General features: G+C 60.9%; 62 protein-coding genes and 1 tRNA gene (2 of these 63 cut by a window edge). 34 read left to right on the forward strand and 29 right to left on the reverse strand.

Annotated features, from left to right (window positions below; all coding sequences use genetic code 11):
• The 23 genes from IGW03_RS01945 to IGW03_RS02055 all read left to right on the forward strand — a co-directional run.
• Window positions 1-40, forward strand: partial view of a hypothetical protein gene (locus tag IGW03_RS01945; protein ID WP_194720811.1) — the 3' end only. Its footprint begins 278 nt before the window's first position; 40 of the gene's 318 nt are visible here — the last part of the coding sequence; the start codon falls outside the window, past its left edge; the stop codon is at window positions 38-40.
• A gap of 104 nt (window positions 41-144) precedes the next feature.
• Window positions 145-1698 carry a terminase TerL endonuclease subunit gene (locus IGW03_RS01950; RefSeq protein ID WP_323744914.1) on the forward strand — a complete coding sequence of 518 codons (1554 nt, stop codon included), beginning with the start codon at window positions 145-147 and terminating at the stop codon, window positions 1696-1698.
• A complete protein-coding gene (locus IGW03_RS01955) occupies window positions 1695-2936 on the forward strand; it encodes a phage portal protein (protein ID WP_194720813.1) in 1242 nt (413 codons plus the stop codon). Before IGW03_RS01950 ends, IGW03_RS01955 begins: the two co-directional genes overlap by 4 nt.
• Window positions 2936-3568 (forward strand): HK97 family phage prohead protease, encoded by a 633-nt coding sequence (locus tag IGW03_RS01960; RefSeq protein ID WP_194720814.1) that lies wholly within the window; start codon window positions 2936-2938, stop codon window positions 3566-3568. Before IGW03_RS01955 ends, IGW03_RS01960 begins: the two co-directional genes overlap by 1 nt.
• An 11-nt stretch (window positions 3569-3579) precedes the next feature.
• Window positions 3580-4944 carry a phage major capsid protein gene (locus IGW03_RS01965; protein WP_194720815.1) on the forward strand — a complete coding sequence of 455 codons (1365 nt, stop codon included), beginning with the start codon at window positions 3580-3582 and terminating at the stop codon, window positions 4942-4944.
• A gap of 67 nt (window positions 4945-5011) precedes the next feature.
• Window positions 5012-5215, forward strand: coding sequence for a hypothetical protein (locus IGW03_RS01970; RefSeq protein ID WP_194720816.1), 204 nt, complete (start codon window positions 5012-5014; stop codon window positions 5213-5215).
• A complete protein-coding gene (locus tag IGW03_RS01975) occupies window positions 5212-5520 on the forward strand; it encodes a hypothetical protein (protein WP_194720817.1) in 309 nt (102 codons plus the stop codon). Before IGW03_RS01970 ends, IGW03_RS01975 begins: the two co-directional genes overlap by 4 nt.
• A complete protein-coding gene (locus IGW03_RS01980; RefSeq protein WP_194720818.1) occupies window positions 5520-5861 on the forward strand; it encodes a phage head closure protein in 342 nt (113 codons plus the stop codon). Before IGW03_RS01975 ends, IGW03_RS01980 begins: the two co-directional genes overlap by 1 nt.
• Complete coding sequence (locus IGW03_RS01985; protein ID WP_194720819.1) at window positions 5854-6417, forward strand: HK97-gp10 family putative phage morphogenesis protein; 564 nt, start codon at window positions 5854-5856, stop codon at window positions 6415-6417. The genes IGW03_RS01980 and IGW03_RS01985 overlap by 8 nt, the downstream gene beginning before the upstream one ends.
• Window positions 6414-6761 carry a hypothetical protein gene (locus tag IGW03_RS01990; protein WP_194720820.1) on the forward strand — a complete coding sequence of 116 codons (348 nt, stop codon included), beginning with the start codon at window positions 6414-6416 and terminating at the stop codon, window positions 6759-6761. The genes IGW03_RS01985 and IGW03_RS01990 overlap by 4 nt, the downstream gene beginning before the upstream one ends.
• Window positions 6762-6818: 57 nt before the next feature.
• A complete protein-coding gene (locus tag IGW03_RS01995) occupies window positions 6819-6989 on the forward strand; it encodes a hypothetical protein (RefSeq protein WP_194720821.1) in 171 nt (56 codons plus the stop codon).
• 6 nt (window positions 6990-6995) lie between these two features.
• Window positions 6996-7928: a phage tail tube protein gene (locus tag IGW03_RS02000; protein WP_194720822.1), complete on the forward strand. Its 933-nt coding sequence runs from the start codon at window positions 6996-6998 to the stop codon at window positions 7926-7928.
• A gap of 97 nt (window positions 7929-8025) precedes the next feature.
• Entirely contained in the window at window positions 8026-8352 is a 327-nt protein-coding gene (locus tag IGW03_RS02005; RefSeq protein ID WP_194720823.1) for a hypothetical protein, read from the forward strand.
• A 101-nt stretch (window positions 8353-8453) separates the two neighbouring features.
• On the forward strand, window positions 8454-8735 hold the full coding sequence (locus IGW03_RS02010) for a DUF1799 domain-containing protein (RefSeq protein WP_194720824.1): 282 nt from the start codon (window positions 8454-8456) through the stop codon (window positions 8733-8735).
• Window positions 8736-8770: 35 nt separating this feature from the next.
• Window positions 8771-13306, forward strand: a complete 4536-nt coding sequence (locus IGW03_RS02015; protein WP_194720825.1) for a DUF4214 domain-containing protein — start codon at window positions 8771-8773, stop codon at window positions 13304-13306.
• Window positions 13303-14217, forward strand: coding sequence for a hypothetical protein (locus IGW03_RS02020; RefSeq protein WP_194720826.1), 915 nt, complete (start codon window positions 13303-13305; stop codon window positions 14215-14217). The genes IGW03_RS02015 and IGW03_RS02020 overlap by 4 nt, the downstream gene beginning before the upstream one ends.
• Before the next feature lie 120 nt (window positions 14218-14337).
• A complete protein-coding gene (locus IGW03_RS02025; RefSeq protein WP_194720827.1) occupies window positions 14338-15444 on the forward strand; it encodes a hypothetical protein in 1107 nt (368 codons plus the stop codon).
• Between the two features lie 2 nt (window positions 15445-15446).
• Entirely contained in the window at window positions 15447-15881 is a 435-nt protein-coding gene (locus IGW03_RS02030; RefSeq protein WP_194720828.1) for a hypothetical protein, read from the forward strand.
• A complete protein-coding gene (locus IGW03_RS02035; RefSeq protein ID WP_194720829.1) occupies window positions 15878-17785 on the forward strand; it encodes a phage head spike fiber domain-containing protein in 1908 nt (635 codons plus the stop codon). Before IGW03_RS02030 ends, IGW03_RS02035 begins: the two co-directional genes overlap by 4 nt.
• 9 nt (window positions 17786-17794) lie before the next feature.
• Window positions 17795-18307 carry a hypothetical protein gene (locus IGW03_RS02040; RefSeq protein ID WP_194720830.1) on the forward strand — a complete coding sequence of 171 codons (513 nt, stop codon included), beginning with the start codon at window positions 17795-17797 and terminating at the stop codon, window positions 18305-18307.
• A gap of 24 nt (window positions 18308-18331) precedes the next feature.
• Window positions 18332-18724, forward strand: coding sequence for a hypothetical protein (locus IGW03_RS02045; RefSeq protein ID WP_194720831.1), 393 nt, complete (start codon window positions 18332-18334; stop codon window positions 18722-18724).
• Complete coding sequence (locus IGW03_RS02050) at window positions 18721-19206, forward strand: glycoside hydrolase family 24 protein (RefSeq protein WP_194720832.1); 486 nt, start codon at window positions 18721-18723, stop codon at window positions 19204-19206. The genes IGW03_RS02045 and IGW03_RS02050 overlap by 4 nt, the downstream gene beginning before the upstream one ends.
• The gene (locus IGW03_RS02055) at window positions 19203-19697 is read left to right on the forward strand and encodes a hypothetical protein (protein WP_194720833.1); all 495 of its coding nucleotides are present in this window, start codon (window positions 19203-19205) and stop codon (window positions 19695-19697) included. Before IGW03_RS02050 ends, IGW03_RS02055 begins: the two co-directional genes overlap by 4 nt.
• Before the next feature lie 8 nt (window positions 19698-19705).
• Here IGW03_RS02055 and IGW03_RS02060 read toward each other — a convergent pair whose 3' ends face one another.
• Entirely contained in the window at window positions 19706-20074 is a 369-nt protein-coding gene (locus IGW03_RS02060; protein ID WP_194720834.1) for a J517_1871 family lipoprotein, read from the reverse strand.
• 164 nt (window positions 20075-20238) lie between these two features.
• On the opposite strand from IGW03_RS02060, the gene IGW03_RS02065 reads away from it, so the two are divergent.
• Window positions 20239-20583, forward strand: coding sequence for a hypothetical protein (locus IGW03_RS02065; protein WP_194720835.1), 345 nt, complete (start codon window positions 20239-20241; stop codon window positions 20581-20583).
• A 3-nt stretch (window positions 20584-20586) separates the two neighbouring features.
• Here the strand turns inward: IGW03_RS02065 and IGW03_RS02070 are convergent, their stop codons facing one another.
• The 19 genes from IGW03_RS02070 to IGW03_RS02160 all read right to left on the reverse strand — a co-directional run bounded on the left by IGW03_RS02070 (window position 20587) and on the right by IGW03_RS02160 (window position 36946).
• Window positions 20587-20862, reverse strand: coding sequence for a hypothetical protein (locus IGW03_RS02070; protein WP_194720836.1), 276 nt, complete (start codon window positions 20860-20862; stop codon window positions 20587-20589).
• 79 nt (window positions 20863-20941) lie between these two features.
• Window positions 20942-21032 (reverse strand) — tRNA-Gly (locus IGW03_RS02075).
• A gap of 98 nt (window positions 21033-21130) precedes the next feature.
• The gene (locus tag IGW03_RS37855; RefSeq protein ID WP_228534905.1) at window positions 21131-21985 is read right to left on the reverse strand and encodes a lysozyme inhibitor LprI family protein; all 855 of its coding nucleotides are present in this window, start codon (window positions 21983-21985) and stop codon (window positions 21131-21133) included.
• 13 nt (window positions 21986-21998) lie between these two features.
• The gene (locus IGW03_RS02085) at window positions 21999-22910 is read right to left on the reverse strand and encodes a DUF8812 domain-containing protein (RefSeq protein ID WP_194720838.1); all 912 of its coding nucleotides are present in this window, start codon (window positions 22908-22910) and stop codon (window positions 21999-22001) included.
• A gap of 329 nt (window positions 22911-23239) precedes the next feature.
• Complete coding sequence (gene hpf / locus IGW03_RS02090) at window positions 23240-23581, reverse strand: ribosome hibernation-promoting factor, HPF/YfiA family (protein ID WP_194720839.1); 342 nt, start codon at window positions 23579-23581, stop codon at window positions 23240-23242.
• Between the two features lie 300 nt (window positions 23582-23881).
• Window positions 23882-25084 (reverse strand): GGDEF domain-containing protein, encoded by a 1203-nt coding sequence (locus IGW03_RS38825; protein ID WP_194720840.1) that lies wholly within the window; start codon window positions 25082-25084, stop codon window positions 23882-23884.
• 122 nt (window positions 25085-25206) lie between these two features.
• On the reverse strand, window positions 25207-26412 hold the full coding sequence (locus IGW03_RS02100; protein ID WP_194720841.1) for a THUMP domain-containing class I SAM-dependent RNA methyltransferase: 1206 nt from the start codon (window positions 26410-26412) through the stop codon (window positions 25207-25209).
• Window positions 26413-26509: 97 nt separating this feature from the next.
• Window positions 26510-27112: a 2-hydroxychromene-2-carboxylate isomerase gene (locus IGW03_RS02105; protein WP_194720842.1), complete on the reverse strand. Its 603-nt coding sequence runs from the start codon at window positions 27110-27112 to the stop codon at window positions 26510-26512.
• Window positions 27113-27172: 60 nt separating this feature from the next.
• Window positions 27173-27595 carry a CopD family protein gene (locus IGW03_RS02110; RefSeq protein ID WP_194720843.1) on the reverse strand — a complete coding sequence of 141 codons (423 nt, stop codon included), beginning with the start codon at window positions 27593-27595 and terminating at the stop codon, window positions 27173-27175.
• A gap of 2 nt (window positions 27596-27597) precedes the next feature.
• A complete protein-coding gene (locus IGW03_RS02115) occupies window positions 27598-28863 on the reverse strand; it encodes a glutamate-5-semialdehyde dehydrogenase (RefSeq protein ID WP_194720844.1) in 1266 nt (421 codons plus the stop codon).
• Window positions 28864-29020: 157 nt separating this feature from the next.
• The gene (holA, locus tag IGW03_RS02120) at window positions 29021-30037 is read right to left on the reverse strand and encodes a DNA polymerase III subunit delta (RefSeq protein WP_194720845.1); all 1017 of its coding nucleotides are present in this window, start codon (window positions 30035-30037) and stop codon (window positions 29021-29023) included.
• 22 nt (window positions 30038-30059) lie between these two features.
• Window positions 30060-30569, reverse strand: a complete 510-nt coding sequence (locus IGW03_RS02125) for an LPS-assembly lipoprotein LptE (protein WP_194720846.1) — start codon at window positions 30567-30569, stop codon at window positions 30060-30062.
• Between the two features lie 11 nt (window positions 30570-30580).
• Entirely contained in the window at window positions 30581-33229 is a 2649-nt protein-coding gene (gene leuS, locus IGW03_RS02130; RefSeq protein ID WP_194720847.1) for a leucine--tRNA ligase, read from the reverse strand.
• A 123-nt stretch (window positions 33230-33352) separates the two neighbouring features.
• Window positions 33353-33679 carry a barstar family protein gene (locus tag IGW03_RS02135; protein WP_194720848.1) on the reverse strand — a complete coding sequence of 109 codons (327 nt, stop codon included), beginning with the start codon at window positions 33677-33679 and terminating at the stop codon, window positions 33353-33355.
• A 43-nt stretch (window positions 33680-33722) separates the two neighbouring features.
• A complete protein-coding gene (locus tag IGW03_RS02140; protein WP_194720849.1) occupies window positions 33723-34145 on the reverse strand; it encodes an ExbD/TolR family protein in 423 nt (140 codons plus the stop codon).
• 11 nt (window positions 34146-34156) lie between these two features.
• The gene (locus IGW03_RS02145) at window positions 34157-34834 is read right to left on the reverse strand and encodes a MotA/TolQ/ExbB proton channel family protein (protein ID WP_194720850.1); all 678 of its coding nucleotides are present in this window, start codon (window positions 34832-34834) and stop codon (window positions 34157-34159) included.
• Window positions 34835-34854: 20 nt separating this feature from the next.
• Window positions 34855-35607, reverse strand: coding sequence for an energy transducer TonB (locus IGW03_RS02150; RefSeq protein WP_194720851.1), 753 nt, complete (start codon window positions 35605-35607; stop codon window positions 34855-34857).
• Between the two features lie 37 nt (window positions 35608-35644).
• Entirely contained in the window at window positions 35645-36451 is an 807-nt protein-coding gene (gene dapB / locus IGW03_RS02155) for a 4-hydroxy-tetrahydrodipicolinate reductase (protein ID WP_194720852.1), read from the reverse strand.
• Window positions 36452-36463: 12 nt separating this feature from the next.
• Window positions 36464-36946, reverse strand: a complete 483-nt coding sequence (locus tag IGW03_RS02160) for an outer membrane protein assembly factor BamE (protein ID WP_323744915.1) — start codon at window positions 36944-36946, stop codon at window positions 36464-36466.
• A gap of 198 nt (window positions 36947-37144) precedes the next feature.
• On the opposite strand from IGW03_RS02160, the gene fur reads away from it, so the two are divergent.
• Window positions 37145-37576 (forward strand): ferric iron uptake transcriptional regulator, encoded by a 432-nt coding sequence (gene fur / locus IGW03_RS02165; protein WP_194720854.1) that lies wholly within the window; start codon window positions 37145-37147, stop codon window positions 37574-37576.
• Window positions 37577-37695: 119 nt separating this feature from the next.
• On the forward strand, window positions 37696-38022 hold the full coding sequence (locus tag IGW03_RS02170) for a PilZ domain-containing protein (protein ID WP_194720855.1): 327 nt from the start codon (window positions 37696-37698) through the stop codon (window positions 38020-38022).
• Between the two features lie 69 nt (window positions 38023-38091).
• On the opposite strand, the gene hrcA is transcribed toward IGW03_RS02170, so the two are convergent.
• Complete coding sequence (hrcA, locus tag IGW03_RS02175; RefSeq protein WP_194720856.1) at window positions 38092-39114, reverse strand: heat-inducible transcriptional repressor HrcA; 1023 nt, start codon at window positions 39112-39114, stop codon at window positions 38092-38094.
• Between the two features lie 162 nt (window positions 39115-39276).
• Window positions 39277-39972 carry an HAD family hydrolase gene (locus tag IGW03_RS02180; RefSeq protein ID WP_194720857.1) on the reverse strand — a complete coding sequence of 232 codons (696 nt, stop codon included), beginning with the start codon at window positions 39970-39972 and terminating at the stop codon, window positions 39277-39279.
• 117 nt (window positions 39973-40089) lie between these two features.
• Here IGW03_RS02180 and IGW03_RS02185 point away from each other — a divergent pair, with 117 nt between their 5' ends.
• The 8 genes from IGW03_RS02185 (at window position 40090) to can (ending at window position 49967) form a co-directional block, all read left to right on the forward strand.
• Window positions 40090-41007, forward strand: a complete 918-nt coding sequence (locus IGW03_RS02185) for an NAD kinase (RefSeq protein ID WP_194720858.1) — start codon at window positions 40090-40092, stop codon at window positions 41005-41007.
• Between the two features lie 108 nt (window positions 41008-41115).
• On the forward strand, window positions 41116-42765 hold the full coding sequence (gene recN, locus IGW03_RS02190) for a DNA repair protein RecN (RefSeq protein ID WP_194720859.1): 1650 nt from the start codon (window positions 41116-41118) through the stop codon (window positions 42763-42765).
• Window positions 42766-42809: 44 nt separating this feature from the next.
• Window positions 42810-43916 carry a ferrochelatase gene (gene hemH / locus IGW03_RS02195; RefSeq protein WP_194720860.1) on the forward strand — a complete coding sequence of 369 codons (1107 nt, stop codon included), beginning with the start codon at window positions 42810-42812 and terminating at the stop codon, window positions 43914-43916.
• Window positions 43917-44340: 424 nt separating this feature from the next.
• A complete protein-coding gene (gene grpE / locus IGW03_RS02200; protein ID WP_194720861.1) occupies window positions 44341-44943 on the forward strand; it encodes a nucleotide exchange factor GrpE in 603 nt (200 codons plus the stop codon).
• A gap of 101 nt (window positions 44944-45044) precedes the next feature.
• The gene (gene dnaK / locus IGW03_RS02205; protein ID WP_194720862.1) at window positions 45045-46988 is read left to right on the forward strand and encodes a molecular chaperone DnaK; all 1944 of its coding nucleotides are present in this window, start codon (window positions 45045-45047) and stop codon (window positions 46986-46988) included.
• Window positions 46989-47089: 101 nt separating this feature from the next.
• Window positions 47090-48223: a molecular chaperone DnaJ gene (gene dnaJ, locus IGW03_RS02210; RefSeq protein ID WP_194720863.1), complete on the forward strand. Its 1134-nt coding sequence runs from the start codon at window positions 47090-47092 to the stop codon at window positions 48221-48223.
• A gap of 207 nt (window positions 48224-48430) precedes the next feature.
• Window positions 48431-49063, forward strand: coding sequence for a chalcone isomerase family protein (locus IGW03_RS02215; protein ID WP_194720864.1), 633 nt, complete (start codon window positions 48431-48433; stop codon window positions 49061-49063).
• Window positions 49064-49283: 220 nt separating this feature from the next.
• Window positions 49284-49967 (forward strand): carbonate dehydratase, encoded by a 684-nt coding sequence (can, locus tag IGW03_RS02220; protein ID WP_194720865.1) that lies wholly within the window; start codon window positions 49284-49286, stop codon window positions 49965-49967.
• A 105-nt stretch (window positions 49968-50072) separates the two neighbouring features.
• On the opposite strand, the gene panB is transcribed toward can, so the two are convergent.
• The 7 genes in view from panB to hda are tightly spaced (at most 2 nt apart) and all read right to left on the reverse strand, a layout consistent with a single transcriptional unit that may run on beyond the window.
• Complete coding sequence (gene panB / locus IGW03_RS02225) at window positions 50073-50903, reverse strand: 3-methyl-2-oxobutanoate hydroxymethyltransferase (protein WP_194721194.1); 831 nt, start codon at window positions 50901-50903, stop codon at window positions 50073-50075.
• Window positions 50903-51547, reverse strand: coding sequence for a deoxynucleoside kinase (locus tag IGW03_RS02230; RefSeq protein ID WP_194720866.1), 645 nt, complete (start codon window positions 51545-51547; stop codon window positions 50903-50905). The genes panB and IGW03_RS02230 overlap by 1 nt, the downstream gene beginning before the upstream one ends.
• Window positions 51544-51891: a DMT family protein gene (locus IGW03_RS02235; RefSeq protein WP_194720867.1), complete on the reverse strand. Its 348-nt coding sequence runs from the start codon at window positions 51889-51891 to the stop codon at window positions 51544-51546. Before IGW03_RS02235 ends, IGW03_RS02230 begins: the two co-directional genes overlap by 4 nt.
• Before the next feature lie 2 nt (window positions 51892-51893).
• Window positions 51894-52397: a 2-amino-4-hydroxy-6-hydroxymethyldihydropteridine diphosphokinase gene (folK, locus tag IGW03_RS02240; RefSeq protein ID WP_228534907.1), complete on the reverse strand. Its 504-nt coding sequence runs from the start codon at window positions 52395-52397 to the stop codon at window positions 51894-51896.
• Window positions 52394-53755, reverse strand: coding sequence for a polynucleotide adenylyltransferase PcnB (gene pcnB / locus IGW03_RS02245; RefSeq protein ID WP_194720868.1), 1362 nt, complete (start codon window positions 53753-53755; stop codon window positions 52394-52396). The genes folK and pcnB overlap by 4 nt, the downstream gene beginning before the upstream one ends.
• Window positions 53752-54420 (reverse strand): histidinol-phosphatase, encoded by a 669-nt coding sequence (locus IGW03_RS02250; protein ID WP_194720869.1) that lies wholly within the window; start codon window positions 54418-54420, stop codon window positions 53752-53754. The genes pcnB and IGW03_RS02250 overlap by 4 nt, the downstream gene beginning before the upstream one ends.
• Window positions 54420-54491, reverse strand: the final stretch of a protein-coding gene (gene hda / locus IGW03_RS02255; protein ID WP_194720870.1) for a DnaA regulatory inactivator Hda. 615 nt of this gene lie beyond the right edge of the window; 72 of the gene's 687 nt are visible here — the last part of the coding sequence; the start codon falls outside the window, past its right edge; it ends in the stop codon at window positions 54420-54422. Before hda ends, IGW03_RS02250 begins: the two co-directional genes overlap by 1 nt.

Here is a 54491-nt window from a genome sequence, read left to right on the forward strand (position 1 = left end):
CTGGGAAAGCCTGCTGCCTGGTAGCGCTCTGCGTCAATGAGTTGGGACCTTTCCTGCCCTGACTGGGCAGACCGGCTCCGGACCGGACGTTCTCTGGTGCCGGACCTGCCGATTGACCGTGCGCGCGGCGATCGCGCAGTCGCCGTGTTCAACAAGCTGCGTCTGGCCGACGTTCCGGAAACCCCGACCTTGGCTGAGGCCGGCGGAGACTGGTTTCGGGACATCGTTCGGGCGCTTTTTGGCTCTCAAGACCCGGTTACCAGGGCTCGCGCCATCCGCGAATTGCTGCTTCTGGTGCCGAAAAAGAACAGCAAGACGACCAACGGCGCGCTGCTGATGCTGACCGCGCTGCTCCTGAATGAGCGTCCGCATGGTTCCTTGATCATGACGGCGCCGGTTCATGACGTCGCACAGCTCGCTTTTGACGCCGCCGCCGGCGCGATTGCGCTGGATCCGGTGCTGGAAAAGAAGCTGCACGTCCGCGAGCACCTGAAAACGATCATCCACCGCGAGACGAAGGCCGAACTGCAGATCATGTCCTTCGATCCGGCGGCGCTGACCGGTCAGAAGCCAGTGGCTGTGCTGATCGACGAGCTTCACGTGGTGGCCAAGATGAGTAAGGCGGCCAGCGCGATCCGCCAGCTGCGCGGCGGCATGCTGCCGTACCCTGAAGCGTTCATGGCTTTCATCACGACGCAAAGCGAGGAGGCACCGACCGGTGTTTTCCGTGCCGAGCTGCAGAAAGCCCGGGCAATTCGCGACGGACGGCAACGTGGCGCCATGCTGCCGGTGCTGTACGAGCTTCCGGAGGAAATCCAGAAGAAGGAAGACGAGTGGAAGGACCCGAAACACTGGCCGATGGTCACTCCGAACGCTGGCCGGTCGATCACGATCGAGCGCCTGGTGGAGGACATGCAGACCGCCGAGTCCACCAGCAAGGAGGAATTGCTTGCCTGGGCGTCTCAGCATCTCAACGTTCAGATCGGTCTAGCTCTTCGTTCTGACGCTTGGGCTGGCGCCTTGTTCTGGGAGCAGCAGGGCGAGAAGCGTATCAGCCTGGAAGAACTGATCGAACGCAGCGAAGTGATCGTGGCTGGCGGCGATGGCGGCGGTCTTGACGACTTATTGGGGCTGGCGGTCATTGGTCGCGACCGGGAAACGAGGGAATGGCTGCTCTGGACGCACGCTTGGGCGCATGAAATTGCTTTGGAACGTCGGAAAGAGATCGCGCCACGGTTGCTGGACTTCCAGAGCGACGGTGACTTGACCATTGTGGAAAAGATCGGCGAAGACGTCGAGCAGTTCGCCGACATCATCGCTCGGCTGGAGGAATCAGGCCTTTTGCACCAGATCGGACTGGATCCGGCCGGGATCGGCAGCATCCTCGACGCTTTGGCTGCAAAAGAGGTCCCGGAAGACAAGATTGTGGGCATTTCGCAGGGCTGGAAGCTAGGTGGTGCGATCAAAACCACCGAGCGCAAGCTTGCCGAAGGTGTTCTCTTGCACGGCGGCCAGCGCTTGATGAACTGGTGCGTCGGCAATGCCAAGGTCGAGCCGCGCGGGAACGCCATTCTGATCACCAAGCAGGCCAGTGGCACCGGCAAGATCGACCCGCTGATGGCTACTTTCAACGCGATTTCGCTGATCTCACTTAACCCTGACGCCAAGTCTGGCGGCTTTTTCGATTCCTTCGCATGAACTATCTACGTCGCACAATGCTTCGGCTCGCGCTGAAGGGTGCTGATCTGTCATTGCTGGAGCCGGCCGGGTGGCAATTTCTCGGCAGCGGTCCGACATGGGCCAAGGTGCCCGTCGCCGACTCAACGCAATTACAGATCACCGCCGCGTTCTCTGCAATCAGGCTCATCGCCGAGACGATTGGCACTTTGCCACTGCATTTGTATCGCGCGGGGGACAAAGGCCCGGTGAAAGCTCGGGAGCACCCTCTGTACTCACTGGTTCATGACCAGCCAAACGAGTACATGACCGCGATTGATTGGAAAGAATCGATGGCGGTCAGCCTGGTTACCATGGGCCAGGCATACAACTTCGTCGACCGGTTTGAGAGTACGCAGCGCGTCATCAGCATCCAGTCGGTCCACAAGAGCCGCTGCCGACCGGAAAAGCAGCCCGACGGCGGGATCAAGTATTGGCTCACGAAGGCAAGCGGCGAGCGCGTATTGCTAACTAGGCGCGATGTCTGTCCGATCCGTGGCTTCGGCGGTACCGGCGAGCTCGAAGGCTACGCCCCGCACCACCTGCATGCCAATTCGATGGCGTTGACCGTCGCCGTCGAGAAGTACGGCGCCGAGTTCTTCGGATCCGGCGGCCGCCCGCTCGGTGTGCTCACTACCGAGCAGGAATTCCGAAAAGACCAGCGGGACGACATCCGCAAAAACTTCGCCGAGTACCTGCGGAAGAGCTGGCTGACCGGTGAATTGCCGCTGCTGGAAAAGGGCACGAAGTACACGCCAGTCACAACGCCAAACAATGAGGCTCAGTTCCTCGAGACTCGCAAGCATCAGATTGCGGAAGTAGGCCGGATCTACCGTGTCCCGCTTCACATGCTGATGGAAATGGACCGGGCGACCTATGCCAACAGCGAGGAGGAGCGCAAAAACTTCCTCGATTACACGCTGCTGCCTTACCTGACCCGCATTGAGCAGTCGCTCAACAGCTGCCTTCTCACGTCGGCGGAACGCAAGACCCATTACTTCAAGTTCGATGTGAAGGGGCTGCTGCGCGGCGACTCGGCGCGGCGTGCGCAGTACTACAAGGACATGCGGACGGCTGGTGCCATCACGCAGAACGAAATTCGGGACTGGGAAGAGCTGCCCGAGGTCGATGGCGCAGACGACTTGCACGTCCCGTTGAACATGGCGCCGGTCGACCAGCTGACATCGATCCTGACCGGTAACAAGAAAGGAAATGAGTAATGGAACGCCTGATTGCGCCAATCGAAATTAAGGCAGCAAAGTCCGATGGCAAGTTCACCGGATATGCCGCAGTGTTCGGCAACATCGACCTCGGCTATGACGTCATCGAGCCTGGTGCCTTCAAGTCCGCGAAGACCACCAAGGACGGCATGCTGCGCATCGCTATTGGTCACAACCTGAACATGCTGGCCGGGAAAGCAACCTTCGAACAGGACGACCGCGGCCTGCGCGTCGAGGGACAGCTGAGCCTTGGCGTCAGCTATGTCCGCGACCAGTACGAGCTGATGAAAGACGGCGTGCTGGATGGCTTGTCGGTCGGTTTCAACATCATGCGCGACGGTGCCGAGTACGTAGAGCGTTCCGGCAAGCACGTGCGCGTCATCAAAGCCGCTGAGCTTTGGGAGTTTTCCATCGTCCCGTTCGGGATGAATCCGGAAGCCCTTGTCGATTCCGTCAAGGCGGCTTCCATCCGAGATTTCGAGGCCCAATTGCGCGGCCTCGGATACAGCCAGGCAGAGGCAAAAGCCCTCGCGTCTGGCGGCTTCAAGTCGCTTGACCACCGGGATGGTGGCCGAGACAGCGAGACGCTGGCAGACGCACTTCAGACCCTGAAACACAACCTGACTTTCTAAGAAGGAAAACCATGACTCATTCGTTCAAGAAGTACTTCACCTTTGGCTTTGTCCTCCTGCTGGCGGTAATGGCCATCTGCGCGCTGACTGGCCATCCACTGGTTTCTCCGGAAACGCTCGCCGGCCTCGGCATGCTGCCTGTAATGGGTAACCTCGATGTCCAGAAAACCCTGGGCGAACTCACCGACGTGGCCAAGGCAGCCAAGGAAACAGTCGAGCAGGTGCGCAAGTCGCATACCGAGCTCGATGGGCGCGTGGCCAAGTTGCAGGAAGAGATTTCCGCCGGCAAGGCCGATGCAGTGACCAAGGCGGCCTTCCAGGACGCGGTGGCGAAGGTTGAAAAAGCCGAAAACGCCCTCGACAAGCTCAATCAGGAAGTCACTGAGCTGGCGCAGAAGGCTGCAAACATCCTCGGCAAGCCGCAAACTGCCAAGACCCTCGGCCAGCTGGCTGCGGAATCCGAAGTTGCCAAGACCTACAAAGGCGGCTCCGTTGAGCTGTGCACCATGGCCGGCCCGCTGTTCGCGAAGGCCAACGTCACTTCCGACGCGGCTTCTGCCGGTGTTCTGGTCGATCCGTACCGCGTGCCGGGCATCCTGATGTCGCCCGACACTCCGCTGACCGTGCGCGACCTGTTCACCGCGGTGTCGATCAGCTCCAATGCGGTCGAATGGGTGCAGGAAAAGCTGTTCACGAACAACGCCGGCCCGCAGGCTGCTGAAGCAGCGGCCAAGAATGAGTCGGGCATCACGTTCGAGAAGAAAACCAGCGCAATCGAAACCATCGCCCACTGGATTCCGGCATCTCGCCAGATCCTGGCCGACGCGCCCCAGCTGCGCGGCGTCATCGACGGCAAGCTGCGCACCGGCCTGAAGCTGAAAGAAGATCTCGGCTTGCTGTTCGGCGACGGCACCAACGGTAATCTGCTCGGCTTGGTGCCGCAGGCAACGGCTTACTCGGCCGTCGGCATCCCCGCCGGCGCGACGAAGATCGACCACCTGCGCTGGGCAATCCTCCAGGTGACCAAGGCCAAGTATCCGGCAACCTTCGCGGTGCTGAGCTTGGACGACTGGGCATTGATCCAGATGATGAAGACCGACGACGGCGCTTACATCTTCGGCAGCCCGACCGATGGCGCCGCGCCCCGTATCTGGGGCAAGCGCGTGGTCGAGTCGTACGGCCTGGATTCCGGTGACTTCGTGGTCGGCTCCAGCCTGGCTGCGACTATCTACGACCGCGAGGAAGTCAGCGTCCGCGTGGCCGAGCAGCATGGCGACTTCTTCATCAAGAACATGGTCGCCATCCTCTGCGAAGAGCGCCTCGGCTTCACTGTCGAGCGTCCGGCTGCCATCGTTTCCGGCACATTCCCCGCGTAATTTGCAGGGAATCCCTCAATAAAGTCCGCATGGTTCGCCCAGCGGACTTTTTTCATGGAGAAATGACATGGAAGTGAAAAAGACCTTCGTTGCCGACGGCAAGAAATACCGCGCTGGCGACAAACCGCCGGAGATGGACAAAACCACGTCCGACCACTACCAGCGGCACGGAATGATCGGCCCGGCTGAAGATAAACAGGCCAAAAAGGCAGCGGAAAAGACCGCCAAGCCCGACCAGACCAAGCCGGCCGAGCCGAACGGGAAAAAATGAAGCCGACCGTCGAGCAGATCAAGGCAAGGCTGAACACCAGCGATGACCAGGCCGGCGAGGTCACCGACTTGATCGAGACCGTGCATGCCGAGATGCTGGCGAAGCTGGATCGGAAGGTCTATGCCGACACGGCGGCACTGACCGCGGCGGCCGACCCGACCGGGATCGTGGCCACCAAGGACATGATCAATGCCCAGATCCTGCTCGTCGGTTACTACCTTGACCAGGTCGGGACGCAGGACGGCGATCGCACACGCGCCGCCGCCATGTGCATCCTCGATCGCTATCGCCTATCGGGTGCCTAATGGACGGCTGGAAGCTCATTCACAAGATCGACGTCGAGCAGCTGGTGCAGACTCGTGGTGCGTCCGGCGGCCGCCAGGAGGCGTGGTCGATTGTCGCCGGCATGGCCAGAACCCCGGCGTTCGTGAACGAGCTGAACGGTAACGAGAGGCGGGCGACGTCGCACGGCGGCGAGGTCGGCGAAGCGCGGGCGGAAATCTTCATCCGGTACCGCGACGGCCTCGATAGCACCATGCGCGTTGTGTACGACGGCCGCTACTTCAACATCCGGCACATCAAGCCACTTCAGGGAAGGCGGAAATGGCTGCTCCTGACCTGCGACACCGGCGTCAACGATGGCTGAGCGCATTGACACCTCGGGTCTGACCGCTGCCTTCAAGGAGCTGCGCGAGGATCTGCACAAGCGCACGGCGCGGCGCATGGTCGGCGCTGGCGCCAAGGTGGTCCGCGAAGAGGCAAAGCGGATTGCTGCCGCCGCCGGCCTGCGGCGGACCGGCGCGCTGCTGAACAATATTGTCATGAAGCGGGAACGCACGCCCGAGGGCATCGAGCAGTACAACCTTGGTGTCCGGCATGGCCGCGCACTTGGCAAAAAAGCCGAGAAGAAGCTGGTGGTCGGCGCGAACGGTCGCATCCAGACCCGATACGTCAATGATCCCTGGTATTGGGTCATCCTCGAGGTCGGCGCGAAACCGCACGTGATCGCCCCAGCAAAGGGCGGCAAGCTGCTGGTTTGGACGCAGGTTCCCCGCCCGACACAGTTTGCCCGCAAGGTTAATCACCCCGGCACGCAGGCGACCCCGTTTCTGGCGCCGGCGCTCGAAAACAAGCGCGATGCGGCGCTGGAGGTCATGGCCCAGCGCCTGGAAGCTGCCATCAAGAAAGCGAATAAGGCATGACTATCAAGAAACTGATTGCCGCTGCATTGACACCGGTGCTCGCCAACTCATGGGCGGTCGAGCTGCCGAAGCGCCCGACATGGCCTGCGATCGTGTTCGAAGTGGCCACCGAGGAAGAAAAGGGCTGGGTGCTTGGCGGAGGATATGACCAGCATGTTGTGAGCGTCTTCAGCCTGGCCAAGACTGTGGAAGAGATCGACGCGCTGCGGCCGCAGATCATCGCGGCATTGGAAGCCGTACCGGGATTCATGGGCGCAGAAGGCGAAGGCGATTCGGACTATGAAAGCGATCCGAATGTCTACGCGTATTACCAGGACTTTCGAATTCGAACCCGCCGGACCTAATGCCGGCATTGCCAACCCCAAGCCAGCCGAGTGCTGGTTTTTTTACATTTAAATGCCATGCCAAAAGTACCCAATGAACTGAAATTCGCGAAGCCTACGCCGGACATCTCCGAGGTCATCGCCACAGACGAATTCGCCGGGAAGGGCGGGAGCTACATCTTCGACCCAGCTACCGGCACCCGCAGCCCCGCCCCGCAACCTGAAGAAACCCCGACTGAAAAGGAATAAGAAGCCATGGCTAAACTCAAGCGCAATGCTTTGCTCTTTGCCAAGCTCGAAACCGTCTACGGTACCGATCCAACACCTACCGCACTGGCTAACGCGATCCTGTGCCGTGCCATCACGCCTCAGCCTATCTCGGCTGAATACGCCGAGCGTACGCTGATTCGTCCGTTCTTTGGCTCGAACGGCTCTCTGCCAGCGGCCGTACACGCCGAATGCGAGTTCGAAGTAGAGCTGGCGGGTTCTGGTGCCGCTGGAACTGCGCCGAAATGGGCGCCGCTGCTGCGCGCATGCGGCTTTGCCGAGACGTTGACCGCATCGACGAGCGCAGTGTATGCGCCGGTGACAAACGGTGCCGAGTCGGCCACCCTCTGGTATCACCTGGACGGCATCCTGCACAAGATCAACGGTGCCCGCGGAACTGTCGCGTTCGAGCTGAATGCCAAGGGCATCCCTGTGATGCGTTTCCGCTTCGTCGGCAAGTACAGCACACCTTCCGATGCCTTGATGCCGTCGAATGTTGACTACTCGGGCTTCACTACCCCGGTGGTGGTCAACCATACCAATACCACCGCATTCACGGTACACGGTGTCAGCTGCAAGATGCAGTCCTACTCCGTGGATGTGGCCAACCAGGTCACCTATCGCGAGTTGGTCGGCTTCCAAGGTGTGGTCTTCACTGACCGCGCACCAGCCGGCAGCGTCAGCTTCGAGCTGGATACGGTGGCTGCCAAGGATTGGTGGACCGCGGTCAAGAATGCGATCGTTGCTCCGACCTCGATCACCCATGGCACCGTCGCAGGCAACATCGTCAAGCTCGACGGGCCGAAGGTGCAGCTGACCCAGCCGCAATACGCCGAGTCAGACGGTATCGCGATGCTCAACCTTAACCTGGCGTACCAGCCGAACACTGGCAACGACGAACTCGTCGTTACCTGCCAGTAATTCAGTCACGCCGCGGCTAGGTTGATCGCCGAAAGTGGGTCCCCCTGAGCCCATTGCCGCGGCTCCTTATCAGGCTTTCTTAGAAGGGAAAGAAAAAATGGCATTCAAAATCGCACTCAAGCCTTCCTATAAGCAAAAGATCGTCGTCGAAACGCCGAACGAGAACGGCCGGATCGACAAGTCCGACTTCATGGCCGAATTCAAGCGCGTCGACATGGATGAGATCGAGGAACTCCGCAAGCTGCCGCAGAAGGAAGTGTTGCAGGAGGTATTGATCGGCTGGACCGGCCTGCTCGATGAAAACAACCAGGACGTGCCCTACAACGAAGTTAACCGCATGGCGCTGCTGAAGATCCCGCAGGCTTTCGAGGCACTGGCAACCGGCTTCTGGGCGTCTATCTTCAAGGCCCGCGAAAAAAACTAAAGGCCGCGGCCCGGCACTGGGCAGGGGATAAGCCGGTTGAAGCTGCCACCATCGACGAAGGCGTCATCGAGCAGCTGAAGCAGGCGCAGGCTCCTCCGGAAGTGATCGAGGCTGCGGAAAAGCGGCTTAAGCCACAGCAGTCGAGTGCATTCGAAGTCTGGGAGGAGAACTGGGAATCCTTCCTGTTCTTCGACAGCGTTCGTACGCAGTGGGTCTATGTCAGTGGTTTGGCCGGCGGGGTACGCGTCGGTCTGGACTATGGGCGCGTCGAAGCCACCATGCGAATGGAAGGCATCCCACGCAAGAAGCACAAGGCGCTGCTTGATGACCTTCGCATCATGGAATTCGCTGTCCTGAAGTACGACGGCGAAAAGACACGGTAATGCCCGCTCCGGCGGGCTATTTTTTTGGATAGCACATGTCTGCACTTGGAAAATTGGTCGTTTCTCTGGCGCTGGAGTATGCCCAGTACACCCAAGGCTTGAATAAGGCCGATCAGGACGCGCTGAAGTTCGCACAGAATGCACAGCGGCATTTCGACCAGGCGAAACAGGCCGGCACCGAATTCTTTACCGGTATGGTCAAGGGAGCCGCCGGCGCAGTTGCAGCGCTGTTCACGGTGGATGCCGCGCTGGGCAAGTTCAACCAGTCCCTCGATACGTTGGCCAAGCTGGACGACATGTCCCAGAAAACCGGCGCCGCGGTCGAAAACCTTTCCAAGATGCAGAAAGTCGCTTCGACATTTGGCACCGACTTCAGCGGGGTCGATGGCGCCCTGGTGAAGATTGCGAAGGGCATGGCTACGGTCGACAGCGAAACCAACAAGACGAACAAGGCGCTGGATGCACTGGGCGTGAAATCGAAGGATGCCGCCGGCAAGCTGCGTGACCCGTCTGCAGTGATGATCGAAGTGGCCAAGCGGCTGCAGGACTATGAGGATGGCGCGAACAAAGCCGCCCTTGTGACGGACCTGTTCGGCAAGAGCGGCGCGGAGTTGCTGCCCTACTTGAACGACTTGGCTGAGAATGTCGACAAGTTCACTGGTGCCAGCGCCGAGGCAGCAAAGCAGGCTGCTGACTTCCAGGACAAGCTCGGTTTCATGAAAACCAGAAGCGACGAACTTTTCACATCCTTGTCAGTGTCCTTATTGCCGACGTTGACCGATTTCGTCGATGCGCTTGCCGACACTAAAAAGAAATCGGATGGCTTGACCGGAAACGATTCGCTTACCAATTGGGCGGACCGGCTTGCGCTGTCCATTGCAGACGTTCTGGACGTGGTAAGCGCGCTTCCGCTTGCGATCAAGATCACGACGGACAGTATCAGTGCAGCAAACTTCTTGATGGCGAACGCTAATCCACGCGCCGCGCTTACTAAGTTGCTTCAAGGTGGCAATCCGCATGAAGAAATGAAGGTGGAAATGGAGAAGTACAAATCCGCCTTCGAGCAAAACCTAAAAGGGCTTATGTCCTACATGGACGGGTCCACAAGGAACGCCTTTTCCGACTCATTGAGCGCGCGAATCGCGCAACGTGCTTATGCGTCCGTCGATCCGTTTTTGTATGGCGGTGGCGAACCCGAAGCCAATAAGGCAAATAAGAAGCGCCTCGGCTACACAACCGGCAATGACAAGGACAAGGATACGAAGGACAAAGCTTCCGACTATGACAAGCTGATCAAATCAATCAACGAAAAGATCGCCATTGATCAGCTAGAACTGACGTCGTCCGCAAAAGTCACTGAGGCGGAAAAGGTACGCGCCAAGATGTATGCAGACTTGGCGACCGGAGCAATAAAGCTGGAAGGGGACGAGCAGGCATTGCTTAACGCTCGCCTGAACGTTCTCGATACACTGGGCAAGTCTAAGGCGGCCGCTGAAGCTGTTGCCAAGATCTATGCTGACTATAACAGCGAGGTCAAGAAGGCAGTCGAGAACGCAGAGCGGGAGGCTGAGGCGAATGAGCGCTTGGCCAAAGCATACGGTCTGACAAAGGCCCAAGTTGAAGCGCTCGCTCTTGCCGAACTTGAAAACGAGTATGCGAACCGCTCAGCTCTCGGCCTGACTCTGGACCGTATTGAGGCCCTGGAGAAGCTGATTGACGCGAAACGCCGCAGTGTCACCGCTCTTGCGCAAGTCGACGTCATGGACCAGGCGAAGAAGCTGTCAGAACAGTGGCAACGTGACTTCGAACGCATCGAGGACTGGATCGGGGATGCGATCGGCCGTGGCATTACGCAAGGTAAGAATTTTTGGAAGAGCTTCATTGACGGCTTGAAGACGACCTTTGCCCGCTTGGTGCTGAGCCCAATCATTCAGCCAATTGCTGCATTCGGTGCATCGATCCTGAATCCTAGCGCAGCTCAAACAGGCGGCAACGGCTTCTCGCTTGGCACTGCGGCTAACTACCTTTCGGCCGGTAAAACAATCTGGAACGGCTTCTCCATGGGTATGACAGGCAGCATTGCAAGCGTTGTGGCTGGCGCCGGCAACCTGTTTGGCTCGACCGCGCTGCAGTCGTTCGCTGCGGGGATGAAGGGTGCGAGTCTCGCATCTGGACTCGCTGGCCCAACGACAGCAGGGGCGGGCGGTGCCATGGGCGCCGGGTCCTTTGCATCGTCCGCGATACCGATCATTGGCTGGGCGTTGGCTGCAGCCATGGCCGGCAAAAGCTTCTACGAATCCGGCTACCGTGCAAGCAACAACAGCCTGAACTTCATCGGCAAGTACAACCCCGCCACCCAGCCGCACATGGTGACGGATTCGTTCTTGCAGAAGCTCGGGCTGTCGGAGAAGGCTGCGGCGATCTTGTCGGGCTCATCTGGCATCGTCAAGCTGTTCGGCCGTAGAGCGCCTGAAGTGGAAACCTATGGCATTAACGGAACTGTCACGACAGACGGACTTGCCGGCGGCAACCAGTTCTACAACATGCTGGAGAAAGGCGGTGTATTCAGAAGCGATGCACGCTATACGAAGCTCGACGACTACAGCGCCGACCTGAGAGCCGGTGTCGATGGTGCGCTCGATGCAGTCATCGCGGGCGCGCGTTCGTTCGCGTCGGCGCTGGGCGTGTCGCAGGAGTCACTAAATAGCTACAACAAATTCTTCGCGATCCAGTTTTACGACGATCCTGAGAAAAGCCAGGCGTCGATTGACGGCTTGATGAACGATGTGGCAAATGATCTTGCCAAGATCATCCTGCCGAACGTCGAGGACTTCGCTGCCGCTGAGGAAAGCGCGGCGCAGACGCTGCAGAGGCTGATGGGGGACTATGCCGCGGTCGACGCCGTCCTGACCTCCATCGGAAAGACTTTTGGCTCCATCGGGAGCGGATCGATTGCGGCGCGTGAGCAGTTAATTGCGCTCTCCGGTGGATTGGAGTCCTTCATATCGCAGACCGAGTTTTACGCACAAAACTTCCTGACAGAAGCCGAGCGCCTGGTGCCAGTGCAGAAGCAGGTAGCCGAGACAATGGCCGGCTTGGGTTATGCAAGCGTTGACACGAAGGATGAATTCAAGGCACTGGTTACTGGATTAGACCTTTCCAGCGCGGCGGGTCAGCAGCTATATGCCAAGTTGCTTGCAATTGCACCGGCTTTCGTCACAGTTGCCGACGCGGCTGCAGCAATCCAGCGAGAGCTCGGGAACAAGTCGTTCGACCTCGATCAGCAGATCTTGGCGTTGACCGACCCAACGGAAGGCATCAGGCGGATGCGGGCCAAGGAGCTGGAAGCGCTTGACCCAGTGCTGCATGCGCAGCAGAAACGTATCTGGGCGCTGGAAGACGAGATGAATGCGCTTGAGACCTTGAGGCAATCGGCTTCAGTTGCGTTCTCGAATTTGCAGCGCGCCGTCGGCGCCGAGCGCGAGACGTTCACAACGGCCTACGAAGATTTGATGGACAGTCTGGCCGACCGGATGGACGCGGTTGGCAAGTCTGTCAGCAAGCTGACCAGCCTTTCCGGCGTGTTGCACTCGACGGTCAACGGCATGCGGCTGGATTCCCAAGCAGGCATGGATCGGGCGGCCGCCCAAGCTCAGATCCAGACAGCGTTGGCACTGGCCAGGGCCGGTGGCGTCTTCCCTGATGTCGACAAGATTCAGAATGCGCTGTCTATCGTTTCTCAACCGAGCGAGCAGCTGTTTTCCTCTTTTGAGGATTACCAGCGCGACTTCCTGATCACCAGGAACAGCATCGGTGATCTGGCCAGCCTGACCGATAGCCAGCTCAGCATTGAGGAAAGGACGCTGAAGACCCTTGAGGAGCAGAAAGAAGCAGCTGAGGACGCCTATAAGGACGAAATGGCGCGTCTGGATGACATCCTCGAGAAGGCGCAGCTGCAGATCGATGCAATCAATGGTGTCAATACTTCGGTGCTGTCGGTGGTCGACGCCATTTCAGCCTTTAACAAGGCGTCGGTGTCTGCAGGCGGGGGCACGATAGGTGGAGGCGGTTCGGGCGGCGCATCGAATCCGAACTATACGGTCATTGACTCGCTGTATGACTCGCTGCTTGGACGCGATCCGGACTCTGATGGGTTGAAGTTCTGGTCTGACAAGCTCAATGCCGGCGAGTCGGTGTGGAGCGTGGTCGATCAAATCAAGAACAGCCCTGAGTACCTGGGCAAGGTACCGCACCTGGCCGTAGGTACGAACTATGTCCCGCACGACATGCTGGCCATGATCCACGAAGGCGAGGCAGTGGTGCCGAAGGCGTACAACCCGGCGGCAAACCACCAGCAACTGATGTCGCGCCTGCAAAGCCCGTCGGAGAACAGTGCGGCGCTCGCGGCCGAGCTGAAAGCAACCAAGGAGGAGCTGGCGTTGATGAAAAAGGCACTGGAGCAGATCGTGATCAATACGGGTCGCGGGGCGCGCGCCGGTGAAACGGTTGCTGACATCCAAGGGCGTGTCACGCAGGGCGGCAATGAAATTCGGACGAAGGTGGTCACATGAGCGGTTTTACGATCGTCCCGCCGATTGCTGTCACGGATGCGGTGCTGACGTCGAGCAACGTGCCGGAGAACGACTTTCCGGTCTATAGCGCGGCGTCAACGTATGCGCTGGACGCGTGTGTGATCAGTACGACCACGCACCGCATCTACCGCTCGCTGCAAGCGGCCAATACCGGCAAGCCGCTGCCGGTTGCGCCGGCGACCGCCACCGACTGGTGGCAGGACATCGGTGCGACCAACCGCTGGAAGATGTTTGATAAATCTGTCCAGTCGCAGACGGTGCAGGCCAATAGCGTCTCGGCCAGCCTGACCATCACCGGCCGAGCCTCGGCGGTCGTGCTGCTGAATGTGAGTGCCGCATCGGCTCACATCACGATGACCAGTCCAACGTCCGGCGTCGTCTATGACAAGACGTTCAGCTTGCTGTCGGATGGCGGCATCAGTGATTTCTACTCCTGGCACTTCGATGAACGCATTCGCAATGCGGAATTGGTGGTGCTGGACCTGCCGCCGTATTCGGGCTGCACGATCACCGTCGAGCTGTCCGATCCGGGGCAGACCGTTAAGTGTGGCGCCTGCATCGTCGGCCAGGCGAAGGAAATCGGCGGCACTCAGTTTGGTGCCCGCATCGGCATGATCGACTACAGCGTCAAGACGGTGGATGCGTTCGGCAACATGACGGTCACCGAGCGGCCGTACAGCAAGCGCGGCGGTTTCACGGTGTGGGTGCAGAACACGTATCTGGACCAGTTGAATGTCACGCTGCCCAAGTACCGTGCGACGCCGATCGTCTATATCGGCTCGCCGTTGTACGGCAGCACCGTCAATTACGGCTTTTACAAGGACTACGACACCGAGCTGTCGTATCCGACTGAATCGCTTCTCTCGATCAATATTGAAGGGCTTACCTAAATGGCACTGACTTCTCCTCCAACCGCACCGTCGCCGGGTCAGGATCCGGCCACGTTCAATACCAATGTGGAAGCGCGCCTCGCTTGGGAAACGACATTCGTCAACGAGTGGAATGCGCAGGTGCAGCCGAAGCTCGACCAGGCGGTGCCGCTGCTGCAGCCGGCGATCGATGCGGCGACCACCGCGGTATTGTCGCCAGGGCAGCAGGCGACATCGGTGACATCGCTGGCGATCCCGACCACGCTGCCGGCCAGCCGCGCAGTCACGCTCGGACAAACCGGCAAGGCGTTTGCGCTCGGCCAGACGGTGAAACTCGTCAGCCGCGCCAATCCGAATAACTGGATGCTGGGCGACATCGCGGCCTTCAATGCAGCGGCCCCGACGATGACGGTCAACGTCACCTATGCGCAAGGCACCGGCACCTATGCGGACTGGGATATTTCGCTGGCCGCCCCGGTGCTGACCACGCTGCAAAATACCGTCGTCCCCCGCTCGGGCGCCTACACGATGCAGGCAAGTGACGCGGGGCAGGTGGTGCGGGCAACTGGCGCGCTGACGCTGGCCTATGCACCGGCCGCGCAGCTCAATGCGAAGGGCGCGTTCTATCACTGGATCAAGAACGAGCATAGTGCCGCCATCACGCTCGACCCGAACGGCACGGAGACGATCAACGGGGCGGCCACGCTGACGATTGCGGCGGGTGACTTCGCACTTGTCATGTGCGACGGTGCAGCCTTTTATGCGTTGATGAGCATCAAGTATGTCCCGCCTGCGCCTGAATATGCTTATTTCCAAGATCAAAAGCCGCAAGGCACTTCGGGCGGCAATACAGGACTCGGCACCGCTGGAACCATCACGCGAACGCTTAACGCGACCGTGGCCAACACGATAGCGGGCGCATCGCTCTCAGCAAATCAGATTACGCTGCCGGCGGGCACCTACCGGATTCGGGCAAGTGCACCGGCTATTCTGCAAAACGCGCACAAGATTTTCATTTATAACGTCACGGACAGCACGACACTGCTGACTGGCACGTCGTCTTATGCGGGCAATGGGGCAACGAATGAAGCGCGAAGTTTCGTCTCAGGTGTTTTCACGCTTGCGGTGCAAAAAACAATATCGGTTCGTCACTACCTTCAGGCCGTGACGTCTTCCCCCGGCGATTTAGGGCAGTCGACTGGAAACGGCACCGAAGTCTATACCGAAGTTGAAATCTGGAAGGTTTGATCATGCGATACGTTACCTATGACGCCGCCGGCGCCTTGACCGGCTCGTTCCTGCAAGACGTCGCTGCGGAGCACACCGAGTGCTATATCGAGGTCGATGACGACACCGGCATCAACTGGGTCAACTTCCGGGCCAATGAAGCACGGGACGGCGTGGAATTGCTCCCGCCCGTCGAGCCTGTGGTGCCGACCGCTGTCCCGCAAATGGTCACGATGCGCCAGGCTCGCCTTGCTCTGCTGGGCGTTGGCTTGCTGGATGACGTCGAGCTGGCGATTGCGGCCATTGAAGATCCGGCGACAAAGCGCAAGGCGCAAATTGAATGGGAGTTTTCCAGCGAGGTTTTCCGCAACCGGGAACTGGTCCTGATGCTGGCGCCTGCGCTGGGTCTGGATGACGCGGCGCTCGATGCGCTCTTTGTTGAAGCGAGCAAATTATGATCGGCGTGGGTGCCAATCTCGCGTTTCAGCCGTCCCGCGTGGCGTACGCGACCGGCGCGGCGCTGGCGTACATGTTTGCGGCCAATGAGTCGATGGCGGCAAGCGGCCCCTACGCCCGCGCATTGACGCCGACGACCGTTGCCGGCACCTGCACGCGGTTCAACGATCAAGGCGTACTGGAGACGCTATCGAGCCGGCCCGAGCCGCGTATCGATTACGACCCGGCCACGGTTGCGCAGGAAAATCTAATCCGCAATAGCGTGTTAAGCGGCGCGGTAGTCGGGTCGCCCGGTACATTGCCGACCAATTGGACGCGTTCAACGAATAACGGGTTGACGTTTGAGATAGTAGGTATTGGCATCGATGGCGGGGTACGGTATGTCGATTGCCGTTGGAGTGGCACGCCGTCAAGTACAGTCGATACGGTAATGACGTTCGAAACATTAACTGGCATACCAATCGTAAACGGACGCACGTACAACGAATCGTTAGCGGTCGCCGTGGCCGGGGGCTCGCTAGCAAATATCGGTACGCTTCGGTTACGGGCCGACCTGTTCGACTCGGCCTCGGCGTACGTCACAACGATTGTTTTTAATAGCGCGCTGAAAGATACAATCTCGTCGACGCTGCAACGGTTTAACGGATCGCAATCGTGGTCGAATCAAACCTCGGCGTACGTGCGGCCGTCTTTCGGGTTCGTGGTAACGGCGGGCCAGGCAATCGACGTAACATTTCGGTTCGCCGCCCCTCAGTTATGCGAGGGCGCAACCGCATTGCCCTATCTGCCGACGACCGACGCCGCGCGCAAGAAGCATGCATGCCGGGGGCTACTGTTCGAGCCGGCGCGCACGAACGGCGTACGCAACAATACGATGCAAGGCGCGGTGGCTGGGACGCCCGGTACGTTGCCGACGAATTGGGTCATAAGCGGCAATGGCGGCCTATCGCGCCAGATCGTCGGTACCGGCACCGAGGACGGCATAAACTATATCGACTTGCGATTTTTCGGCACCGTGGCCGCCGTTGCATCGCCCGAAATGACAATCGCATTTGACGGCGGCGCCGTACAGGCGGCGGCAAACGGCCAGGCGTGGAACTCGACCCTGTACGCCCGCATTGTCGCCGGCACGACAACGGGCGTTAGTGGTTACGATAATTTTCTAATCGCGTATAACAGCTCGGCGGTATTGTCAGAAGCGAATTCGGCACTATTGGGCTCTGCGGCCGTTACGACTGCGCCGCTACGCCAGCAACGGTTAGAACACCGGTACACGCTAACTAGCGCGACGACGGCGTACATACAAAACCGATTCGATGTAAATTTGACGGCCGGCGCAACCGTCGACATAACCGTACGTATCGGCATGCCCCAACTAGAGCAAGGGGCGAACGCGTCGAGCGTAATACCGACGACAGGCGCGGCCGTTACGCGGGCGTCAGACGCACCACCCCCGGCGGCCCTCGGTTCGTTGCTGGCCGGCGGCGAGTATTCCGTCGTCGTCAAGGCGCGAACGCTATCCCAGGGCGAAACGGGCATATGGCGTTGGGCGTACAACTTGCTCGAGTCGTCGGGCAATCAGGCCGGCGCCTTTTTCGATGATCCTGGTTCGGATCAAATATGCGGGGTCGTACGCTCGGGGGGCGTAGACGTGGCTGGTATGCGCAATGCCTCGACGGCGATCTCGACGGTCGCCGCGTTTAAGTTTGCGATGGCGGTAAAGACGAATGATTTCGCGTTTTCGTGCAATGGCGGGGCAGTTCTAACCGATACCGCGGGCAACGCGCCGAACCCGTCGACCCTGTACGTTGGAGGCGGGGACACGATGTGGTTTGGTTGGATCGAGTCCATCGAAATCTACAACCGCCGGCTGTCCAACGCCGAACTGCCGTTTTACTCGGTATAGGGAGAGAGCATGCGCATTGCTTTTTACAAGGGCCGGGATCGCTTCTTCAACCGCTTCGTGTCGTTCTGGACGGTCGGCTCCTACTCGCACGTGGAGGCCTTGTTCGATGCGACACCGCCGGTCCAAGGCAAGACGCTGTGCGGCTCGTCGTCGTTCATGGATGGCGGCGTGCGGCTGAAGTGGATCGCGCTCGATCCGGCGCACTGGGACATCATGGAGGTGCCGACCTTCAACGGCTGCCAGATGCTGAAGTGGTTCCATGATCATCGTGACGCCGGCTATGACCTGGTCGGCCTGCTGTCGACGTCCAGTCCGATCCGCCAGCAGCGCGGCAAATGGTTCTGCAATGAAGCGATCGGCGCCGCCGCCGGCCTCGAGGAGCCGTGGCGGTTCAACCCTAACAGCTTTGCTCGTATCTGCGAGCTGCTCCCCGGCAGCAAGTGGATTCAGGGCGGGCCACCGCAACAACAACAAAAATCCGAAGAAACCCGCCGCGTGCGGGTTTTTTCTTTTCCGCAGTAGCCCTCCCAGACCATGAGGACAGATATGACAGAACCGACAAGCGGAGCCATGGGCCTCGCTTTTTTCAAACTCTACGGCTTAAAGGCAGGGCTAGGCATGATGGGAGCAGCACTTCTTTACCTGGTGGCGCCGCCGACGAAGGCGGACGGCAAATTCGACCGGCGAGAGTTCGCCGTGAGGCTGGCGTGCGCCGGCACCGCGAGCGAACTCTTCGGCGATTTGGCGGTGGAGCTGCTGAAGTCTTGGGTGGCCATGAGCTCGTGGCTGCAGGGCATCAATGTTGACGATCACAAGGGGGCCGTCTACTTGCTGGTTGGGGCGCCGGCCTGGTGGATCACGCGCGCGGCGGCGCTCTGGCTGCAGAAGCGCAACGGGAAGGACATTGCCGAGGTGGTCAAGGAAGTGAGGGAGGCATGATCGCGCCGACACCACAGCAAAAGGCATTTCTCGACACGATCGCATTCAGCGAGATCGGCGCCGCGCTTCTGGCGAAGTCCGACAATGGCTACAACGTCATTGTCGGCAGCACTCCAACCAAGCCGATCCTGTTCTCCAGTTATGCCGACCACCCGCGCAAGCTGATGGAGCTTATCATCAAGAACAAGCCGGTGATCAGTACGGCCGCCGGCCGGTACCAGCTGCTGCAGCGTTACTTCGACTTCTACAGGAAGCAGCTCGGCCTGCGCGACTTCTCGCCGGCCAGCCAGGACGCGATCGCGCTCCAGCAGATCAAGGAGCGGCGTGCGCTGGCGGACATCGAGGTCGGCAACTTCGCCGCAGCGGTCGACAAGTGCCGGAACATCTGGGCATCGCTGCCAGGCGCCGGTTACGGCCAGCACGAGCAGAAGCTGGTAGATCTGCAGACGGCTTTCATTCAGGCGGGAGGGCGGCTGGCATGAACATTTTCCGCCCATTCATCGAGCCGGCGCTTGCCGCCGGCAAGGTTGTTCTTCTGGTCGGCCTGTTCGGCGCCGGCTTCTATCTCGGCAAGAAGCTGGAAGCAGGGAAGTGCGCGGAAACGGCCGCTGTGAGTGCCAAGGCCGAAACCGCCGCGGTGCTCAGCAGGGTCCGGAACAATGAACGGATCGCCGAGCAGCAGGAAATCGACCGTCAACGCATCGAGAAAGCCCACCATGAAGAACTTGCTCAAGTTCGTGCCGATATTGCTCGCGCTCCAAGCCTGCGCGTCGGCCCCGCCATCTGTTCAGGATTTGCCGGATCCGCCCAAGCCCCGGCCGCCAGCGGCAGCGATGGAGCCGATTCCGGAACCAGGCTACTTTCTCCGGAAATGGACCGAGCTGTTAAGGCGCTGATTGAGGAAACGGAGCGGGTGGCGGCAACTGGGCGGGCGTGTCAAGCCTTCGTAGCTTCCTCAGGCTTGACTCATTAGGAAGGGGATTACTGCTTGAGCCATTCACGGCAAGCTGCCGCGATGTTTTCGGTGCGCTTGAAGTTGACGCAGGTGCCCCATGCGCATTGCGAAACAGTGCCGTCCGGATTACGTGTGAAATTCGCCTCTGACATGGCTACGATTTTGTCCCCAGTGATGGTCACCGGTGTGGCTTTGTATTTGCCTTGGTACTCGTAGCACAGCTCACCTGTTCCGTTCGGCCGGATCAGCATGGTGTGGGTCTGGATCATATTGGAGCCGACCCAATATCCCGCCAAGTCCGGTGTCGGTGTCGGAGTGTACTTATGCGCGACGCTATGAGGAGTCATACAGCCGGCTGTTGCTAAGGCAGCAAATACTGCCAAGAGTGCTTTCATTCCATTCATCCTTTTCAAGGTTATGCCTTTGGACTAAATATTTCCCAAACGCAATTAAACCGTAAACTCGATGATTGGTCATCCCATAAAAGGGATATCAGTCAGCCAACTTGGCATTCATCAACTCGCCAAATATACTGTACGCACATACAGTGAAATTGGCGATGAAAACCCTTATCTGTTACACAATTCGATATCTGCTCAGTGGGCAGTGGCATCACTCGCCGGTGAAGATGCCGCTTGAGTACGCCGATCGCCAATACGTCATCAGCCAGTGGGAGCCGTTGCTTGAGACGGCCGAGGAAATGCTGTTCGATGAGAAGGCCTGCGACCGGCAGATCGCTGCGGCTGAACACGAGCGCAAGTTTCCGCCGGTGCCTTGTATCAGTGCCAGACGAACGCCGACAGAAGAGTGGCCGCACTGGCCGGTGGAATATCCGACAGAGGATGTGCGCGCTGCCTTGGGTGACATGTGGCAGCGCGCCAAGTCTTACCAGCCGCGCCGGTAGTCTTCAGGGCAGGAGTAGAAATTTCGCCTTCATGGCCAGCACCCGGGCTTCTTCGCCTGGCTGCTGGTCAACGTACTCTGTCAGTTCGCGCAAGACCTGCTTCATTTCGTCGAATTCTTCCTGAACGGACATCAGCAGCTCGAGCGCCGCAACCAATTCGAGGGTAGTGCGCGGGCCGGCGATCGATAGATACTCAGCCATCCGGTGTTTCTCTGGCTCTTCGTCGTCATCGTCCAGGGCGTGCAAAGCAGCGTTTTTGATGATTGAAAGAGCGTGCATAAATCCTCAAAAATCTGCTCCGCAAAACAAAAACGCCCCGCATGAAATAAGGCTTTCAGACGGCATAGTTTACGATTTTTGCGGAGCGGGAATTCGGCGGGAAGTGGCGTGGTTACTGGATTTCTATACAAGCTTGGGAAGCTTCTGCTCTACCATTGAGCTACACCCGCGACAGGCGTGATTTTACGCGGGTTTAAGGCGGGATGGCAAAACGGCGGGCCGAGGTTTTTTGTGCCTGAGAGAAGGGTTTTCTTTGAAACTATTCGTCTTAGGGCATGGTTTCGATAGCTTCCAGGCGTGCGGACATCGACTTTTCCAGGCAAGCCAGGTCCGACTTGCAGCGATTGCGCTGCAACAGCCATGCGCGCTGATGCGTCTTGAGCGCGGCCAGTGAGTTTCCCCGTCCGGCCTCCTGCAACTCCTGCGTCGCCGCAGCGAATGAACGAGCAATGCTGACATCCAGCTTGGCGAGCGGGACGGAGCGGCAGATCGCTTTTTCACTATCGGTTGATGCTTGTCTGCAATTGAAAGACGGATCGGGGCGGGCTCCCTCCGGCAGGCGTTTCAATTCAAGGATGGTTTCGTCGTACCAGCGCAGCGCCAGCTTGCCGTTTGCCAGAGGCAGCAGCCATGCGCCCCGGTGGCCGTCCTCGCGTCCCAGGCTTGCTCCCCATAGCTTGCCATTGCATTTCACCGTAAACGCCGAAGCCTTCGGATCGCCGGGAAGCTGCAGCCGGTAGTCCTGGGCGGTCGGCAGTACCGGCGGAAGGGCACGTCCTGCCATGCTGGATTCAATCAATTTCACAGCTGGCAGCGACTTCCCGATCCTTGGCGACGGACAATCCTGCCGCTCGGGTGTATTGGATGTGATGCTCCCGGAAGAGAACCGGAATATTCTGCCGAGCAGTCGAAACTCATCAGGCCGGTAAAGCGGGGTGCGGGTTGCTCCCGTATCGACATGGACATCGGTCACTTCCCAAGTGCCGAACAGACTGGAAGGGATAGGTAGAGCTGATGCAGCCAACTGCGGAGTGGCATGCGAGGAACCGCCGGTAATGCACAGAACAAGGAGCGCGACGGCATGCCGCCAGTTGGATGGCTTCAGGATAAATTTGTCGGTCATGTCCACCCTTGCGTCAGATGCCTTGGTAATGACCATACAGGTACAGTGCGACTTCATGGTCCCGACGCCGAACAAGTCCTCTGAAGACTACGCCTCTTGAGGTTACGACGTATCTGATTGTTTTCATCGCATCGGCAATCCGGCCCTGGTTGATATGGTGCGCAACATTGCGAAACTGGCCGCCTGGATTGTATGCGAAGGAGACGAGGGCATCGAATTCATGCTGGAGAAGGTCGACGCTGATCAGCCGCTTGATCAGCGACTCGTACCGCGGGACGACATGCCTTAGCAGCAGCATCTCCTGCATTCGGCTCAAATTGACCAGCGCCTTATGGTGCTCGGCAAACCCTGCCGCTGCTTGATTGAGCAGGCCGGCCGCCTTCGAAATCTGCTCTGCTACCGAGGCTTGCAGGCCGATCGCTTGCATGTCAGCCATCACCGATGCCGCACTTCGTTCCTTCATGTCATAGCCGGGTCCCAGGGTGACTCCGCTGGCGCCCCGCGGCCAGTGAAGGCGATTGCTTACCCCTGTCAAAGCTTCATGGCCGTAGATGAAATTCAATCCCTGAATGGATGTGCTGAGCGCGGAACTCGGACGGGAAGCGGCATAAGGCATGGGCAGAATTCTGGCCGCAGCGGACGAGTGGATAATGCCGCCGCCAATGTCCTTGATCGAGTCACTCATGCCTGTTGCAGGACGATGCATATGGTGCGTACCGGCCGCGGGAAGCCTGAGGGCACCGAACGTCTTCGGCCCGGCAATGCCGTCGGGCAGCATACCTCTTCGTCTTTGAAATCCCCTTACGACTCTTTCGGTCTGAGCACCGAAACTTCCATCGATGGCGAGCTTTTCGCCATGGTTGGCGAGTGCTGCCTGAAGCTCGCGTACCTTGCCGCCGCTTGAACCCTTCCTTAGTGCCGTCAACCGTTATCTCCTCGAAAAGCGGAATTTGCCCGCGGCCTGAAGGCGCACGGGCATGCGAGGTTGTAAAAATAGCATCTATGTTGCGACGTTGGCAACGAAAGGGGTTTGCAAGTTTGTAACGGGAAGTAGATCGAAAGATCTGGAGTGAGATGAGTTGCGACGCTCTATCCTCTATCGCAACTCATGATGCAGCCTGTTTCAGGCTGCAAGGTACGGGCTATACCGCACTACACCAAGGTACGGCCGCGGCCCGCAGGCATTAATCAAATGGCCGCTGACGCGGCCATTTGAATTCAACGCATCTCATTGCGAGCGCGTTCCACGAACCGTCACAATCCCGTGGCGCTGATATTCTTCAGTGCCTCGTTCTTGTGGCTTTGTACCTTGTCCTTGTGCCGCACGACCTGGCGGTCGAGTTTGTCCATGAGTCCGTCGATCGCTGCATACAGGTCTTCCGCATAGTGATCGAGGTGAATCACATTGCCCTTGACGCGCAGGTTGACCTCCGCGCGCTGCCGCTTGTCCTTTTCCGAAGGTTTCTCGACCCCGAGCACGACTGCAATGTCGATGATCTGGTCGAAATGCCGGATGACGCGTTCCAGTTTGGTTTCCACGTATTCGCGCAGGGCCGGGCTGATGTCGACATGCTGGCCGGTAAGCAATAGGTTCATGAAACAACCTCCTTTGTGCAATGGAAAATTTGACTGCAGAAGAATGACCGCGATTCGAATCGCTGCATCATGGTGATAGCGATGAGATAACTTGCAGCGTGTCAGGTTCACTGGATTTCATGTTCCTGATCCGGAATCCGGTTATTGCCATGTGAAGCAGGGAGGTCCTTGCCAGTCCAATGAACACGCAATGTTGACTTCCAGCATTGCCTGCACGGAATTTCTGCTATTCACGCTCTCGTCATCCATGACAGTACGGATGGCGATCCGGAGTCGAATTCAGCTGCTGCACAGCTTCCTTCACGCGGCAGCGAAGCGCCGAGGCGGCGAATGCTGATGCTGCAGATCCGGCAGCGGCGCCAGTTCCACCCGGTTGCGTCCGTTCGCCTTGGCGCAATACAAGGCACTGTCGGCGGCCGACAGAAGGCTGTCGATTTCCATCGAACCATCGTGTGCGGCGGCAAGGCCGATGCTGACCGTATAGTGCGGCAATGCCGAGTCGGGAGCGGCGGTGGCAATATGGTTGCAGATGCGACGGGCAATCTCCTCGGCGTCGCGCGGCGGCGCATCCGGCAAAAGGATGACGAATTCCTCGCCGCCGTAGCGGCCCACGCAGTCGATATTGCGCAGCACTTCCTGCACCCGCTGCGCGAAGTCGATGATCACGCGGTCGCCGATGGCATGGCCGAAGCGGTCGTTGACCGATTTGAAGCTGTCGAGGTCGCACATCAGCAGGGCGAGCGGGCGTCCGGTGCGGGCGCTGCGGCCGATTTCGCGGGTCAGGATATCGATGAAGGCGCTGCGCGAATAGACCTTGGTCAGCGGATCGTGCGAGGCAATGAATTCCAGCTCGGCCCGCAGCCGCTCGTTGGCGAGCATGATGGCGCCGAGCGTAATGGCCAGCACCGAAAACGCCAGCGCCGCCAGGTAGATTCTCTGCATCGGCGTCGCGCCGAACACGCTGGTCGGCGCATCGAAATGCAGGAGCAGCATGCCGACGCGGAAGGCCGACACCATGCCGATGCCGGTGAATACCAGGCAGGTGAAACGCCCGGCCAGCGTAACGCCGGTGGTGCGGTAGACCAGCACGGTGCAGGCGAAGAACAGGACGGCATTGGTGACTGTCACCAGCAGGGCCCGCGAAGGGTAGTGCGGCGTGAGATAGGTGAACCAGGCGACATGCGCGATCACCAGCAGGAGCACCGTCTTGAGCAGGCGGCTGCGGCTGGGCAGGCCGGCGAAATGACGGAAACCGGCATAGAAGTACATGATGCCGCCGACCAGCATGGCATTGGCCAGCACAATGGAAAAGAAGTCCGGAATGATGCCGGTCATGCCGAACAGCCCGCTGGCAACCACCATGCCGGACAGGCCCCAGCTCCATTCATTCAGCCCGCCGATGGAAGGCGGAAAACTGCGGCGCAGCATGAAGAGAATGGCCGAGCAGAGGAGGCCGAGCAAGCCGGCGACGAAGATCAACGAGCGCGGATCGAGTTCTGACACGGTGCACCCCCCAAAGGCGCAATATAGCAATGTTTCCATCGTATTTCTATGAGGAAAAACGATGGAAACGGAGCTGCTTGCGCCACGTCAAATGCTGGCGTCAGGAAGATTCGGCGCCGTGCTCAGGTGTTTTTCGGCGCCGCTTCCGGCCGGCGATTGAAGCCGGCCACCATGTCGAAGCGGAACAGCCGGCATTCCAGCGCGCCGTTGAAGAACGGTGTCTTGCGGGCTTCTTTCAGGCGCAGCAGTTTCGGCACGCTCAGGTCGGCCGTGAACAGGAACACCTTCCAGCCGGGGAAGCGCTGCTTGAGCGTGGTGCTGAACGCCTGGTAGAACGAGGTGGTGAGTTCGTCAGCCGGCTGGCTGCTGTCGCCGCGCACCCCGATGCGCTCGCCGTAAGGCGGATTGGTGAGCATGATGCCGGGAATGCCTGTAGGCGGCTTGACCTCCTGCGCCTCGATCTGCTTCAGCGGCACATCGAACTGGATGCCCGCATTGCGCAGGTTGTTGCGCGTCATGACCACCATGTCGCCGGAGATGTCGCTGCCGAACAGTGTCGGCGTGCGGGGTAAAGCGTTCGGCTTGACTTCGGCCTTGATGGCTTGCCACTCGGTGGGCTTGAAATCGAGGAATTTCTCGAAGCCGAAGCTGCGGTTGGCGCCGGGCGGAATGCCGGCGAGGATCTGCGCGGCTTCGACCAGGATGGTGCCGGAGCCGCACATCGGATCGAACAGGATGGTGCCTGGCGTCCAGCCCGAAACCCGCAGCAGGCCGGCGGCGAGGTTTTCGCGCAGCGGCGCGTCGCCGGTTTCCTGGCGCCAGCCGCGCTTGAACAGCGCTTCGCCCGAAGTGTCGAGGTAGACGGTGTAGTTGTGCGCATCGAGAAAGCCGACGATGCGCATGTCCGGCGTGCGGGTGTTGACCGACGGCCGCTTCTGGTAAAGGTCGCGGAAGCGGTCGCAGACCGCATCCTTGATCTTCAGCGTCGTGAATTCCAGGCTCTTCAAAGGCGACTTGATCGCGGTGAGGTCGACCCGGATCGTATGGTCGACGCCGAACCATTCCTCCCAGGGCTGCTCCAGCGTCAGGTCGTAGATGTCGTTTTCGTTGGTGTAGCCGCGCTGCGCCATGCGCAAGAGAATGCGCGAGGCGATCCGCGAGTGCAGGTTGAGGCGGTAGCTGTCGGCCAGCGAGCCGGAGCAGTGGACGCCGCCGGGCACCTGGTTGTGGACCTTCAGAGTGCGGCTGCCCTGGGCGATTTCATTGATCTCTTCGGCCAGTGCCGCTTCCAGCCCGCGCGGGCAGGGGCAAAAATATGAATATGTCATGGGGTACCTTTTTTCCGTTGTACTGCTGCTAGATGGTGCTTTGCTGCTTCACTACTGAACATCCTGCTGTCGAGGAAGGGCAGGAAAGAGATGCTGTCTATTTCTGGAAAGCCCGCTCGACGAAATCCAGCCTGTCCTGTCCCCAGTAGCCTTCGCCGTCGACGACATACCAGGGAGCGCCGAACACATTGGCCGCGACCGCTTCGTCGGTGTAGCGGTTGTACTCGTCCTGCACGCTGGAGGTTTCCGATGTCTTGATCAGCGCCTGGCCGTCGTGGCCGCATTCCTGAGCGACCGCGGCCAGGGTGGCCGTGTCGCCGATGTTGCGCTCCTCGGTCCAGAGCGCGCGCATGATGGCGCCTGTCACCTTGAGGGCCGCATCGGTGCCGTGCGCCAGACGCGTTGCGATGATCAGTTTGGCGGCCGGATCGCCGGCGACCGGGAAGAACGCCGGATTCAGGTTCAGCGGGATCTGCAGATGCTCGCTCCAGCGCTTGAGTTCGACGAGCCGGTAAGCCTGGCGCTGCGGCGCCCGCTTGGCCAGCGGCAGGCCGCCCGAGATGCTGAAGACCTTGCCGATGTCACAGGGCTTGATGTCCACTTGCACCTGGTATTTCGCGGCCAGCGCGACGAAGCGCTCATGGCCGAGATAAGCCCAGGGCGATTGGGGAGCAAAAAAATACTGGCAGACCTTTGTCATCAGGAATTCCTATCGATTGTGTGCGAACAATGTTGCAACGATGCGGTGCCGTTAGGGATGTCAGAACGGCTTGACCACGACCAGGATGGTGACGGCAAGCAAGCCGAGCACCGGCACTTCATTGAACCAGCGGTACCAGGCATGGGAACGCGCATTGCGTCCGTTCTCGAACTTCTTCAGCAGCGAACCGCAGGCATGGTGGTAGCCGATCAGCAGCACGACGATGGTCAGCTTCGCATGCAGCCAGCCGTTGCCCGGCCCCTTGCCGATCCCGTAGCCTAGCCACAGCCAGAGGCCGAGCAGCAGCGCCGGAATTGCCAGCATGGTCATGAAGCGGTAGAGCTTGCGCGCCATCAGCAGCAGGCGGGTGGTCGCCGCGGCGTCGGTCTCCATCGCCAGGTTGACGAAGATGCGCGGCAGGTAGAACAGGCCGGCGAACCAGGATGCGACGAAGACGATGTGCAGCGCCTTGACCCAAAGCATGCCTACTCCCTCACTTCGCCGTGGCCGAACACCACGTACTTCAGCGAGGTCAATCCCTCCAGCCCGACCGGGCCGCGCGCATGCAGCTTGTCGTTGGAAATGCCGATCTCCGCGCCGAGGCCGTATTCGAAGCCGTCGGCAAAGCGGGTCGAGGCATTCACCATCACCGAGGCGGAATCGACTTCGCGCAGGAAGCGCATCGCGCGGCTGTAGTCTTCGGTGACGATGGCGTCGGTATGCTGGGAAGAGTAGGTGTTGATGTGCTCGATGGCTTCGCCGACATCGCCGACGATCTTCACCGCGAGAATCGCGGCCAGGTATTCGGTGCGCCAGTCTTCCTCGGTGGCCGCGGCCAGATGCGGATAGGAGGAGAGGATCTTGCCGGCTTCCTCGTCGGCGCGCAGTTCGACTTCCTTAGTGCCGTACAGCTCGGCGAGTTTAGGCAATACCTGCGGCGCGATGGCGCGCGCCACCAGCAGGGTTTCCATGGTGTTGCAGGTGCCGTAGCGATGGCACTTGGCATTGAAGGAAATCTTCAGCGCCTTGTCGATGTCGGCCTTGTCGTCGATGTAGACGTGGCAGATGCCGTCGAGATGCTTGATCATCGGCACCTTGGATTCCTTCATCAGGCGCTCGATCAGGCCCTTGCCGCCGCGCGGCACGATCACGTCCACGTATTGCGGCATGGTGATCAGCTCGCCCACCGCGGCGCGGTCGGTGGTTTCGACGATCTGCACCGCGTCTTCCGGCAGGCCCGCGCCGGCCAGGCCTTCCTTGACCAGCTTGGCGAGCGCCTGGTTGCAGTGGATCGCTTCCGAGCCGCCGCGCAGGACGGTGGCGTTGCCGCTCTTGATGCACAGGCCGGCGGCATCGACGGTCACGTTCGGGCGGGCTTCATAGATGATGCCGATCACGCCCAGCGGCACGCGCATCTGGCCGACCTGGATGCCGGTCGGGCGGTATTTCATGTTGGACATTTCGCCGATCGGATCGGGCAGGGACACGATCTGCTCCAGGCCCTCGGCCATGGTGGCGATCGCCTTGTCGGACAGGGTCAGGCGGTCGAGCATAGCCGGCGCCAGGCCGTTGGCGCGCGCCGCTTCCAGGTCTTTCTGGTTGGCTGCGCGCAGGGCCTCGGCGTCGCGCCGGATGGCGGCGGCGATCAGCGAAAGCGCCTTGTTCTTGGCGCCGGTATCGGCCTTGGCCATCGCGCGGGAAGCCTTGCGGGCACGCTGGCCGACGTCGTTCATGTAGTGCTTGATGTCCATGTTCCTGATCTTTTCAATGCGAATTCAATTCGGTGCAGCAGTACGACAGCAGTACGACAGCAGTACGACAGCAGTACGACAGCGGTGCAACAGCGGTAAGACAGGCCGCGCAAAATGAAGCGCGAAGGGCGAGGCATGAAACGCGATGCAGCGGCACTCAGCCGCGCGCCACCTTCAGTCCTAGATGCAGCAGCGCATCCCAGGCATCGCCGGCAAATGCCCTGGCTCTCAAACCCTTGATCATCTTATCGATTTGCGCCGCTTCCTGCAGCGCCGTTTCCAGCGTCGACAGGCGCAGCCGCTTGACGGCCGGCTCCATCAGCCGCTCGCGCGGGCCCCAGATCCGGTATTCCTTGAGCAGCATGCCGAGCGGCTTTCCCTGCGCGGTGCCCGACTTTATCTTGAGCAAGGTACGGATTTCGTCAGCCATCGCCCATAGCACCAGCGGCAGCGCCTCGCCTTCGCCTTTCAGTCCTTCGATCATGCGCACCAGCCGCGCGGTATCGCCGGAGAGCATGGCTTCGTTAAGCTTGAAGACGTCGTAGCGGGCGACATTGAGCACCGCATCCTGCACCTGATCGAAGCTCAGCTTGCCTTCGGGATGCAGCAGGGCCAGCTTTTGCAGTTCCTGGTGCGCCGCGAGCAGATTGCCTTCCACCCGATCGGCGATGAAGTCGATGCTTTGCCGGTCTGCGCTCTGCTTCTGCGCGGCAAGCCGGGCGCCGATCCAGCCCGGCAGCTGCGCCCGCTCCACCAGGGGAATGTCGATGTACACGCCGGCCTGCTGCAGCGCCGCCACCCAGGCCGACTTCTGCGTCTGCCAGTCGAGCTTGGGCAGGGTGATCAGCGTGACATTGTCAGGGTTGAGTCCGCCGACGTATTCCTGCAGCGCCTGGCCGCCGTCCTTGCCCGGCTTGCCGGTCGGGATGCGCAGTTCGATCAGCTTGCGGTCGCCGAACAAGGACTGCGACTGGTTGGCGGCAAGCAGCGTGCCCCACTTGAAGCTGCGTTCGACCACCAGCACTTCGCGCTCGGAATACCCTTTGGCGCGGGCAGCCCTGCGTATCCTGTCGGCCGCTTCCAGCGCCAGAAGGTGCTCGTCGCTGGTGATCACGTACAGCGGCGCCAGCGACTTCGCCAGGTGGGTTTCGAGTGCGTCGGCGCGCAGTTGCATCGGTGTTTCCGTTCGGACGGGGTTACGCGGGCTGAGCCGGCTTGAGCGCCGTCATGCGGCGCAGGATCTGCTGAACCGCATCGGACTGCATGTCGCGGTAGAGCATCTCTTCTTCCTTTTCCTTCGCGATCACCTGCGACTCGTTGAAGCTGATGTCGCGCTTGAGAACGAGTTCGGTCGGCGCCAGCAGCAGGGCGCCGGCCTTGTCCTTTACCTGGAAGCGCAGCCGGTAATACAGCGAGTATTCGCGGATGCGTCCCTGGGTGTTGAGCGACAGCGTCGCCCGGTCCCGCGTCTCGCCGAGAATGTCGATGCTTGCCTCGGCCAGCTTGGGGTCGGTCACGAGGGTGGTGTCGTCGCTCGCGCGGATGTAACGCTTGAGCTCGACGCCCACCGGCGAGGTTTCAGGCACGCCGATGTAAACGGTCCTGAACGGCAGGCTCGATTTGCCGTCAGACCCGCGCAGGCGGAAGCCGCATGCCGACAGCAGGGCGGCACCGGACAATGCGAGGACAAGGCTGCGTCGTTGCATGGAGGCTCCTGTCAGGCGACGATGTTGACCAGCTTGCCGGGCACGATGATGACCTTCTTCGGCGTGCCTTCGACGAACTTCTTCACGTTGTCGTTGGCCAGCGCGGCGGCTTCGATGGCGGCCTTGTCGGCTTCCTTCGGCACCTTCACGCTGCCGCGCAGCTTGCCGTTGACCTGCACCATCAGCTCGATCTCCGCCTGTTCCAGCGCGGACGCATCGACCTGCGGCCACGGCGCATCGAGGATGTCGCCGTGCTGCTTCGCAAAGCCGAGTTCCTGCCACAGCACATGGGTGATGTGCGGCGCGACCGGGTACAGCATGCGCAGGAAGATCGAATAGCCTTCGGCGATCACCGCATTGGATGCGGGAGAGTCGTCGAACTTGGCCGCTTCCAGCGTGTTGAGCATCTTCATGCTGGCGGAGACGACCGTGTTGTACTGGATGCGCTTGAAGTCGTGATCGGCCTGCTGCAGGATCTTGTGCACTTCGCGGCGCAGCGTCTTGTGCGTTTCGGGCAGGCTGCCGAAATCGATAGCGCCAACTGCGGCAAAGCGGCCGGCCTGCGCATGGGCGAAGGCCCAGACGCGGCGCAGGAAGCGGTTCGCGCCTTCCACGCCGGCGCCGGACCACTCGAGCGTCTGCTCCGGCGGCGAGGCAAACATCGTGAACAGGCGGGCCGTGTCGGCGCCGTACTGGTCGATCTGCGCCTGCGGATCGATGCCGTTGTTCTTCGACTTCGACATCTTCTCGGTGCCGCCGATCTCTACCGGCTGGCCGTCGCTCCTGAGCAGCGCGGAAACCGGCCGGCCCTTGTCGTCGAAACTCAGTTCCACGTCGGCCGGGTTGAACCAGGTCTTCTTGCCGCTGGCGTCTTCGCGGTAATAGGTCTCGTTGAGCACCATGCCCTGGGTCAGTAGGTTGACGAAGGGCTCGTCGAACTTGACCAGGCCGAAGTCGCGCATCACCTTGGTCCAGAAGCGCGCATACAGCAGGTGCAGCACCGCATGCTCGATGCCGCCGATGTACTGGTCCATCGGCATCCAGTAATCGTTGCGCGCATCGACCATCGCGTCATTGCTGCCCGGCGAGCAGTAGCGCATGTAATACCAGGACGAATCGACGAAGGTGTCCATGGTGTCGGTTTCCCGGCGCGCCGGCTTGCCGCACTGCGGGCAGTCGACATGCAGGAATGCCTCGTGCTTGTTGAGCGGGTTGCCGCTGCCGTCCGGCACGCAGTCTTCCGGCAGCACGACGGGCAGGTCCTTCTCTGGCACCGGCACGTCGCCGCAGGACTGGCAATGGATGATCGGGATCGGCGTGCCCCAGTAGCGCTGGCGCGAGATGCCCCAGTCGCGCAGGCGGTAGGTGACCTTCTTTTCGCCGAGTCCCCGGGCAGCGAGGTCGGCCGCGACCGCATCGACTGCTGCAGCGTAACCGAGCCCGTCGTACTTGCCGGAATTGATGCAGACGCCGTGCTCCTTGTCCGCATACCATTCCTGCCAGGCGTCGGTCGAGTAGGTCTTGCCTTCGACGGCGATGACCTGCTTGATGGGCAGACCGTATTTCCTGGCGAACGCAAAGTCGCGCTCGTCATGCGCCGGCACGCCCATCACGGCGCCGTCGCCGTAGGTGATCAGCACATAGTTGCCGACCCAGACCTCGACCTTGTCGCCGGTCAGCGGATGGGTGACGAACAGGCCGGTCGGCATGCCTTTCTTTTCCATCGTCGCCATGTCGGCTTCGATGACGCTGCCTTTCTTGCATTCGGCGATGAAGGCGGCGAGTTCGGGATTGGACTGCGCGGCATGGGTGGCCAGCGCGTGCTCCGGCGCGACCGCGCAGAAGGTGACGCCCATGATGGTGTCGGCGCGGGTGGTGAAGACCCACAGCTTGCCGTCGTTGATCGCGGCGCCGCTTTCATCCCTGATGTCGTGCGGGAAGGCGAAGCGCACGCCGGTCGACTTGCCGATCCAGTTCGACTGCATGATGCGCACGCGCTCGGGCCAGCCGGGCAGCTTGTTGTCGACGAAATCGAGCAGCTCCTCGGCATAGGAGGTGATGCGGGCGTAGTACATCGGGATCTCGCGCTTTTCGATCAGCGCGCCGGAACGCCAGCCGCGGCCGTCGATCACCTGCTCGTTGGCGAGCACGGTCTGGTCGATCGGGTCCCAGTTCACGGTGCCGGTTTTCTTGTAGATGATGCCTTTTTCCAGCATCTTGAGGAACATCCACTGGTTCCACTTGTAGTAGTCCGGCTTGCAGGCGGTCATTTCGCGCGACCAGTCGATCGCCAGGCCCATCGACTGCATCTGCTGCTTCATGTACTCGATGTTCGAGTAAGTCCACTGCGCGGGCGGCACGCCGTTGGCCATCGCCGCGTTCTCGGCCGGCATGCCGAAGGCGTCCCAGCCCATCGGCATGAGCACGTTGTGGCCGTTCATCCGCAGGTAGCGGTACATCACGTCGTTGATGGTGTAGTTGCGCACATGGCCCATGTGCAGCTTGCCCGACGGGTAGGGCAGCATGGAGCAGGCATAGAATTTCTTCTTGTCCTGACCGTTCTTGTCCTTTGCGTGTTCGACGGTCTTGTAGGCGTCGATGGCCTGCCAATGGTCTTGCGCCGCTTTTTCTACGTCGCCGGGGAGATATTTTTCTTGCATGACGGATGAAGCCGAAGTGGAATTGAACCCGTCATTATACTGGGTTGCCGCCGGCAATTGCCGTCCGGCGCAGCCGGAATTGCCGGCCGAATCCCCGGGAAATCAGCTTGTGTCAGCGCAGCTTCAACGCAGCACCAGGCCGAGCGCCGGCTTTTCCCCGCTTTCCGAACAGAGCAGGTTCACTTCGGCGGTGCATTCCTCCAGCGCCGACAGGATCTCGGGCGCGTCGCGCCGCAGGACATCGGAATTCAGGATCTGTATCTGCAGCTGCTCATCCTCGCCGAGCACGTAGGCCGACATGCCGTCATCGTCCCGCAGGCCGCTCAGGCAGTCGATCCAGGCGTCCATGTTGCGCCCGTAGAAATCTGGGAAACCGAAGGCGGTCTTGCAGGCGTCGTGGAACTTGTTCCAGTCGGTGAGTTGCTGGCCATCGAGCTGTATGGAAGGCATGGAATCCTGTTGTCAAATTGGCAGGCGCGGTCACGGGCCGGTTTCAGGGCTGCTGCTGCGATTCCGTGACGAAGCCCATTTTCGTCATGCCGCTGGTCTGCGCCGCCGACATGACTTGCGCAATGATTTCATAGCGGGTGGACTTGTCGGCGCGCAACTGCAATTCCGGCTGCGGCTGCTTCTTTGCTGCGACTGCGAGCCGGTTGCCAAGTTCCGCCTGCTCCACCGCTTCGTTGTTCCAGTAGATCTTGCCCGCGCCGTCGATGGACAGGGAAATGGTGTCGGGCTTGTCCGGCGAGGGAGCCGACTGGGCGCTGGGCAGGTCGAGCTTGATGGAATGCGTGAACAGCGGCGCGGCGATGATGAAGATCACCAGCAGCACCAGCATGACGTCGACCATGGGCGTGACATTGATGTCCGCCATCGGCGCCTGCTTCCTGTCGTCATTGAATCCGCCGAAGGCCATCGCAGGCTCCTTTATTTTCCGACGCGCGCGCCGGTGGTGAGATAGGCGTGCAGATCATGGGCGAAGGCATCGAGTTCCGCCAGGGTCACGCGGTTGACGCGGGTGAAGGCATTGTAGGCCAGCACGGCGGGGATGGCGACCACCAGTCCGAGCGCGGTCATGATCAGCGCTTCGCCGACCGGTCCGGCCACCTTGTCGATCTGCACCGTGCCGCTGCTCGAGACCGCGGCCAGTGCATGGTAGATGCCCCATACCGTGCCGAACAGCCCGACGAAGGGCGCGGTCGACCCCACCGAGGCGAGCAGCGTCAGGCCGCTTTCCAGGCGCGCCGACACGCGGTTGATTTCCTGGCGCAGGGTGCGGGTGATAAGTTCGCTCGGATCGACATTGGCATTGAGCGAACCCGTCTGGGCCTTCAGATTGGCGGCCTGGGCGCTCTGGATCGCCAGCGGCGCATAGACATCCTCGCTGTCGGCGTTCCTGACGACATCAATGGCATCGTTGAGGGTCGGGGCTTTCCAGAAGCCATCCAGCGCACTCGCGCTCCTGCGGATCCTCCATGAGCTCCAGGCCTTGGAAAAAATGTAATACCAGCTGACGACCGACATCAGCAGCAGCAGGTAAGCCACCGAATGGGTGACCGCATCGCCCTGGGCCCAGTAATGCGCGAATCCGAGAGTGTCGTTCATGGAGGCTTGTCAGAATGAAATTAGTTTTGCAGTTTAAACGGAATAGGGATCAGAAACCACTCATCCACCGGCTTGCCGTCCTGCGTCGCCGGATGAAAGCGCCATGTCTGCACCGCATTCTTCGCCGACTGGTCGAGCAGCGGAGATCCGCTCGAAGTCCTGATCTCCACGGCGCCCGCGGTGCCGTCGGCCCTGACCAGCACGCGCAGCACCACGGTGCCTTGCTCTTCCAGTTGACGCGACATGCGCGGATATTCCGGCTTGCGGTTGGTGGCGGCATAACTGGCGGGAATCGATACCGGGGTGCGTGTCGATGGTGGCGGGGCCGCGGAGGCCGGCGGTTCGGGGGCAGGCTCTGCCGGGGCCGCAATGGCGCTGGTGTTGGAGGGCGCGGAGCGCTCCTCGAACCTGACAGCTGGCGTTTCGGTCTGCGGCTGGGTGGGGGCTGGTTTCGGCGGCGGTTTGCGTTCGCTGCGCGTTTTCGGGGGAGGCCGTTTTTTTTCAACCGGCGGAGAAGCCTCCGGCGGTTTGGCTTGCGGCGCCACGGGTAAAGGCGCGGGCAGGGTGGGCGGTGGAGATGAAACTGGCGGAACGGGCAGGGCCGGCGGAGAAGGCGGGGCAGGCGGCGCTTCCGGAATCAGCGCCACCTCGATCGGCTTGGGCGGTTCCTTCGCCTTTTCGCTGGAGGACAGCATGCTCACGGCGATCAGCACGAGGCCTGCATGCAGCAGCAGGGCCGCAACGGCGGGGATGATCGCCGTTGCGGGTCTCATGCGAATGCCGGCCTGCGTTCGCACCGCGGATGCATGGCTATGCGAGCCCGAGTACCGCCTGCATGTCGAACAGGCCGGTCGTCTTGTCGGCCAGGAAACGCGCCGCGCGCAAGCTGCCATGCGCATAGCTGAGCCGGCTGGACGACTTGTGCGTGATTTCGATCCGTTCGCCGATGCCTGCAAACAGCACGGTATGGTCGCCGACGATATCGCCGCCGCGGATGGTGGCAAAACCGATCGATGACGGATCGCGCTCGCCGGTCACGCCTTCGCGCGCATACACGGCCACATCCTTGAGGTCGCGGCCGAGGGATTCGGCAATGACCTCGCCCATCTTGATCGCAGTGCCGGAGGGCGCATCGACCTTGTGGCGGTGGTGCGCTTCGATGATCTCGATGTCATAGCCGTGCGAAAAGCTCTTCGCCGCCATTTGCAGCAGCTTGAGCGTGACATTGACGCCGACGCTCATGTTGGGCGCAAATACCACTGCGGTCTTTTGCGCGGCGGCGGCGATGGCGGCCTTGCCGGCCTCGTCGAAGCCGGTGGTGCCGATGATCATCTTGATGCCGTGCGCGGCACAGTATTCGAGATGTTTGAGCGTGCCTTCGGGGCGGGTGAAGTCGATCAGGAATTCGGCATTCGCGAGACCCTTGGCGAAGTCGGATTCGATCGGCACGTCGGCCGGCTTGCCGAGGAATGCGGCAGCGTCGGTGCCGAGGCCCGCCGCGCCCGGGATGTCGAGCGCGCCGGCGAGCACGGCATCATCGGCGTTCTGGATGGTTTCGATCAGCATGCGGCCCATGCGGCCGGAAGCGCCCGCGACGGCGATTTTCATTGGATTCATGGCGATGCCTGCTTATTTGTTGCCCGGCGCGGAGCCGGCGATGAATGCAAGGTATTCCTGTTCTGTCGGCAGCGTGCCGCCGTCGATGTCGGCGAGGCGGTTGTCCTTGAAGAATACCGTCACATGGCTGGAAATGACTTCGCCGTTGCGTTTCTTGAGGCGGAAGGGGTAATCCCAGCGGTCGGCATGGAACATGTCGGTCAGCAGCGGCGTGCCGAGAACGAAGCGCACCTGTTCACGCGTGACGCCTTCGGGACGCTGCATGCCTTCCTTGAGCTGGGCAACCATTTCGCGGGAAACGAAATTGCCTTGCTGAATGTCGATCTTGTAGGGCGAGAAAACGCCGAGAAAACGCTGGACGCCGGTCGGGCCGGTAGCGGTGACGCCGCTGGCAGGGCCTGCGGACGATCCATCGGTTTTAGCTTGGGCGGGTGCGGCTTCAGCCTGCTGCGACGGTTTGGCCGCCGGCGCGGAAACGCTCGCGGGCTCTTCCATCAGCGGGTTTTTCGATGCGCATCCAGCAAGGCAGGCCGCGAGGGCCAGCCATACCATACGGGCGGTAACTGGTGTACGATCAAAGGACGACAACGACATTCGCATAGTGGGTCTCAATTCTTCGAGCAGTCAGGTAATTTGGGCAATTGGGCCAAAACGCTATATGATAAAGCAGATAATCCGATTCCGATCAACAACATGCCAAGCAATCCCTCCGAGTTAAAGGCAAGCGGTCTGAAAGCGACGCTGCCCCGCCTGAAGATCCTCGATATTTTCCAGAATAGCGCGGTACGCCATCTGAGCGCCGAAGATGTCTACAAAATTCTTCTCAGCGAGAATATGGATGTCGGTCTTGCAACGGTTTATCGCGTGCTGACGCAATTCGAACAGGCAGGCCTGCTGCATCGCAATCATTTCGAAACCGGCAAGGCGGTCTTCGAACTCAACGCAGGTTCGCACCATGACCATCTGGTTTGTCTGGATTGCGGCCGCGTGGAAGAGTTCTACGACGAAGAAATCGAGAAGCGCCAGCAGAGCATCGCCAAGGACCGCGGCTTCGCGATTTCCGAACATGCGCTTGCCCTGTACGGCCACTGCACCAAGACCGACTGTCCGCACCGCACGCGGTGAGCCTACGCCTCCCGTTCCGCTTTTCCCCGCTCAAGAATTATTCAGCAGCCACACCGTATGGAACGGTACGGCTGCACTGAATGCACCTACTCACCTCATGGCAGAAAGGCTAGCCCGGCATGAAGCCTGAACCGAGAAGTTTTCCCCGCAAGGTCATGCGCTGCCAGGCAATCGTGGCGGTGCCGGGCGGCAATCCAATCCGTTGCCGTACGCTCGATATTTCCCTCGGCGGGCTAAGCCTGCTGGTCGGCGAGCAATTACGCATGGGGCAGGAATGTACCGTCGGTTTCGAGGCGCCGCTCAACGGGAAGATGGTCAGGGTGATGGGGCAGGGCAAGGTGGTCTACAGCATTCTTGCCGGCGCCGACGGTTTCCGCATCGGCATTCAGTTCATCAGCATCGACGCGGCCAACAGCAAGACCGTTGCCCAGCTGATGATGGGGTAGCAGGCATGGCAGGCGGCACGCGCCGCCCCATGCGGACGTGTGCACAGGGTTCAGCTCGGGAGGCTCGGCTCAGGTATGGCTCAGCGCGTTAGAGAGCAGCTTGGCGGTGATGTCGACGATGGGAATCACGCGTTCGTAGGCCATGCGGGTCGGGCCGATGACGCCCAGCGTGCCGACGATCTTGCCATTGACCTCATAGGGCGCGGTCACCACGCTCATCTCGTCGACCGGCAGCAGCTGCGAATCGCCGCCGATGAAGATCTGCACGCCGGTAGCCTTGCTCGATACATCCAGCAGCTGCATCAGGCTGGTTTTCTGCTCGAACAGGTCGAACAGCTTGCGCAGCGAAGTCATGTTGGAGGCGAGGTCGGTGACGGAAAGCAGGTTGCGTTCGCCGGAGATCACGACATCTTCCGCGCTTTCGGCCATCGCATCGCTGCCGGCTTCGACCGCCGCCTGCATCAGGTTCGTCATGTCGTCGCGCAGCTGCTTCAACTCGCCATGCAGGCGGGTGCGGACTTCGTCGAAACTGTGGCCGGCGAAATGCTGGTTGATGTAATTGGCCGCCTGCACCAGCTGCGCCGGCGAATAGTCGGCATCGGTCAGCAATAGCCGGTTCTGCACATCGCCGTTGGGCGCCACGATCACCAGCAGGATGCGTTTTTCAGACAGGCGCAGGAATTCGATCTGCTGGAAAACCGACTCGTGCTTCGGCGTCATCACCACGCCGGCAAACTGCGACAGGGAAGACAGCACCTGGGCGGCATTGGAAATGATCTTCTGCGGCGACTTGGACTGCAGGCGCATCTGCAGCTTGGATTCCACGGTGGTTTCATCGATGGACTGCACGGTCAGCAGCGTATCCACGAACACACGGTAGCCGCGCGGCGTCGGCACGCGGCCGGCCGAGGTGTGTGGACTTGCAACAAAGCCCATTTCCTCCAGGTCCGCCATGATGTTGCGGATGGTGGCCGGCGACAGTTCGAGTCCCGAGATTTTCGAGAGCGCGCGCGAACCCACAGGCTGACCATCCGCGATGTAGCGTTCCACGAGGGCCTTAAGCAAAGTTTGTGCGCGATTATCGAGTTGCATAGGGGTATTCTAACGACGCTGAACAGCGCATGCCACCTTCTGTTGCAGCTTGTAGTCAGAAAAAGTTGATAGTTATCAGAGTTTTATTGCATTGCCGACGGCATGGCAGGCCAGCCGGCGGTATTTGTCAAAGACGCCATTCGTCATGTGCAACCGCAAGTTTCAACTGCTGATCCAGCGCTCAAGTTCAATCAGGTCGCTGCAGGTTGCATCCGGCCTGACGCCTTCGGGCAGCGAGCGGTCCGGGCCGAGTCCATTTCGCTTCATCCACACTGCGCGCAGTCCCGCCTTTTGAGCACCGACAACATCCAGCAGCGGATCATCTCCGACATAGATGGCTTCGGCCGGCCTGATTTTCAAGGCGTCGCACGCGGCATGAAATATGGCCGGATCGGGCTTGGCCCGTCCGAAGCTGTAGGCTGCAATGGAAGCGTCGAACAGATGCGCGATGCCGATGGCTTCCAGGTCGGAGACCCCGTTCGATACCGATGCCAGCGCCAGCTTGCCCCTCATCCTGCCGAGCGCAGGCTTGACATCGTCGAACAGGGTGACTTCATTTCTGGCGCGGGAAAATACCGCCATCGCCTCGTCCACCAGGCGACTATCCTCGCCGGCATCGATGAAGGCTTCCACCAGCACCGCATGCCTCAATGCGCGCAAATCGAGCTGGTAGACCGGATCGGTTTCCATCAGGGCCTGCCGCCGCGCGCGCATGCCCTCGATCGATACGCGGCGCGCAACCGCGGGCACGTTCAGCTCCAGCCATTGAAACAGCAGGTTTTCCGCGCGCTTGATGACGGGAACGATGGGCCACAGGGTATCGTCGAGATCGAACAGCACGGCTTTGATGACTGACATAGGGATTCCGGATAGGGGTTTCAACAGCTTGCCTGGGCGCGAGACTGGCAGGGCGCCTGACTGCGTACCTTCATGGCATCCTGTATCGCACAGCGAAATTATGGTCTAATCTGGAGCATGTTGCCTGTCACGCCACTTTCCTCTCCTCTCGTTTTCAAGACGATTGCCGTCATCGGCAAGTACATGGCCGCCGGTATCGAGCAGTCGCTGTCGGACCTTGCCTCGTTCCTGGTCAAGCGCGGCCATGCCGTCGTGTTCGAGTCGGAAACCGCCAACAATGTTGCGCTGCCCGGCCTGGCCAAGATGACGCCGGAGGAAATCGGCCAGCATGCCGACGTGGCGATCGTGGTCGGCGGTGACGGCACCATGCTGGGCATTGCCCGGCAGCTTGCCCGCTTCGGGGTGCCGCTCATCGGCATCAACCAGGGCCGCCTCGGTTTCATGACTGACATTCCGCAGGAGAGCATGTTCAACGTGCTGGCGGAAATGTTGAGCGGCAATCTTGAGTCGGAACAACGCGCACTGCTCGAGGGCTCGGTCTTGCGCGACGGACAACAGATTTTCCATGCGCTGGCCTTCAACGACGTGGTCGTCGCACGCGGCGCTACCACCGGCATGGCCGAACTCAAGGTGGAAGTCGACGGCCGCTTCATGTACAACCAGCGTTCCGACGGACTGATTGTCTCCACCCCGACCGGCTCGACCGCCTATGCCCTGTCGGCCGGCGGTCCGCTGCTGCACCCCAGCCTGTCCGGCCTTGCGCTGGTGCCGATTGCGCCGCATGCGCTGTCGAACCGTCCCATCGTCGTGCCCGATTCCAGCACGATCGAGATCGAAATCATGGGCGGGCGCGACATCAGCGCCAATTTCGACATGCAATCGCTGGCCAGCCTGCAGCACCACGACCGCATCGTGATCCGCCGTTCCGCCTACACCATTACCTTCCTGCATCCGCAAGGTTGGAGTTATTACGACACCTTGCGCGAGAAGCTGCACTGGAACGAATATCCGTCCGCGACGGGCAAGTTAAAATAGCGGCTGTCTAAACATTGAATGGATTCGCCACGGCGAACATGATGGCAATGACAAGCAACAGTTGTCCCGGCCGTCGTGTTCGCCGTGGTTATTCAATCTGAACGGGTTATGCTTCGCACACTTTCCATACGCGATTTTGTTATTGTCGATTCGATAGAACTGGAATTTGCTCCGGGTTTCACCGTCTTCACCGGCGAGACCGGCGCCGGCAAGTCCATTCTGATCGATGCGCTGGCGCTGGCGCTCGGAGGACGGGGCGATGCCAGCGTGGTCCGCGAAGGTGCGGCGAAAACCGACATCACCGCCGAGTTCAGCACCGGCAGCGCGGCCGATACCTGGCTTGCCGAACATGAATTCAGCAACGAGGACGGCGGCGTGCTGCTGCGGCGCGTGATCGACAATGCCGGCCGCTCCAAGGCGTTCATCAATGGCATTTCGGCCACCGCATCGCAGCTGCGCGAACTCGGCGAGATGCTGGTCGACATCCATGGCCAGCATGCGCACCAGTCGCTGCTGAAGACGGATGCGCAGCGCGTGCTGCTCGACAGCCAGGCCGGCCTGCTCGACGAGGCCCGCGCCGTGGCCGCGGCCTACAAGACCTGGCGCGCGCTGGCCAAGCAGCGCGAGGAATTCGAAGCCAATGCCAAGAGCGTGCTGCTCGAGCGCGAACGGCTCGAATGGCAGGTCAGCGAACTGCAGAAGCTGGCCGTCAAGCCCGGCGAATGGGCCGACATCAGCACCGAGCACAGCCGCCTGTCGCATGCCGCCAGCCTGATCGAAGGCGCGCAGGAAGCCTTGAATGCCATTTCCGAGTCGGAAAGCGGCCCCATCCTGTCGCAGCTGTCGGCATTGACGCTCAAGCTGTCCAAGCTGGCCGACATCGATGCCGCGCTGCGCCCGGTGGTCGATGCGCTGGAGCCGGCGCGCATCCAGCTGCAGGAAGCGGTGTACGGCCTCAACGACTATCTCGGCCGCGTCGAACTCGATCCCGAACGGCTGCATCTGGTGGAGTCGCGCCTCGATGCAATCCACTCCACTGCGCGCAAGTTCCGCGTCGCACCCGAGGAGCTGCCGCAGGAATATGAAAGCCTGTCGGCGCAGCTCAAGCAGCTGGCCAATGCCACCGATCTCGACGCCATGCGCGTGCAGGAGGAAAAGCTCAAGTCCGCCTACATGGAGCTGGCGGTGAAGCTGTCCAAGTCGCGCGCCAAGGCAGCCAAGGCGCTCGGCGACGCGGTGACGGCAGCGATGCAGGACCTGAGCATGTCGGGCGGGCGCTTCGAAGTGGCGCTGCATCCCTGCGAACCGGCGAGCTACGGTGTCGAGCAGGTGGAATTCATGGTGGCCGCCCATGCCGGCACATCGGCAAGGCCGCTGGCCAAGGTCGCTTCCGGCGGCGAACTTGCGCGTATCTCGCTGGCCATTTCCGTCATCACGTCCAGCGCCACGGCGACGCCGACGCTGATTTTCGACGAAGTCGACAGCGGCATCGGCGGCGGCGTGGCGGAAGTGGTGGGGCGCCTGCTCAAGCGTCTCGGCCGCGACCGCCAGGTGCTGTGCGTGACCCACCTGCCGCAGGTCGCCAGCCAGGCGAACCAGCATTTCCAGGTCAGCAAGCGCAGCAGCGAAGGACGCACCATGTCGCGCATCGACTTCCTCGACGCCAAGGCGCGCATCGAGGAAATCGCACGCATGCTGGGCGGGATCGAAATCACCGCGACCACGCGCAAGCATGCGCGCGAACTGCTTGCTTCCTGAGGATTTGACTCAGTTACTCAAACATCAAGAAAAACCGACACGCAATGCGCCCCGCCAAGGAACCTTCCTACACCCACGGCTCCCTTTCCAGGACCGCCGTCGTTCTGGTCAATCTCGGTACGCCGGATGCCCCGACGGCGCCGGCGGTGCGCCGCTATCTGAAAGAGTTCCTGTCGGATCCGCGCGTGGTCGAGATTCCGCGCGCCGTCTGGTGGTTCATCCTCAACGGCCTGATCCTGCCGCTGCGCTCCTCGAAGTCGGCGGAAAAATACGCGTCGATCTGGACTGAAGACGGTTCGCCGCTGAAGGTGCATACCGAGCGCCAGGCCAAGCTGCTGCGCGGCTACCTCGGCGAGCGCGGCCACCAGGTGGAGGTAGCCTTTGCAATGCGTTACGGCCAGCCGGCGCTGCCCGACGTGCTCGACAGGCTCAAGGCCGACGGCTGCGACCGCATTCTCATCCTGCCTGCCTATCCCCAGTATTCGGGAACGACGACCGCGTCGGCCTTCGATGCGGTGTTCCGGCATTTTTCCGGGGTGCGCAATGTGCCGGAACTGCGGCTGGTCAAGCATTACCACGATCATGAGGCGTACATTCACGCGCTGGCGAAAGTGATCCGGAGCTACTGGGACCTGAACGGCCGTCCGGACAAGCTGGTCATGAGCTTTCACGGCGTGCCCAAGCGCACGCTGCTGCTGGGCGATCCCTACCATTGCGAATGCCACAAGACCGCGCGCATGGTGGCGAAACAGCTCCAGCTGGCCGCCGACGACTATGTCGTCACCTTCCAGTCGCGCTTCGGCAAGGCGGAATGGCTGCAGCCTTACACCGCCCCGATGCTGCAGACTCTGGGCAGGGAAGGCAAGCGCCGCGTCGACGTGGTGTGTCCGGGATTCGTCAGCGACTGCCTGGAGACGCTGGAGGAAATTGCCATGGAAGGCCGGCAGGAATTCCTGCATGCCGGCGGCAAGGAATTCCATTACATTCCTTGCCTGAACGAAGACCCGGCATGGATTACTGCAATGGCCGACATCGCGGAGCAGCACATGATCGGCTGGCCGACCGTGCTGACGCCGCCCATGCAGGCGGAGAGGGAAGCGGAAGCGGCGCTGTCGCGGCAGCAGGCGCTGCTGCACGGCGCCGAGCGCTAGCAGCGAGCGCTGCCTGTGGAGCGTCAAGGACGTTAGAGCAGCGGTAACAGCCGCGCTTCGCAGATCCACGCGGCGGCGAACAGCGAATAGGCGACGATCCCAGCAGATATGAGCGGAAGTTTCATCATGTTCATCCATGGATGCCCGACGGTTCCAAGCTTGATGCAAGTTCAGGGCCATCCCGGCAGCTGGTCTTGAGCCGCACTGCAGCATCCCTATATCCATCGTAGTACGGCATGCCGAGATTGAAAGCCCGAATTGTCCGGCTCTTGTAACGGTTTGAAACCGCCATTCACGGTGGCTGTCGGGCATGCCGGAAAATTTCCCCGCAACATCTTTCAAAATCCCCCTTGAAAAAGTAAGGGATACCCTCATGTAAGGAAGCAATGAACGCTAAGCCATTGATTGTTGGAGACTTTTTGTGATGCAAGATCAAGAAAAGATGCAGGAACAGACCGAACAGGCCAATCAGACCTCCTCCCAGGGTGCTCAGGGTAGCCAAGCTGCTCAAACATCCGAGGCCCCGGCGCCCGAGAGCGCCGCTTCCCAGTCCGCTGCGCCGCCCCAGCAAAACGCTTCCCTCGAGGAAAAGCTGGCCGCTGCGGAAGCCAAGCTGGCCGAGCTGCAGGATGCCTTCCTCCGCGCCAAGGCAGATACCGAAAACATCCGCCGCCGCGCTCAGGAAGATATTGCAAAGGCGCACAAGTTTGCGATTGAAAATTTTGCCGAAGCCCTGGTGCCGGTCAAGGACAGCCTTGAAATGGCGCTCAAGCTCGAAACCCCGGCTGTGGAATCGCTGAAGGAGGGCGTCGAAATGACGCTCAAGCAGCTGACCGCAGCCTTCGAGCGCAACCGGCTGATCGAGATCAATCCGGTCCCCGGCGAAAAGCTCGACCCGATGAAGCACCAGGCGATCTCCATGGTGCCCGCCGAGCAGGATGCCAATACCATCGTCAGCGTGCTGCAGAAGGGCTATACGATCGCGGATCGCCTGCTGCGCCCGGCTCTGGTGACCGTCGCACAGTAAAAAATGGCGCAGTAAAAATTGATTCTGGGGGCGCTTGAAACCGGCGTCCCGGTTCCACATATACAACACATTAGAAATCCAGCTTCTTAAAGGAACACATCATGGGCAAGATTATTGGTATCGACCTCGGCACGACCAACTCCTGCGTCGCCATCATGGAAGGCGGCCAGCCGAAAGTCATTGAAAACTCTGAAGGTTCGCGCACCACGCCTTCCGTGGTTGCCTACCAGGACGACGGTGAAATCCTCGTCGGCGCGCCTGCAAAACGCCAGGCCGTCACCAACCCGAAAAACACTCTCTATGCCGTCAAGCGCCTGATCGGCCGCAAGTTCGACGAAAAGGAAGTCCAGAAGGACATCAACCTGATGCCTTACCAGATCGTCAAGGCCGACAACGGCGACGCCTGGGTACAAGTGCGCGACAAGAAGCTCGCCGCACAGCAGGTTTCCGCCGAAGTCCTGCGCAAGATGAAGAAGACCGCCGAAGACTATCTTGGCGAGGAAGTCACCGAAGCCGTGATCACCGTGCCGGCTTACTTCAACGATGCGCAGCGCCAGGCGACCAAGGACGCAGGCCGCATCGCCGGTCTGGACGTCAAGCGCATCATCAACGAGCCGACCGCGGCTGCGCTGGCCTTCGGCCTCGACAAGAGCGGCAAGGGCGACCGCAAGATCGCCGTGTATGACCTCGGCGGCGGCACCTTCGACATCTCGATCATCGAGATTGCGGATGTCGACGGCGAAATGCAGTTCGAAGTGCTCTCCACCAATGGCGACACCTTCCTCGGCGGTGAAGACTTCGACCAGCGCGTCATCGATTACATCATCGACGAATTCAAGAAGAACAACGGTCTCGATTTGTCCAAGGACCCGATCGCGCTGCAGCGCATCAAGGCATCTGCCGAGCGCGCCAAGATCGAGCTGTCGTCCTCCCAGCAAACCGAGATCAACGAGCCGTACATCGCCATGGTCAACGGCGCTCCGGTGCACCTGAACATGAAGGTCACCCGCGCCAAGCTGGAATCGCTGGTTGAGGAACTGATCTCGCGCACCATCGAGCCGTGCCGCATCGCGATCAAGGATGCAGGCGTGAAAGTCTCCGACATCCAGGACGTGATCCTGGTCGGCGGCATGACCCGCATGCCCAAGGTGCAGGAAAAGGTCAAGGAATTCTTCGGCAAGGATCCGCGCAAGGACGTCAACCCGGACGAAGCCGTCGCTGTCGGCGCCGCCATCCAGGGTTCCGTGCTGTCCGGCGACCGCAAGGACCTGCTGCTGCTCGACGTGACTCCGCTGTCGCTGGGGATTGAAACCCTGGGCGGCGTGATGACCAAGATGATCAACAAGAACACCACGATCCCGACCAAGTTCAGCCAGGTGTTCTCGACCGCCGACGACAACCAGCCGGCCGTGACCATCAAGGTGTACCAGGGCGAGCGTGAAATCGCCACCGGCAACAAGCTGCTCGGCGAATTCAACCTCGAAGGCATCCCGCCGGCACCGCGCGGCATTCCGCAGATCGAAGTGACCTTCGACATCGACGCCAACGGCATCCTGCACGTCGGTGCGAAGGACAAGGCTTCCGGCAAGGAAAACAAGATCACCATCAAGGCGAACTCCGGTCTGACCGAAGAGGAAATCCAGAAGATGGTGAAGGACGCCGAGCTGTACGCCGACGAAGACAAGAAGCTCAAGGAACTGGCAGACGCCCGCAACCAGGGCGACGCGCTGGTACACTCGACCAAGAAGGCGGTCTCCGAATACGGCGACAAGCTGGAAGGCGGCGAGAAGGAGAAGATCGAAGCCGCGATCAAGGATCTGGAAGAAGCCCTCAAGGGCAACGACAAGTCCGCGATCGACGACAAGGTCTCCGCGCTCTCGACTGCTGCCCAGAAGCTGGGTGAGAAGATGTATGCCGACGCACAGGCTCAGCAGGCAGGCGCTGCCGGTGCAGCAGGTGCCGCTGGCGGTGCAGGCGCATCGGAATCGAAAGCGAAGGAAGAAGACGTTGTCGACGCCGACTTCAAGGAAGTCAAAGACAAATAATTGATGGTCCTCGGCTTGCGCCGTGGCGACCCCCGCCGGGCCGAAGATCGTTAAGCGATCCTCGACTCGGCGTTTTTGCTTAAATTCAGGATGCCTACAACATGGCAAAGCGTGACTATTACGAAATACTGGGCGTAGCGAAGAATGCCTCCGACGACGAGATCAAGAAGGCATATCGCAAGCTGGCGATGAAATACCATCCGGACCGCAATCCGGACAGCAAGGGCGCAGAAGAAAAATTCAAGGAAGCCAAAGAGGCTTACGAGATGCTTTCCGACGCGAGCAAGCGTGAAGCCTATGACCGCTACGGCCACGCCGGCGTCGACCCCAACATGGGCGGCGGCGGTCCGGGCGGCCCCGGCTTCGGCGGTTTTGGCGATGCGTTCGGCGACATCTTCGGCGACATCTTCGGACAGGGCGCCCGCGGCGGACGCAGTTCGGGACCGCAGGTTTACCGCGGCGCAGACCTGCGCTACAACCTGGAAATCACCCTGGAACAGGCGGCCCACGGCTATGACACGACGATCCGCGTGCCGTCCTGGGATGAATGCGAAACCTGTCATGGCTCCGGTGCCAAGCCGGGCACCTCGCCGACCACTTGTACCACTTGCGGCGGCCAAGGCCAGGTGCGCATGCAGCAGGGCTTCTTCAGCATCCAGCAGACCTGCCCGAAATGCCACGGCACGGGCAAGATCATCCCGACGCCATGCCCCACCTGCAGCGGCGCGGGACGCATCAAGCGCAACAAGACCCTGGAAGTAAAGATTCCGGCCGGTATCGACGACGGCATGCGCATCCGCTCCTCGGGCAACGGCGAGCCTGGCATGAACGGCGGCCCTCCGGGCGACCTGTATGTGGAAATCCATATCAAGCCGCACCAGGTCTTCCAGCGCGACGGCGACGACCTGCATTGCGAAATCCCGGTCTCGTTCGCCAAGGCGGCGCTGGGCGGCGAGGTGGAAGTGCCGACGCTCAACGGCAAGGCTTCCTTCACCCTGCCGGAAGGCACGCAGTCGGGCAAGACTTTCCGTCTGCGCGGCAAGGGCATCAAGGGCGTGCGGTCCGGTTATGCCGGCGACCTGTTCTGCCACGTGGTCGTGGAAACGCCGGTTAAGCTCACCGAGCGGCAGAAGGAATTGCTGCAGGAGTTCGAGCAGCTGACCACGGCCGGCGGCTCCAAGCACAGCCCGCAGAGCAAGTCGTGGAAAGACAAGGTGAAGGAGTTCTTCGAGTAAGAAATACCGGCTCGCGAATACCAATTCGTCAAGTCCGGGTTGTCTCATCAAGCCGCAGGTTCTTCCAGAGCCTGCGGCTTTTGTTTTTCCTCAAGCTTGGGGTAAATCGCCAGGCATTAGAGTTTCGGCTCTAGGTTTTCTCTGGATAATCTGGCATTTCCAGCGTGCATTGTTGCTGGCCATAACAAATAAATACCGGAGACAATCATGACAAGAAAAGCCGTCCAGTTCCTTCTCAATCTAAGCCTTGCCTGTATCGCATACGCCTTGGCCGGAATGACAGCGTCGGCGGCTTCTGCAGCGGAGGTGGCCGGCGTCAAGATCGACGACATCGCGCGCGTCGGCAACCAGGATCTCAAGCTCAACGGTGCGGGCATTCGCCATAAAGCCATCTTCAAGGCTTACGTCGCCGCCTTGTATCTCAACGAGAAGAGGACGACGGTCGGCGAGGTGCTGAATTTGCCGGGCGCGAAACGGGTCACCATCGTGATGCTGCGCGACGTCGGCAATGAAGAACTGGCGCGCGGCTTCATGAGCGGCATCCAGCAGAACAGCGACAAGTCCGAAAAGGTGAGATTCATTTCGCAGCTGCAGAAGTTCGGCGAAATCTTCGCCTCGATTCCGGAGCTGAAGAAGGGCGATGTCCTGACCACCGACTGGGTGCCCGAGAGCGGGACGGTCATTCACGTCAACGGCAGGAAGGTATCCGACTCGCTGCCTGATCCTGCCTTCTACAATGCGCTGCTCAAGATCTGGCTGGGCGACAAGCCCGTCGATGCGAAACTGAAGCCGGCCATGCTGGGCGAAAAGCCGGAGGAGCCGCAGCGCGGCAACAGCTGACGGCTTGGCCGTCCACGTCATGACATGAGGGCGGGAGCTGCGATCAAGCCGACCCGGCCTATTTTCCAACCGCTCGTGCTTTTCCATTCTTGCAACTCTTTGCACAGTTATAATGCGCATTGTCCGCGGCGACGCGCTGCGGCGCTCTACCGGTCTGCCGGCATTCCCTACCCGGGAATGCGGCATGGCCGGGCCGCCACTCCACGAACCGGCAAGCGCCATGACTTCCCCCAAACTTCCTCGGCAGCTGCTGGAGCCGCTGTTCGACAACAACCGGTCCTGGGCTGCTTCCATGGTGGCTACGGACGAGAACTTCTTCAAAACGCTGGCGCGCCAGCAATCGCCGGAATACCTGTGGATCGGCTGCGCCGACAGCCGCGTTCCCGCCAATGAAATCGTCGGCCTGCTGCCCGGAGAGCTCTTCGTTCACCGCAATATCGCCAACGTGGTCGTGCACACCGACCTCAATTGCCTGTCGGTGCTGCAGTTTGCCATCGATGTGCTGAAGGTCAGGCACATCATCGTCTGCGGTCACTACGGCTGCTCCGGCGTTCACGCGGCGCTGGCCCGGCGCCGCGTCGGCCTAGCTGACAACTGGCTGCGCCATGTGCAGGACGTGCATCAGAAGCATGAGCGCTATCTCGGCGAAACGCTGCCGACCAAGCTCAAGCAGGACAGGCTGTGCGAATTGAATGTGCTGGAGCAGGTGGCCAACGTCTGCCAGACGACCGTGGTGCAGGATGCATGGGAGCGCGGACAGGAGCTGACCATTCACAGCTGGATCTATGGCCTGCACGACGGTCTGCTGCGCGACTTGGGGCTGACATTGGGTGGAGCGGAAGACTTGGCTGCGAAAATGTCAGGCATCCTGACGCAGTATGAGGAAGCGCCGAAACAGGTCTGATTCTTCTGCAGGCCGACCCTGCCGAGATGCGGGAGAATTATTCAGCACAGCCGGCGCAGGTCCCATGTGGGATGGCTGCGCCGGCTTCGTTTCTTGAAAGCCGGCTCAGAAGCAATGTTCTGCTGCCGGGAAGGACTGGTCCTTCACGGCGGCGATATAAGCCCTGACGGCGGCTTCGATGCTGGTCTGGCCGTCCATGAAATTCCTGACGAAGCGCGCCTTGCGGCCGGGGAAGACGCCCAGCATGTCGTGCATGACCAGTACCTGTCCGGAGCAATCCACGCCAGCGCCGATGCCGATGGTAGGAATGCTCAGCAGGTCGGTGACTTCCTTGCCGAGCGCGCTTGGAATGGCTTCCAGCACCACGAGCGTTGCGCCGGCGGCCTGCAGCGCCAAGGCATCCGCCTTCAATTTTTCTGCGCCCTCGGTGGTCTTGCCCTGTACCTTGAAACCGCCGAACTGGTGAACCGACTGCGGCGTCAGTCCGAGATGCGCGCAGACCGGAATCGCGCGTTCCGTGAGGAAGCGCACGGTATCGGCCAGCCAGGCGCCGCCTTCGATCTTGACCATCTGCGCGCCGGCCTGCATCAGCTTGGCTGCATTCTCGAACGCCGCCTCGGGAGTGGCGTAGGTGCCGAAGGGCATGTCCGCAACCAGCAGCGCATTCTTGTTGCCACGCGCGACCGATGCGGTGTGATAGGCAATGTCGGCAAGCGTGACGGGCAGGGTGGAGGCATGGCCCTGGCAGACATTGCCGAGCGAATCCCCGACCAGCAACACATCGACGGCGCAGCGGTCCATCAATGCCGCGAAGCTTGCGTCGTAGCAGGTCAGCATCGCAATCTTTTCTCCCGCTGCGCGCATGGCCAGCAGCGCCGGCGCCGTTACGGCCTTGGTGCGTCCGGCTGTCTCGCCGTCTTGCAGATAGGCTGCCATCATTGTTCCCCGAGGTTGAGATATTCCCGTTTGCCCCGCATCGCATCGATGCGGGCGAGCAGTTGGGCGAAGTGCTCGTCGCTTCCGACCGGATTGAAATGCTCGGTATTTACGATCAGCTGAGGCGCGGCGTCGTAATGATAAAAGAATCGGCTGTAACTTTCACAAAGGCGCTCCAGGTAGACATCCGTGATGCCGGCTTCCATCGCAATGCCGCGCTTGCGGATGCGCTCCACCAGCGTCGCGGGCTCCGCCGTCAGGTAGATCACCAAGTCGGGCGCCGGCCCCTGCGGCCGCAGCTGCTCGCACAGCTGTTCATATAGCTTGAGTTCGTCGGGGTCCAGCGTCAGGCGCGCGAACAGCGCATCCTTGTCGAGAAGGAAGTCGGACACGATCCTTGTTGTCGATGGATCGGCCTGCGCCAGCACGCGCATCTGGCCCATGCGCTGGAACAGGAAGGCGATCTGGGTGGACAGCGCATAGCGGGCCGGATCGCGGTAGAAGTTGTCGAGGAAGGGGATTTCCTGCGGGCGTTCGACGAGCTTTTGCGCATGCAGCACATCGGCCAGCCTTTGCACGAGGGAAGTCTTGCCGACGCCGATCGGGCCTTCGACGACGATGTATCGGTAACGGTCGAGGTTCATGAGCGGAAAATGAAATATACCGCGCCGACCAGGCAAAGCGCTGCCCAGATATAGTCCAGCTTGAACGGCTGGTTCATGTACAGCATCGCGAACGGCACGAACACGGTGAGGGTGATGGCTTCCTGCATGATCTTCAGCTGGGCGACGCTGAATTCAGTGTAGCCGATGCGGTTGGCCGGCACCTGCAACAGGTATTCGAACAGCGCGATCGACCAGCTAATCAGCGCCGCAATCCACCAGGGCTTGCTGGCAAGACTCTTCAGGTGGCCATACCAGGCAAATGTCATGAAGATGTTCGACAGCACCAGCAGGCCGACGGTCTGCAGGGTCACAGGGAGGTTCATGGTCAGATCTTCCGGATGGTTTGCGAGGAGACGCCGGGAACGAAGGCATGCGCCGGGCCCTTGCCGGGAATGTCGATGAAGGGATCGATCTGCAGCAGCGGGATCAGCACGAAGGCGCGCTGCGTCATGCGCGGATGCGGCACCGTCAGCGTATCGCCGGCGATTGTTTCGCGCCCATACAGCAGCAGGTCGAGGTCGAGGGTGCGGGGCGCATTCGGGTAGGGGCGCTCGCGGCCGAAATCCTGCTCGATGGCCTGCAGCTGCGTCAGCAGGGATGGCGCCTCGAGGCCGGTTTCGATCTTGACGACGGCGTTCACATAGTCGTCGCCGCCGGCATCGACGGGCGCGGTGCGGAACAGGCTGGACCGGGCAAGCAGCGCCGAATCGGGCAACTGCGCGAGCCTGGCGATCGCCTGCTCGACCTGCTCCTGCGCGCTGCCGAGATTGGCGCCGACGCCAATGTAGCAATCCTCACGCGCGCCCTTCATTGCGCTGATTGCGCTCATTGTGCGGAGCCTTCCGCCGGCGTTTCCTTCGGTTTGCTGCGGCTGCGGCGGCGGCGCTTGCGGGCGGGCGCTCCTTCTCCTTCGGCCTTGGGCTTGCGGGCAAGAAGGGCTTCGCGCTCGGGGCCGTCGGCGGCCATGAAGTCGGTCCACCAGTCGCCGATTTCCTGGTCGATTTCACCCGAGGCGCAGCGCAGCAGCAGGAAATCGTAGCCGGCGCGCAGGCGCGGATGCTCGAGCAGCTTGTACGGCGACTTGCCGACGCGGCGCTCGAAGCGCGGCTGCATCGCCCAGATGTCGCGCATGTCGGAAGCGATGCGGCGCTGCAGGGCGAGCTTTTCGGTCTGGGTGTTGAGCACGTCGTCGGCCGCCAGGTGCAGCGCGGGAATCGGATATTCGCCGGCGGCCTGGTAGGCCGTCCACTTTTCCAGGACTTGGTGCCAGAGCAGGGAAGCGAACAGGAAACCCGGCGATACCGGCTTGCCTTCGCGGATGCGCTGGTCGGTGCCGGCCAGCGCCAGGGTGACGAACTTCTCGCCCAGCGGCTGCTCCAGCACGACGTCGAGCAGCGGCAAGAGGCCGTGGTGCAGGCCTTCCGTGCGCAGCTGCTGCAGGCAGGCCAGCGCCTGGCCGCTCATGAGCAGCTTGAGCATCTCGTCGAAAACCCGGGCCGCGGGAACGTTGTTGATCAGCGGCGCCATGACCTGGATCGGCGCGCGCGTCTGCGGGTCGATGGTGAAGCCGAGCTTGGCGGCGAAGCGCACCACGCGCAGCAGGCGCACCGGGTCTTCGCGGTAGCGCGCTTCCGGAACGCCGATGATGCGCAGGGTCTTGCTGCGGATGTCGGCGATGCCCTGGTGATAGTCGAACACCTGCCGCGTGGCCGGATCGTAGTACATCGCATTGATCGTGAAGTCGCGCCGCACCGCATCTTCATGCTGTTCGCCGAAGGTGTTGTCGCGCAGCACGCGGCCGTGCTCGTCCTTGGGCGCGTTGTCGGCCGAGGTGCTGCGGAAGGTGGTGACTTCGATGATTTCCTGGCCGAACATCACGTGCACGATCTGGAAGCGCCTGCCGATGATGAAGGCGCGCCGGAACAGGCGTTTCACCTGTTCCGGCGTGGCATTGGTGGCGACGTCGAAATCCTTGGGCTTGACGCCGAGCAGCAGGTCGCGCACCGCGCCGCCGACCACGAAAGCCTTGAAGCCGGCTTCCTGCAATGTCTGCGTGACGCGCACCGCGTTCGGCGACAGCAGCTGCGGATTGATGCCGTGGTCGTTCGGTCCGAGAATGGCCGGCTGGTTCGGGCTTTCGGTTTTCTTCTTTACGCCGAGGATGCGCTTGATAAGCTTTTTAATCATTCGAACAGGGACAGGATGGGCCAGCCTTGGGCGCTGGCATGCGCTCTGAGCAAGGCGTTCGGGTTGGTGGCGACGGGATCGGTCACGGCGGACAGCAGCGGAATGTCGTTCTGGGAATCGCTGTAGAAATAGCTGCGCGGGAAGCCGGACAGGGACTTGCCCTGCGCGGCCAGCCAGTCGTTCAGATGAACGACCTTGCCGGAACCGGAAGTGGGAATGCCGAGCAGTTTGCCGGTGATTTCGCCTTCCGGTGTTTCTTCAGGCTGCGCGGCGATCAGGTTGGCCACGCCGAGCGCGGCCGCGATCGGCGCGGTGACGAAACGGTTGGTGGCGGTGATGATGACGACTTCATCGCCGGCATCCTGGTGGCGCCTGACGAGGTCGAGCGCCGTCTGGCGGATGCCCGGGCGGATCACTTCCGCCATGAACTGCTCGTGCCAGGTATCGAGCTGTTTTCTGGGGAAGCCCGCCAGCGTGCCGAGCGCGAATTCCAGGTATTCGACCGGATCGAGCGTGCCGGCTTCGTACTGGGCATAGAACTGGGCGTTGCGGCGGGAGAAGGCTTCGTTGTCCACGGCGCCGATGCGCACCAGGAACTGGCCCCATTCATAATCGGAGTCCAGCGGTATCAGGGTATGGTCTAGGTCGAAGAGGGCGATATTCATTATGGTTTGGGTTCACCTTCGAGTTGCAGCAGGCTGCGCAGCAGGGGCAGGGTGATCGGCCGTTGGGTTTC

Origin of the sequence: Noviherbaspirillum malthae (assembly GCF_015352985.1) — a bacterium.
In the GTDB taxonomy this organism is placed as follows: domain Bacteria; phylum Pseudomonadota; class Gammaproteobacteria; order Burkholderiales; family Burkholderiaceae_D; genus Noviherbaspirillum; species Noviherbaspirillum malthae.

Excerpts from the sequence above, each read along its gene's own strand:
- IGW03_RS01955 (WP_194720813.1), top strand. The coding sequence starts at position 1,695 with ATGAACTATCTACGTCGCACAATGCTTCGGCTCGCGCTGAAGGGTGCT.
- IGW03_RS01960 (WP_194720814.1), top strand. The coding sequence starts at position 2,936 with ATGGAACGCCTGATTGCGCCAATCGAAATTAAGGCAGCAAAGTCCGAT.
- IGW03_RS01965 (WP_194720815.1), top strand. The coding sequence starts at position 3,580 with ATGACTCATTCGTTCAAGAAGTACTTCACCTTTGGCTTTGTCCTCCTG.
- IGW03_RS01970 (WP_194720816.1), top strand. The coding sequence starts at position 5,012 with ATGGAAGTGAAAAAGACCTTCGTTGCCGACGGCAAGAAATACCGCGCT.
- IGW03_RS01975 (WP_194720817.1), top strand. The coding sequence starts at position 5,212 with ATGAAGCCGACCGTCGAGCAGATCAAGGCAAGGCTGAACACCAGCGAT.
- IGW03_RS01980 (WP_194720818.1), top strand. The coding sequence starts at position 5,520 with ATGGACGGCTGGAAGCTCATTCACAAGATCGACGTCGAGCAGCTGGTG.
- IGW03_RS01985 (WP_194720819.1), top strand. The coding sequence starts at position 5,854 with ATGGCTGAGCGCATTGACACCTCGGGTCTGACCGCTGCCTTCAAGGAG.
- IGW03_RS01990 (WP_194720820.1), top strand. The coding sequence starts at position 6,414 with ATGACTATCAAGAAACTGATTGCCGCTGCATTGACACCGGTGCTCGCC.
- IGW03_RS01995 (WP_194720821.1), top strand. The coding sequence starts at position 6,819 with ATGCCAAAAGTACCCAATGAACTGAAATTCGCGAAGCCTACGCCGGAC.
- IGW03_RS02000 (WP_194720822.1), top strand. The coding sequence starts at position 6,996 with ATGGCTAAACTCAAGCGCAATGCTTTGCTCTTTGCCAAGCTCGAAACC.
- IGW03_RS02005 (WP_194720823.1), top strand. The coding sequence starts at position 8,026 with ATGGCATTCAAAATCGCACTCAAGCCTTCCTATAAGCAAAAGATCGTC.
- IGW03_RS02015 (WP_194720825.1), top strand. The coding sequence starts at position 8,771 with ATGTCTGCACTTGGAAAATTGGTCGTTTCTCTGGCGCTGGAGTATGCC.
- IGW03_RS02020 (WP_194720826.1), top strand. The coding sequence starts at position 13,303 with ATGAGCGGTTTTACGATCGTCCCGCCGATTGCTGTCACGGATGCGGTG.
- IGW03_RS02030 (WP_194720828.1), top strand. The coding sequence starts at position 15,447 with ATGCGATACGTTACCTATGACGCCGCCGGCGCCTTGACCGGCTCGTTC.
- IGW03_RS02035 (WP_194720829.1), top strand. The coding sequence starts at position 15,878 with ATGATCGGCGTGGGTGCCAATCTCGCGTTTCAGCCGTCCCGCGTGGCG.
- IGW03_RS02040 (WP_194720830.1), top strand. The coding sequence starts at position 17,795 with ATGCGCATTGCTTTTTACAAGGGCCGGGATCGCTTCTTCAACCGCTTC.
- IGW03_RS02045 (WP_194720831.1), top strand. The coding sequence starts at position 18,332 with ATGACAGAACCGACAAGCGGAGCCATGGGCCTCGCTTTTTTCAAACTC.
- IGW03_RS02050 (WP_194720832.1), top strand. The coding sequence starts at position 18,721 with ATGATCGCGCCGACACCACAGCAAAAGGCATTTCTCGACACGATCGCA.
- IGW03_RS02055 (WP_194720833.1), top strand. The coding sequence starts at position 19,203 with ATGAACATTTTCCGCCCATTCATCGAGCCGGCGCTTGCCGCCGGCAAG.
- IGW03_RS02060 (WP_194720834.1), bottom strand. The coding sequence starts at position 20,074 with ATGAAAGCACTCTTGGCAGTATTTGCTGCCTTAGCAACAGCCGGCTGT.
- IGW03_RS02065 (WP_194720835.1), top strand. The coding sequence starts at position 20,239 with ATGAAAACCCTTATCTGTTACACAATTCGATATCTGCTCAGTGGGCAG.
- IGW03_RS02070 (WP_194720836.1), bottom strand. The coding sequence starts at position 20,862 with ATGCACGCTCTTTCAATCATCAAAAACGCTGCTTTGCACGCCCTGGAC.
- IGW03_RS37855 (WP_228534905.1), bottom strand. The coding sequence starts at position 21,985 with ATGACCGACAAATTTATCCTGAAGCCATCCAACTGGCGGCATGCCGTC.
- hpf (WP_194720839.1), bottom strand. The coding sequence starts at position 23,581 with ATGAACCTATTGCTTACCGGCCAGCATGTCGACATCAGCCCGGCCCTG.
- IGW03_RS02100 (WP_194720841.1), bottom strand. The coding sequence starts at position 26,412 with ATGACATATTCATATTTTTGCCCCTGCCCGCGCGGGCTGGAAGCGGCA.
- IGW03_RS02105 (WP_194720842.1), bottom strand. The coding sequence starts at position 27,112 with ATGACAAAGGTCTGCCAGTATTTTTTTGCTCCCCAATCGCCCTGGGCT.
- IGW03_RS02110 (WP_194720843.1), bottom strand. The coding sequence starts at position 27,595 with ATGCTTTGGGTCAAGGCGCTGCACATCGTCTTCGTCGCATCCTGGTTC.
- IGW03_RS02115 (WP_194720844.1), bottom strand. The coding sequence starts at position 28,863 with ATGGACATCAAGCACTACATGAACGACGTCGGCCAGCGTGCCCGCAAG.
- holA (WP_194720845.1), bottom strand. The coding sequence starts at position 30,037 with ATGCAACTGCGCGCCGACGCACTCGAAACCCACCTGGCGAAGTCGCTG.
- IGW03_RS02125 (WP_194720846.1), bottom strand. The coding sequence starts at position 30,569 with ATGCAACGACGCAGCCTTGTCCTCGCATTGTCCGGTGCCGCCCTGCTG.
- leuS (WP_194720847.1), bottom strand. The coding sequence starts at position 33,229 with ATGCAAGAAAAATATCTCCCCGGCGACGTAGAAAAAGCGGCGCAAGAC.
- IGW03_RS02135 (WP_194720848.1), bottom strand. The coding sequence starts at position 33,679 with ATGCCTTCCATACAGCTCGATGGCCAGCAACTCACCGACTGGAACAAG.
- IGW03_RS02140 (WP_194720849.1), bottom strand. The coding sequence starts at position 34,145 with ATGGCCTTCGGCGGATTCAATGACGACAGGAAGCAGGCGCCGATGGCG.
- IGW03_RS02145 (WP_194720850.1), bottom strand. The coding sequence starts at position 34,834 with ATGAACGACACTCTCGGATTCGCGCATTACTGGGCCCAGGGCGATGCG.
- IGW03_RS02150 (WP_194720851.1), bottom strand. The coding sequence starts at position 35,607 with ATGAGACCCGCAACGGCGATCATCCCCGCCGTTGCGGCCCTGCTGCTG.
- dapB (WP_194720852.1), bottom strand. The coding sequence starts at position 36,451 with ATGAATCCAATGAAAATCGCCGTCGCGGGCGCTTCCGGCCGCATGGGC.
- IGW03_RS02160 (WP_323744915.1), bottom strand. The coding sequence starts at position 36,946 with ATGGAAGAGCCCGCGAGCGTTTCCGCGCCGGCGGCCAAACCGTCGCAG.
- fur (WP_194720854.1), top strand. The coding sequence starts at position 37,145 with ATGCCAAGCAATCCCTCCGAGTTAAAGGCAAGCGGTCTGAAAGCGACG.
- IGW03_RS02170 (WP_194720855.1), top strand. The coding sequence starts at position 37,696 with ATGAAGCCTGAACCGAGAAGTTTTCCCCGCAAGGTCATGCGCTGCCAG.
- hrcA (WP_194720856.1), bottom strand. The coding sequence starts at position 39,114 with ATGCAACTCGATAATCGCGCACAAACTTTGCTTAAGGCCCTCGTGGAA.
- IGW03_RS02180 (WP_194720857.1), bottom strand. The coding sequence starts at position 39,972 with ATGTCAGTCATCAAAGCCGTGCTGTTCGATCTCGACGATACCCTGTGG.
- IGW03_RS02185 (WP_194720858.1), top strand. The coding sequence starts at position 40,090 with ATGTTGCCTGTCACGCCACTTTCCTCTCCTCTCGTTTTCAAGACGATT.
- recN (WP_194720859.1), top strand. The coding sequence starts at position 41,116 with ATGCTTCGCACACTTTCCATACGCGATTTTGTTATTGTCGATTCGATA.
- hemH (WP_194720860.1), top strand. The coding sequence starts at position 42,810 with ATGCGCCCCGCCAAGGAACCTTCCTACACCCACGGCTCCCTTTCCAGG.
- grpE (WP_194720861.1), top strand. The coding sequence starts at position 44,341 with ATGCAAGATCAAGAAAAGATGCAGGAACAGACCGAACAGGCCAATCAG.
- dnaK (WP_194720862.1), top strand. The coding sequence starts at position 45,045 with ATGGGCAAGATTATTGGTATCGACCTCGGCACGACCAACTCCTGCGTC.
- dnaJ (WP_194720863.1), top strand. The coding sequence starts at position 47,090 with ATGGCAAAGCGTGACTATTACGAAATACTGGGCGTAGCGAAGAATGCC.
- IGW03_RS02215 (WP_194720864.1), top strand. The coding sequence starts at position 48,431 with ATGACAAGAAAAGCCGTCCAGTTCCTTCTCAATCTAAGCCTTGCCTGT.
- can (WP_194720865.1), top strand. The coding sequence starts at position 49,284 with ATGACTTCCCCCAAACTTCCTCGGCAGCTGCTGGAGCCGCTGTTCGAC.
- panB (WP_194721194.1), bottom strand. The coding sequence starts at position 50,903 with ATGGCAGCCTATCTGCAAGACGGCGAGACAGCCGGACGCACCAAGGCC.
- IGW03_RS02230 (WP_194720866.1), bottom strand. The coding sequence starts at position 51,547 with ATGAACCTCGACCGTTACCGATACATCGTCGTCGAAGGCCCGATCGGC.
- IGW03_RS02235 (WP_194720867.1), bottom strand. The coding sequence starts at position 51,891 with ATGAACCTCCCTGTGACCCTGCAGACCGTCGGCCTGCTGGTGCTGTCG.
- folK (WP_228534907.1), bottom strand. The coding sequence starts at position 52,397 with ATGAGCGCAATCAGCGCAATGAAGGGCGCGCGTGAGGATTGCTACATT.
- pcnB (WP_194720868.1), bottom strand. The coding sequence starts at position 53,755 with ATGATTAAAAAGCTTATCAAGCGCATCCTCGGCGTAAAGAAGAAAACC.
- IGW03_RS02250 (WP_194720869.1), bottom strand. The coding sequence starts at position 54,420 with ATGAATATCGCCCTCTTCGACCTAGACCATACCCTGATACCGCTGGAC.